45 protein-coding genes, 1 rRNA gene and 1 other RNA gene (1 of these 47 running past the window's edge) are annotated in these 57,671 nt (G+C 72.2%); 24 read left to right on the top strand and 23 right to left on the bottom strand.

The genetic code is table 11. From position 1 onward, the window contains the following. The 5 genes from ssrA to ftsE form a co-directional block, all read right to left on the bottom strand. Positions 1-251, bottom strand: a transfer-messenger RNA (tmRNA) gene (gene ssrA / locus ACIPYQ_RS00235) (it extends 138 nt beyond the left edge of the window). 84 nt (positions 252-335) lie between these two features. After that, the gene (gene smpB, locus ACIPYQ_RS00230; protein WP_361761784.1) at positions 336-821 is read right to left on the bottom strand and encodes an SsrA-binding protein SmpB; all 486 of its coding nucleotides are present in this window, start codon (positions 819-821) and stop codon (positions 336-338) included. An 18-nt stretch (positions 822-839) separates the two neighbouring features. After that, a complete protein-coding gene (locus ACIPYQ_RS00225; RefSeq protein WP_401244810.1) occupies positions 840-2,021 on the bottom strand; it encodes a S41 family peptidase in 1,182 nt (393 codons plus the stop codon). Positions 2,022-2,088: 67 nt separating this feature from the next. Continuing rightward, positions 2,089-3,057: a permease-like cell division protein FtsX gene (gene ftsX, locus ACIPYQ_RS00220; RefSeq protein ID WP_361761790.1), complete on the bottom strand. Its 969-nt coding sequence runs from the start codon at positions 3,055-3,057 to the stop codon at positions 2,089-2,091. A gap of 16 nt (positions 3,058-3,073) precedes the next feature. Then, positions 3,074-3,763 (bottom strand): cell division ATP-binding protein FtsE, encoded by a 690-nt coding sequence (gene ftsE, locus ACIPYQ_RS00215; protein ID WP_030011324.1) that lies wholly within the window; start codon positions 3,761-3,763, stop codon positions 3,074-3,076. A gap of 238 nt (positions 3,764-4,001) precedes the next feature. Here ftsE and ACIPYQ_RS00210 point away from each other — a divergent pair, with 238 nt between their 5' ends. Continuing rightward, positions 4,002-4,193, top strand: a complete 192-nt coding sequence (locus ACIPYQ_RS00210) for a hypothetical protein (protein WP_030662818.1) — start codon at positions 4,002-4,004, stop codon at positions 4,191-4,193. Between the two features lie 119 nt (positions 4,194-4,312). Here the strand turns inward: ACIPYQ_RS00210 and prfB are convergent, their stop codons facing one another. Then, positions 4,313-5,422: a peptide chain release factor 2 gene (gene prfB / locus ACIPYQ_RS00205; RefSeq protein WP_361761794.1), complete on the bottom strand. Its 1,110-nt coding sequence runs from the start codon at positions 5,420-5,422 to the stop codon at positions 4,313-4,315. Between the two features lie 316 nt (positions 5,423-5,738). On the opposite strand from prfB, the gene ACIPYQ_RS00200 reads away from it, so the two are divergent. Then, the gene (locus tag ACIPYQ_RS00200; RefSeq protein ID WP_361761797.1) at positions 5,739-6,740 is read left to right on the top strand and encodes a 2-oxoglutarate and iron-dependent oxygenase domain-containing protein; all 1,002 of its coding nucleotides are present in this window, start codon (positions 5,739-5,741) and stop codon (positions 6,738-6,740) included. A 302-nt stretch (positions 6,741-7,042) separates the two neighbouring features. Here the strand turns inward: ACIPYQ_RS00200 and ACIPYQ_RS00195 are convergent, their stop codons facing one another. Next, positions 7,043-8,290: a serine/threonine-protein kinase gene (locus ACIPYQ_RS00195; RefSeq protein ID WP_361761800.1), complete on the bottom strand. Its 1,248-nt coding sequence runs from the start codon at positions 8,288-8,290 to the stop codon at positions 7,043-7,045. Positions 8,291-8,449: 159 nt separating this feature from the next. Then, complete coding sequence (locus ACIPYQ_RS00190) at positions 8,450-10,243, bottom strand: protein kinase (RefSeq protein ID WP_401244806.1); 1,794 nt, start codon at positions 10,241-10,243, stop codon at positions 8,450-8,452. A 458-nt stretch (positions 10,244-10,701) separates the two neighbouring features. Between ACIPYQ_RS00190 and ACIPYQ_RS00185 the strand changes: the two genes are divergently transcribed. The 11 genes from ACIPYQ_RS00185 to ACIPYQ_RS00135 all read left to right on the top strand — a co-directional run bounded on the left by ACIPYQ_RS00185 (position 10,702) and on the right by ACIPYQ_RS00135 (position 26,336). Then, positions 10,702-13,785, top strand: coding sequence for an FHA domain-containing protein (locus ACIPYQ_RS00185; RefSeq protein ID WP_401244804.1), 3,084 nt, complete (start codon positions 10,702-10,704; stop codon positions 13,783-13,785). Between the two features lie 98 nt (positions 13,786-13,883). Continuing rightward, on the top strand, positions 13,884-15,245 hold the full coding sequence (locus tag ACIPYQ_RS00180) for an ABC transporter substrate-binding protein (RefSeq protein WP_401244802.1): 1,362 nt from the start codon (positions 13,884-13,886) through the stop codon (positions 15,243-15,245). 34 nt (positions 15,246-15,279) lie between these two features. After that, on the top strand, positions 15,280-16,572 hold the full coding sequence (locus ACIPYQ_RS00175) for a carbohydrate ABC transporter permease (protein ID WP_401246057.1): 1,293 nt from the start codon (positions 15,280-15,282) through the stop codon (positions 16,570-16,572). Continuing rightward, entirely contained in the window at positions 16,569-17,516 is a 948-nt protein-coding gene (locus ACIPYQ_RS00170; RefSeq protein ID WP_401244800.1) for a carbohydrate ABC transporter permease, read from the top strand. Before ACIPYQ_RS00175 ends, ACIPYQ_RS00170 begins: the two co-directional genes overlap by 4 nt. Positions 17,517-17,627: 111 nt before the next feature. After that, entirely contained in the window at positions 17,628-19,898 is a 2,271-nt protein-coding gene (locus tag ACIPYQ_RS00165; protein ID WP_401244798.1) for a CDP-glycerol glycerophosphotransferase family protein, read from the top strand. A 119-nt stretch (positions 19,899-20,017) separates the two neighbouring features. Next, positions 20,018-20,785, top strand: coding sequence for an iron-containing redox enzyme family protein (locus ACIPYQ_RS00160; RefSeq protein ID WP_401244796.1), 768 nt, complete (start codon positions 20,018-20,020; stop codon positions 20,783-20,785). Positions 20,786-20,817: 32 nt separating this feature from the next. Continuing rightward, a complete protein-coding gene (locus ACIPYQ_RS00155; protein WP_361761824.1) occupies positions 20,818-21,795 on the top strand; it encodes a 2-hydroxyacid dehydrogenase in 978 nt (325 codons plus the stop codon). A gap of 2 nt (positions 21,796-21,797) precedes the next feature. Then, positions 21,798-22,955 carry an NAD(P)/FAD-dependent oxidoreductase gene (locus ACIPYQ_RS00150; RefSeq protein WP_401244794.1) on the top strand — a complete coding sequence of 386 codons (1,158 nt, stop codon included), beginning with the start codon at positions 21,798-21,800 and terminating at the stop codon, positions 22,953-22,955. Between the two features lie 54 nt (positions 22,956-23,009). Next, the gene (locus tag ACIPYQ_RS00145) at positions 23,010-23,540 is read left to right on the top strand and encodes a hypothetical protein (protein ID WP_401244792.1); all 531 of its coding nucleotides are present in this window, start codon (positions 23,010-23,012) and stop codon (positions 23,538-23,540) included. Positions 23,541-23,553: 13 nt separating this feature from the next. Continuing rightward, the gene (locus ACIPYQ_RS00140; protein ID WP_401244790.1) at positions 23,554-24,492 is read left to right on the top strand and encodes a hypothetical protein; all 939 of its coding nucleotides are present in this window, start codon (positions 23,554-23,556) and stop codon (positions 24,490-24,492) included. Beyond that, complete coding sequence (locus tag ACIPYQ_RS00135) at positions 24,492-26,336, top strand: formylglycine-generating enzyme family protein (protein ID WP_401244788.1); 1,845 nt, start codon at positions 24,492-24,494, stop codon at positions 26,334-26,336. The genes ACIPYQ_RS00140 and ACIPYQ_RS00135 overlap by 1 nt, the downstream gene beginning before the upstream one ends. A 99-nt stretch (positions 26,337-26,435) precedes the next feature. Here the strand turns inward: ACIPYQ_RS00135 and ACIPYQ_RS00130 are convergent, their stop codons facing one another. Beyond that, positions 26,436-27,098: a TetR/AcrR family transcriptional regulator gene (locus ACIPYQ_RS00130; protein WP_401244786.1), complete on the bottom strand. Its 663-nt coding sequence runs from the start codon at positions 27,096-27,098 to the stop codon at positions 26,436-26,438. A 133-nt stretch (positions 27,099-27,231) separates the two neighbouring features. On the opposite strand from ACIPYQ_RS00130, the gene ACIPYQ_RS00125 reads away from it, so the two are divergent. Continuing rightward, on the top strand, positions 27,232-28,140 hold the full coding sequence (locus ACIPYQ_RS00125) for an ABC transporter permease (protein ID WP_401244784.1): 909 nt from the start codon (positions 27,232-27,234) through the stop codon (positions 28,138-28,140). Further along, on the top strand, positions 28,133-28,906 hold the full coding sequence (locus ACIPYQ_RS00120; RefSeq protein ID WP_361761845.1) for an ABC transporter ATP-binding protein: 774 nt from the start codon (positions 28,133-28,135) through the stop codon (positions 28,904-28,906). Before ACIPYQ_RS00125 ends, ACIPYQ_RS00120 begins: the two co-directional genes overlap by 8 nt. Here the strand turns inward: ACIPYQ_RS00120 and ACIPYQ_RS00115 are convergent. Continuing rightward, on the bottom strand, positions 28,893-29,339 hold the full coding sequence (locus ACIPYQ_RS00115) for a MerR family transcriptional regulator (protein ID WP_401244782.1): 447 nt from the start codon (positions 29,337-29,339) through the stop codon (positions 28,893-28,895). The genes ACIPYQ_RS00120 and ACIPYQ_RS00115 overlap by 14 nt on opposite strands. 55 nt (positions 29,340-29,394) lie before the next feature. Here ACIPYQ_RS00115 and ACIPYQ_RS00110 point away from each other — a divergent pair, with 55 nt between their 5' ends. Beyond that, positions 29,395-30,417 (top strand): SDR family NAD(P)-dependent oxidoreductase, encoded by a 1,023-nt coding sequence (locus ACIPYQ_RS00110; RefSeq protein ID WP_401244780.1) that lies wholly within the window; start codon positions 29,395-29,397, stop codon positions 30,415-30,417. Between the two features lie 153 nt (positions 30,418-30,570). Here the strand turns inward: ACIPYQ_RS00110 and ACIPYQ_RS00105 are convergent, their stop codons facing one another. From ACIPYQ_RS00105 to ACIPYQ_RS00095, 3 genes are all read right to left on the bottom strand, one after another. Beyond that, the gene (locus tag ACIPYQ_RS00105; protein WP_401244778.1) at positions 30,571-35,550 is read right to left on the bottom strand and encodes an NAD-glutamate dehydrogenase; all 4,980 of its coding nucleotides are present in this window, start codon (positions 35,548-35,550) and stop codon (positions 30,571-30,573) included. A gap of 368 nt (positions 35,551-35,918) precedes the next feature. Further along, entirely contained in the window at positions 35,919-36,581 is a 663-nt protein-coding gene (locus ACIPYQ_RS00100) for an HAD family hydrolase (RefSeq protein WP_362233755.1), read from the bottom strand. After that, entirely contained in the window at positions 36,578-37,078 is a 501-nt protein-coding gene (locus ACIPYQ_RS00095) for a DUF6912 family protein (protein ID WP_361761860.1), read from the bottom strand. The genes ACIPYQ_RS00100 and ACIPYQ_RS00095 overlap by 4 nt, the downstream gene beginning before the upstream one ends. Before the next feature lie 300 nt (positions 37,079-37,378). Here ACIPYQ_RS00095 and ACIPYQ_RS00090 point away from each other — a divergent pair, with 300 nt between their 5' ends. Then, positions 37,379-37,825, top strand: a complete 447-nt coding sequence (locus tag ACIPYQ_RS00090; RefSeq protein WP_401244775.1) for an Rv3235 family protein — start codon at positions 37,379-37,381, stop codon at positions 37,823-37,825. A 324-nt stretch (positions 37,826-38,149) separates the two neighbouring features. On the opposite strand, the gene secA is transcribed toward ACIPYQ_RS00090, so the two are convergent. Continuing rightward, complete coding sequence (secA, locus tag ACIPYQ_RS00085) at positions 38,150-40,957, bottom strand: preprotein translocase subunit SecA (RefSeq protein ID WP_361761865.1); 2,808 nt, start codon at positions 40,955-40,957, stop codon at positions 38,150-38,152. A 241-nt stretch (positions 40,958-41,198) separates the two neighbouring features. On the opposite strand from secA, the gene ACIPYQ_RS00080 reads away from it, so the two are divergent. Further along, on the top strand, positions 41,199-41,780 hold the full coding sequence (locus ACIPYQ_RS00080) for a GNAT family N-acetyltransferase (protein ID WP_401244773.1): 582 nt from the start codon (positions 41,199-41,201) through the stop codon (positions 41,778-41,780). A 9-nt stretch (positions 41,781-41,789) separates the two neighbouring features. Further along, positions 41,790-42,950: a DNA glycosylase AlkZ-like family protein gene (locus ACIPYQ_RS00075; RefSeq protein WP_361761871.1), complete on the top strand. Its 1,161-nt coding sequence runs from the start codon at positions 41,790-41,792 to the stop codon at positions 42,948-42,950. A 14-nt stretch (positions 42,951-42,964) separates the two neighbouring features. Here the strand turns inward: ACIPYQ_RS00075 and ACIPYQ_RS00070 are convergent, their stop codons facing one another. From ACIPYQ_RS00070 to mtrA, 6 genes are all read right to left on the bottom strand, one after another. Next, positions 42,965-43,717, bottom strand: coding sequence for a response regulator transcription factor (locus ACIPYQ_RS00070; RefSeq protein WP_361761874.1), 753 nt, complete (start codon positions 43,715-43,717; stop codon positions 42,965-42,967). A 193-nt stretch (positions 43,718-43,910) separates the two neighbouring features. Next, positions 43,911-44,606, bottom strand: a complete 696-nt coding sequence (hpf, locus tag ACIPYQ_RS00065) for a ribosome hibernation-promoting factor, HPF/YfiA family (RefSeq protein WP_361761894.1) — start codon at positions 44,604-44,606, stop codon at positions 43,911-43,913. A gap of 293 nt (positions 44,607-44,899) precedes the next feature. After that, positions 44,900-45,709, bottom strand: a complete 810-nt coding sequence (locus tag ACIPYQ_RS00060) for a ComF family protein (protein ID WP_401244770.1) — start codon at positions 45,707-45,709, stop codon at positions 44,900-44,902. Between the two features lie 88 nt (positions 45,710-45,797). Next, positions 45,798-47,660, bottom strand: coding sequence for an LpqB family beta-propeller domain-containing protein (locus tag ACIPYQ_RS00055; RefSeq protein ID WP_401244768.1), 1,863 nt, complete (start codon positions 47,658-47,660; stop codon positions 45,798-45,800). Beyond that, positions 47,650-49,605: an MtrAB system histidine kinase MtrB gene (gene mtrB / locus ACIPYQ_RS00050; protein WP_401244766.1), complete on the bottom strand. Its 1,956-nt coding sequence runs from the start codon at positions 49,603-49,605 to the stop codon at positions 47,650-47,652. The genes ACIPYQ_RS00055 and mtrB overlap by 11 nt, the downstream gene beginning before the upstream one ends. Before the next feature lies 1 nt (position 49,606). Then, positions 49,607-50,296, bottom strand: coding sequence for a two-component system response regulator MtrA (mtrA, locus tag ACIPYQ_RS00045; RefSeq protein WP_189747360.1), 690 nt, complete (start codon positions 50,294-50,296; stop codon positions 49,607-49,609). 261 nt (positions 50,297-50,557) lie between these two features. Here mtrA and ACIPYQ_RS00040 point away from each other — a divergent pair, with 261 nt between their 5' ends. The 5 genes from ACIPYQ_RS00040 to ACIPYQ_RS00020 are packed head-to-tail and all read left to right on the top strand — an operon-like array spanning position 50,558 to position 56,313. After that, on the top strand, positions 50,558-51,805 hold the full coding sequence (locus ACIPYQ_RS00040; RefSeq protein WP_401244764.1) for a glycerophosphoryl diester phosphodiesterase membrane domain-containing protein: 1,248 nt from the start codon (positions 50,558-50,560) through the stop codon (positions 51,803-51,805). Beyond that, positions 51,805-52,440 carry a DUF4129 domain-containing protein gene (locus ACIPYQ_RS00035; protein ID WP_401244762.1) on the top strand — a complete coding sequence of 212 codons (636 nt, stop codon included), beginning with the start codon at positions 51,805-51,807 and terminating at the stop codon, positions 52,438-52,440. The genes ACIPYQ_RS00040 and ACIPYQ_RS00035 overlap by 1 nt, the downstream gene beginning before the upstream one ends. Continuing rightward, positions 52,437-54,020: a DUF4350 domain-containing protein gene (locus ACIPYQ_RS00030; RefSeq protein ID WP_401244760.1), complete on the top strand. Its 1,584-nt coding sequence runs from the start codon at positions 52,437-52,439 to the stop codon at positions 54,018-54,020. Before ACIPYQ_RS00035 ends, ACIPYQ_RS00030 begins: the two co-directional genes overlap by 4 nt. Beyond that, positions 54,017-55,003 carry an AAA family ATPase gene (locus ACIPYQ_RS00025; RefSeq protein WP_401244758.1) on the top strand — a complete coding sequence of 329 codons (987 nt, stop codon included), beginning with the start codon at positions 54,017-54,019 and terminating at the stop codon, positions 55,001-55,003. Before ACIPYQ_RS00030 ends, ACIPYQ_RS00025 begins: the two co-directional genes overlap by 4 nt. Next, positions 55,003-56,313 (top strand): DUF58 domain-containing protein, encoded by a 1,311-nt coding sequence (locus ACIPYQ_RS00020; RefSeq protein WP_401244756.1) that lies wholly within the window; start codon positions 55,003-55,005, stop codon positions 56,311-56,313. The genes ACIPYQ_RS00025 and ACIPYQ_RS00020 overlap by 1 nt, the downstream gene beginning before the upstream one ends. A 78-nt stretch (positions 56,314-56,391) precedes the next feature. Here ACIPYQ_RS00020 and ACIPYQ_RS00015 read toward each other — a convergent pair whose 3' ends face one another. The 3 genes from ACIPYQ_RS00015 to rrf form a co-directional block, all read right to left on the bottom strand. Beyond that, entirely contained in the window at positions 56,392-56,907 is a 516-nt protein-coding gene (locus ACIPYQ_RS00015) for a hypothetical protein (protein ID WP_401244754.1), read from the bottom strand. Positions 56,908-56,998: 91 nt separating this feature from the next. Next, positions 56,999-57,313: a hypothetical protein gene (locus ACIPYQ_RS00010; protein WP_401244753.1), complete on the bottom strand. Its 315-nt coding sequence runs from the start codon at positions 57,311-57,313 to the stop codon at positions 56,999-57,001. Between the two features lie 100 nt (positions 57,314-57,413). Then, positions 57,414-57,530, bottom strand: a 5S ribosomal RNA gene (gene rrf, locus ACIPYQ_RS00005). Positions 57,531-57,671: the final 141 nt, after the last annotated feature.

The raw sequence follows: 57,671 nt of genomic DNA, 5'->3' as shown, positions 1-57,671 counted from the left end.
CTCCAACCCCCGTGACCGGGGCTAGAGGTTTAGATCCCTAATTGACGCCAGGATCCGGACCGGGACCACTTCCGGGCTGACGCTCCTCACAGAGGCTTCAGCTCACTGTTATTAGGCAGCGAGGGTGAAGCGGGAGTTATCGCTCTTGGAGTTGGCGATTATTGTTTGCGACATGTGGTTAGCGAGATCATTGCCGCTTCCTCGGCTCGCTTCCCCTGCATCGACATCCGCTGTCGAAACCGATCATCCCCATGTTTTGTTAACAAGTAGCGTCCACCGCGAGCGGTGGGTGCTGACGCCATCGTACGCGAAGTGGACCACCGCGTGCCAGGAGGTTAAACCGTGCCCCGCTGCTTGCGGCGGATGGCCGAGATCGCCCGGTTCGTCTCGCGGGTGTCCTGCTTCTCCCGCAGGGTCTGACGCTTGTCGTACTCCTTCTTGCCCTTCGCCAGCGCGATCTCGACCTTCGCGCGGCCGTCCTTGAAGTACAGGGAGAGGGGCACGATCGTGTGACCCGTCTCCTCCGACTTGCGCTCCAGCTTGTCGATCTCCTCCCGGTGCATGAGGAGCTTCCGCTTGCGCCGGGCGCTGTGGTTGGTCCAGGTGCCCTGGCTGTACTCCGGCACGTGCACGTTGTAGAGCCACGCCTCGCGGCCCTCCACCGACACGAAGCCGTCCACCAGCGAGGCCCGGCCCTGGCGCATGGACTTGACCTCGGTCCCCGTGAGCACGAGTCCGCACTCGTAGGTGTCGAGGATCGTGTAGTCGTGCCGCGCCTTCTTGTTCTGGGCGATCAGCTTGCGCCCTTTTTCCTTAGCCATAGTGCGGTCATTTTCGCACTACGGACCCACCCCGAGGCCACCCAATACCGTGACGGCCCGTTCTTCGGCCCGCTCGCCCGCCGGCACGTCCGGGGTGATGCCGGCGCCGTCCAGGCTGCGGCCCCCCGGAGTGCGGTACGTGCCCACCGTCAGCTCGGCCACCGAACCGTCCGGGAGCTCGGTCGGCATCTGCACCGAGCCCTTGCCGAAGGTCCGGCTGCCCACGGCCACCGCCCGGCCCCGGTCCTGGAGGGCGCCCGTCACCAGCTCCGCCGCGCTCATCGTGCCGCCGTCGACGAGGGCCACCAGTGGCCGGGTGGTGTCCCCGCCCGGGGCCGCGTTCAGGACGCGCTGCTCGCCCCGTACGTCGTACGTCGCCACGAGCCCGCCGTCCAGGAAGGCGGAGGCGGCGGTGACCGCCTCGGTGACCAGCCCGCCCGGGTTGCCGCGCAGGTCGAGCATGACGCCGGCGCCGGCCGGGGCGGCGCGGACGGCGGCCTTGACCCGCTCGCCGGATCCGCGGGTGAAGGAGGTGACCTTGATGACGGTGACGCCGTCCGGGCGCTGCCGCACGGTCACGGGTTCGGTGCGCAGCTGCTCACGGCGGACGGTCTCGGTGAGGTCGGCGCCGTCCCGGCTCAGGTTCAGCACGACGGGGGTGCCGGCCGTGCCGCGCAGCAGGGCGACGACGTCGGTGACGGCCAGGCCGGTCACGGCGTGCCCGTCGACGCTCAGCAGCCGGTCCCCGGTGCGCAGTCCGGCCCGGGCGGCGGGGCTGCCGGGCTGGACCTTGTCGACCTTGATCACGCCGTCGTGGGCGCGTTCGGCCCAGACCCCGACGCCGGTCCAGTGGCCGTCGAGGCCCTCGGTGAAGGCGGCGTACTCGCCCTGGTCGTAGACGGTGCCCCAGCGGTCGCCGCTGCGGCTGACCACGTCCTGGGCGGCCTTCTTGCCGGACTTCCCCTCGGCGACGGCCTCGGCGGCGGCGCGGGCGACCGCGTCGCGGTCGGCGGTGCCGGCGGCGCGGGGGGCGCCGGACGCGGGGAGCTCCGTACGGGCCTCGGCGGCCGCGGCGCCGTCCTCCCGGTCCCAGCATCCGGTTAAGGCGCCGGTGGCGACGGCGGCGAGGAAGGCCAACGTCAAGACGGCCCCGCGACGCAGGTCGCGGGGCCGGAGACAGAAGGCGGGCAGAGCCGGCATGGCGCCGAGTCTAGGACAAGCCCCGCTCCGGTACGGATGGTTGGCCGTACCGCTCGCGGGGCGCTTGTCACACCTTCAGGTACTTGCGCAGGGCGACGAAGGCGGCCAAGGAGGGCATCAGGAGGCCGATGAAGAGCACGTACGGGAGCTTGGCCAGCACCGATCCCCAGCCCATGAAGTCGATCAGCTGGATCTTGTCGCGCAGTCCGACGCCGTGGTCGATCACGAAGTACTGGCCGGAGACGAGCATGGCGCAGGCGAAGAGCGCGCCGATGAGCCCGGCGAAGGCGGCCTCCATGATGAAGGGCACCTGGATGTAGAAGCTGGAGGCACCCACGAGCCGCATGATCCCCGTCTCCCGCCTGCGGCTGAACGCCGAGACGCGCACGGTGTTGACGATCAGCAGCAGCGCCACGATCAGCATGATCAGCATGATGCCGAGGGCTGCGTAGTTGAGGTAGTTGAGGATCCGGAAGAGGTCGTCGATCGCCTGGCGCTGGTCGTCGACGGTGTGGATGCCGTCGCGGCCCGCGAAGGCGGAGGTGACCACCTTGTACTTCTCCGGGTTCTTGAGCTTGACCCGGAAGGACTCCTGCATCTGGTCGGGCGTGATGGAGGAGGCCAGCGCGGTGTGACCGTACTGCTCCTGGTAGTGCTTGTACGCCTCGTCCGCGGACTCGTAGGCCACGGACTTGACCAGGGACATCTGCTTGAGCTCGGACTCGATCTGCTTCTTCTGCTCGTCGGTCACGGCGCCCTTGCGGCAGGTGGCGACGCCGCCGGCGCCGCCTCCCGAGCCGTCCGGTTTGGCGGCGGCCTCGCCTGCCTCCTGGGCGTCCTGCTTGTTGCAGAGGTAGATCGAGACGTTGGCCTTGTCGTACCAGAAGCCCTTCATCCTGCTGACCTGCTCGCTCATGAGCAGGGAGCCGCCGAACAGGGCCAGTGACAGGGCCACGGAGATGATGACCGCGAAGGTCATGGTGAGATTGCGGCGGAGACCTACGCCGATCTCCGACATGACGAACTGGGCGCGCATGACTCTCAAGGGCCTTTCAGTGCTGGTAGCCGTAGACGCCGCGCGACTGGTCGCGTACGAGTCGGCCCTGTTCGAGTTCGATGACGCGCTTGCGCATCTGGTCCACGATCTGCTGGTCGTGCGTGGCCATGATCACGGTGGTGCCGGTCCGGTTGATCCGGTCCAGCAGCTTCATGATGCCGACGGAGGTCTGCGGGTCGAGGTTGCCGGTGGGCTCGTCCGCGATCAGCAGGGCGGGGCGGTTGACGAAGGCGCGGGCGATGGCCACGCGCTGCTGCTCACCGCCCGAGAGCTCGCCGGGCATCCGCTCTTCCTTGCCGCCCAGGCCCACCAGTTCGAGGACCTGGGGGACGGCCTTGCGGATCTCGCCCCTCGGCTTGCCGATGACCTCCTGGGCGAAGGCCACGTTCTCGGCCACCGTCTTGTTGGGCAGCAGGCGGAAGTCCTGGAAGACGGTCCCCAACTGGCGCCGCATCTGCGGAACCTTCCAGTTGGAGAGCTTGGCGAGGTCCTTGCCCAGGACGTGCACCTGGCCGTGGCTCGCCCGCTCCTCGCGCAGGATGAGCCGCAGGAAGGTGGACTTGCCGGAGCCGGAGGAGCCGACGAGGAACACGAACTCGCCCTTGGCGATGTCGAGGGAGACTTCTCTGAGTGCAGGACGGCTCTGCTTCGGGTAGGACTTGGAGACGCTGTCGAATCGGATCACGGGTGCACCACGGTCGCCGGGAGTAGGTGTGCGTGACCATACGCGAACGGGCGCGAGGTGTGGACCCGGCAACCGGACTTGCCCGTTTTATCCCGGGGTGCGGGCCGCTCCGGACCGTGATTGCCCGGACGGGCCGCGCCGAATGTCGGCGAAGCTGGCACAGTGGTAGGGGGAACGGTCTGGTTCCCCACGCCGTTATAGGCAACAGACGACACCGAGGGGACGAGAGGAGGAGCGCATGACATATGACCGGCTCGTGTGCGCGAACTGCGCCGCACCCGTCAGCCAGGGCCGCTGCCCGGTGTGCCGGGCGAACCGGGAGCGCCTCCAGCAGGAGGGCCCCTTCTCCGGCCTGAACCCCGTGGCTCTCATCGTGCTCATGGTGGTCCTCGTGGCAGCCCTGGTGCTGGTGGCCCAGCAGACCGCCTAGCCGCGGTGCCCGCGGCCACCGCGCCGCGTACCGATCACCACACAGCACGAGGGCCCGGACATCACCGATGTCCGGGCCCTCGTCCACGTCCGTGGGGTCACTCGTCGTGGGGTCACTCGTTACGCGGTCTGCTCCTGCTGCTTGCGCCAGCGGATCCCGGCCTCCAGGAAGCCGTCGATCTCGCCGTCGAGCACCGCCTGCGGGTTGCCGACCTCGAACTCCGTCCGCAGGTCCTTGACCATCTGGTACGGGTGCAGGACGTAGGAGCGCATCTGGTTGCCCCAGGAGCTGCCGCCGTCCTTGAGGGCGTCCATCTTGTCCTTCTCCTCCTGGCGGCGCCGCTCGAGCAGCTTGGCCTGGAGGACGTTCATGGCGCTGGCCTTGTTCTGGATCTGCGAGCGCTCGTTCTGGCAGGACACCACGATGCCGGTCGGGATGTGCGTGATGCGCACGGCCGAGTCGGTGGTGTTGACGCCCTGGCCGCCGGGGCCGGAGGCGCGGTACACGTCGACGCGCAGCTCGGCCTCGTCGATCTCGACGTGGTCGCTGGTCTCGACGACCGGGAGCACCTCGACGCCCGCGAAGGAGGTCTGGCGGCGGCCCTGGTTGTCGAAGGGCGAGATCCGGACGAGGCGGTGGGTGCCCTGCTCGACGGAGAGGGTGCCGTAGGCGTACGGGGCCTTGACGACGAAGGTGGTCGACTTGATGCCGGCCTCTTCCGCGTACGAGGTCTCGTAGATCTCGGTGGAGTAGCCGTGCCGCTCGGCCCAGCGCAGGTACATGCGCTGGAGGCGCTCGGCGAAGTCGGAGGCGTCGACGCCGCCGGCCTCGGCACGGATGTTGACCAGGGCCTCGCGCTCGGCGTACTCGCCGGAGAGCAGGGTCCGGACCTCCATCTCGTCCAGCGCCTTGCGCACGGAGATCAGCTCCGCCTCGGCCTCGGCGAGGGTGTCCGCGTCGTCCATCTCCTGGGCGAGGTCGAACAGCACCGCGAGGTCGTCGATGCGCCCCCGCAGGGCCTCGGTCTTGCGAACCTCGGCCTGGAGGTGCGAAAGCTTGCTCGTGATCTTCTGGGCGGCCTCCGGGTCGTCCCACAGGGACGGCGCAGCGGCCTGCTCCTCGAGCACGGCGATATCTGCCCTCAGCTTGTCGAGGTCCAGGACGGCCTCGATCGACCCCATGGTCGAGGAGAGGGACTTCAGCTCTTCGGAAACATCGACGACTGCCACGGGTCCAGCGTAGCCGGTCCCCGGACAACGCCGTCCGGGCAGGCCGGATCGCCCGTACTGATGAAGGCTCGTACGGGCGTACGCTCACGGTATGACCGTTCTCCTCGTCAAGCGCCGCCATGTCGACCACATGCGTGTCACGACGACGAGCTGTCTGCCGCCGGACCGTACCCAAGCCTGATCCACCCCGATCCGACTTGGTCCTGTACGCGGCTCCCGCGGTCCCGGCACCACCCTCGTCGGCGACCCACCTCCACCCGCGGCCCCCACCATCTCTGGGGAACAGGACCCCGTGACATCCCGAAACGGAGCCGTCATGCCGTCCGCGCACACTCTCCCCGTCCTGGACCTCTCCCAGGCCGACGACCCGGCCCAGCGGGCCGAATTCCTGAAGCAGCTGCACGCAGCGGCCAGGGACACCGGCTTCCTGCACCTGACCGGGCACGGCGTCACCGCCGCCGAGAGCGCCCGCATCCTGGAGCTGACCAGGGCTTTCTTCGCCCTCCCGGAGGCCGACCGGCTCGCCGTGAGCAATCTGAACTCCCCGCACTTCCGCGGTTACACCCGGATCGGTCACGAGCTGACCGGCGGGGCCTCCGACTGGCGGGACCAGCTGGACGTGGGCGCGGAGCGCCCTGCGCCGGTCGTGGGTCCGGACGACCCGGCGTACCTGTGGCTGGAGGGCCCGAACCAGTGGCCCGCCGCGCTCCCGGAGCTCCGTACGGTGGTCCTGGACTGGCAGTCCCGCCTCGCGGCGGTGGCCCACCGGCTGCTCCAGGAGCTCCTCACCTCGATCGGCGCCCCGGCGGACTTCTTCGACGAGGCCTTCGCGGACCGCCCGCACCTGCACACGAAGCTGATCCGCTATCCCGGATCCGCCCCGTCCGGCGCCGACCAGGGGGTCGGCGCGCACAAGGACTACGGCTTCCTGACCCTGCTCCTGCAGGACTCGGTGGGCGGCCTGCAGGTCGTGCGCGACGGCGGCTACCTGGACGTCCCGCCGCTCCCGGGGGCGTTCGTGGTCAACCTGGGCGAACTGCTGGAGATAGCGACGGAGGGCTACCTGACGGCGACGGACCACCGGGTGGTGAGCCCGCCGGGGGCGGTGGAGCGGTATTCGGTGCCGTTCTTCTACAACCCGCGGCTGGACGCGGTCGTGGAGACCGTCCCGGGCGACTACCTGGCGTCGGCCCCCGGGGTCGCCCACGACGCGTCGAACCCGCTGCACGCCGAGTACGGGCGCAACGAGCTGAAGGGTTGGGTGCGGGCCCACCCCGCCGTGGCACGGCGCTGGCACCCGGAGCTTGTCCCCGCCTAGCCCCGGCTCCGCCCGGACCTGGGGCTCCGCCCCGCCAACCCACCGGGCTCCGCCCGGACCCTACGGCGCTCCGCGCCGCTCCTGGGGGCTCCGCCCCAGACCCTCCCCCAGACTCCGTCCGGGGGGACCCCCACTCCTCAAACGCCGGAGGGGCTGAAATAGCGCGGCTCCGCCCGGACCGGGGCCTCGAACGCCGGCAAATCCAGCCTCGCCGGCGTTTGAGGCGCGGGGTTCGGGGCGGAGCCCCGGTCTTGAAGCCGCGCCGGCGATTGAGGCGGGGGCCCAGCGGGCGGCCCGCAGGGCTACGGCTTACGGGGGACCGACTGCTTGGTGTCCTGGGGTGGGGGCTCGTCGCCCCCGGAGAAGGCCAGCCAGGTGCCCAGGCCGAGCGCCGCGGCCAGCGCGACGGCCGAGACGGACAGCACCAGCCGCCGCTTACGGGCGGCCTCGGCCCGGTGCCGGGCGGAGCCGGGCCGGTGGCCGCCGGCCGGACGCGGGACCCGCGCCGTGCCCAGCGCCCCGCCCGCCAGCTCGTCCGGCCCCGGCACCCGCATCGAGGTGTGGGTGTCCCGGTTGGAGTCCGTCGCGGACCCGGGGACGAGCGGGACCACGCCCCGGCGGCGGACCGGGTCCGCGGCCGGCTCGTCCGAGGGCTCGGGGTCCGGATCCGCGTCGTCCGGTTCGTCCACGTCCAGCGGCGGCATCCCGGCCAGCAGCGGCAGGAGGTCCCGCAGCCGCACCGAGAGCTCCGACGCCCGCAGCCGCGAGGCCGGGGCCTTCGCCAGGCACTGCACGATCAGCTGCCACAGCTCGTCGGGGATCCCCGGGAGCGGGACGACCGTCTCGGTCACGTGCCGCCGCAGCACCGCGCCCGGGTGGCCCCCGCCGAAGGGGGTGAAGCCGGCCAGGAGCTCGTACAGGACGGTGGCCAGGGCATATATGTCCACCGCCGCCCGCGGCGGCAGGCCTTCGACGATCTCCGGCGCCAGGTAGTCCGGCGTGCCGATGATCCGGGTGGTGGGGGCGGAGGCCCGGCCCGCGGAGGCCCGCCGCGGGGTGTCGATCAGCTTGGCCACGCCGAAGTCGGTCAGCAGGGCGGGGTGCGAGCCGCCCGGGCCGAGCGGGCCCTGCATGTCCAGCAGCACGTTCTCGGGCTTGACGTCGCGGTGGACGACCCCCGCCGCGTGCGCGGCGGCCAGCGCGTCGGCGACGTCCGCGACGATCGCCACGGCCGCCTCGGGGGCGAGCCGCCGCTCCCGGTCGAGCCGCGTGCGCAGGTCCGTACCGCGGACGAGGTCCATGACGAGGGCGAGGTCGTTGCCGTCCACGACGAGGTCGCGGACGGAGACCACGTGCGGATGGTCCAGGCCGAGCAGCGCGCTGCGCTCCTGGACGAAGCGTCCGACCAGCTCCTGGTCGGACGCGAGGTCCTCGCGCAGCAGTTTGACGGCGACGGGCCCGTCAGGCCCCTCGCCCAGCCACACCGTGCCCGCGCTGCCGCGCCCCAGGATCTGGTGCGCGGTGTACCGGCTGCCGATCTTCCGTGCCACGACTGCTCCCTCAGCGGCTGGCGTACGCACCAAAGCTACGCGGCCGGGTGGGCGTTGGAGGCCAGCAGGGGCCCGGATTCGCGGCGACCTTCACTTCTGCGGGCGAAATCACCCCGCAGAAGTCGACAAATCCACGAAGTCGGCGCTACGGACCTCGTTTCAGGACTTGGTGGAGCCCGAGGAACCGGAGCCCGCGGAGTCGCCGACCGTGCTCACCCAGTCGACGATGCCGCTGCCCCAGGTCCACAGCTGGTCGAACCAGCCGCGGCCGGTGCCGACCCACTCCTGGAGCGGGGTGAGCTCCCAGACCAGCCAGCCCGCCACGACGAAGAGCAGGATGACGACCAGGCAGCCCTTGAGGCAGCCGAGGCCGGGGATCCGCACCGGGTTGGCACTGCGGCGGCGCGGCTCGCGGGGCTCCCGGGGGGCCGGCTGCCGGGGCGGCGGGCTCTGCGGGGGCTGCTGCTGCGGAGGCGGCTGGGGCTGGCGGTACTGCGGCTGCTGCGGCTGCTGGTACTGCTGAGGCTGGCGCTGCTGCTGCGGCTGGTAGTGCTGCGGCGGCGGAGGCGGCGGCGCGTACTGCTGCTGGGGCGGCTGCTGCGGCTGGCGGTACTGGGGCTGCTGCGGCTGCTGGTACTGCTGCTGCGGCGGGCCCTGCCGGTACGGCTGCTGCTGCGGGGGCTGCTGCTGCGGCCGGTGCTGCGGCGGCGGGGGCGCCTGCCGCTGCGGGCGGCGCCGCAGCGGGTCCTCGCTCGGGTCCAGGTACTGGACCTGCGTCTGCTCGTTGCGGTCGCGGGCGGCCGCCATCTGCGACTGCCACGGGTGCGGCTGGTCCGGCTGCTGCACGGGCGGCATGACCGAGGTCGGGTCGGCCGCGGGGCCTCCCGTGCTCGGCAGCACCGAGGTGGCGTCGGCGGCGCCGACCGGCGGCATGACGCTGGTCATGGCGTTCGGGTCGTAGGCGCCCATCGGGGAGCCCGCCCCGGACGGCAGCACCTGGGTGGGGTCGGCGGCGCCCGGTGTCGCGGGGACCGGCGCCGGCGAGGGGTCGGGGGCGAGCAGCGCGCCCACCCCGAGCGCGGCCTCCACGTCGGCGGACGTGGAGTGCACGCCGATGCCGGCGGCGACCACGCGCAGCGCGCGGGCCAGGCTGACGGCGCTGGGCCGCTCGTTCGGCTCCTTGCGCAGGCAGCGCTCGACGACCGTCCACAGCGGCTCGGGCACAGTCGAGGGGCGCTGGGGGTCCTCGCTGAGGTGGCGGTGGAGCACTTCGAGCGCGGTGCCGCCGGCGAACGGCGGCCGGCCGGTGAGCAGCTCGTAGAGGAGGATGCCGGCGCCGTAGATGTCGACGGCGGAGGTCTGCGGGCGGCCCTCGGCGGACTCGGGCGCGACGTAGGCCGGGGTGCCGACGAACTCGTGGGTGCGGGTCAGGCCCGGGGAGTCCGCGAGGCGGGCGATGCCGAAGTCGGTGAGCATCGGCTTCATCTGGCCGCCGCGCTCGTCGACCAGGACGTTGGCGGGCTTCAGGTCGCGGTGGACCACGCCGTCGGCGTGGCTGGCGGCGAGCGCGTCCGCGATCTGGGCGGTCAGCAGGCTCGCGGCGACCGGCGTGAACGGGCCGTTCTCGCGGAGGTACTTGTGCAGGTCCGGACCGTCGATCAGGTCCATGACGAGGGCGAGCAGATCGCCCTCGACGACGAGGTCGCGGGTGCGCACGATGTTGGGGTGGGTCAGGCGCAGCAGGACCGAGCGCTCGCGCAGGAAGCGCATGACGATGTCGGGGTCCTGGGCCAGCTCCTCCTTGAGGACCTTGATGGCCACGGTCTCGCCGGGCTGTCCGGCGACGGCCGCCTCCGCACCGGCGGCCTCCCTCTGGCGGGCACGCCAGACAGTGCCCGTGGCGCCGCGCCCGAGCGGCTCCTCGAGCAGGTATTTGCTGCCGACTGGCCGCACGTCTCGCGCTCCCCTGCTGTCGTCTGTTCCTGGTCGAATCGTGGTCGAGTTCTCGTCGATCCGCTGATTGGTTTTCCGGCCCACTCTAGGGGGTGTCCCCGTGGAAGACGCCGGTCGCCGGAGGTTGGTTGCCGCACATATGTACGGAGGGTGATGTTTGGGGGGTATGCCCGTGGCGTTTTTCCCTGTCTTTCCCACGCTCGCCGTCCGTATCCGGTCGAGGTCGGCGGAGGTCCGCGAGCCATCAAGATCATTTGTTGCCGGGTGCCGGGCGTGTTGTCCGCGACAGGTGCGAGGATGCACCCGTACGGACGGCACGGGACGGGAGCCCCGCCTTCCGGCAGACCTGACCGGACGACGCGTCCGTGCCGGGTGGGGGGCGATCGGGCAGTCATGTCCCGAACTTCCCCTTCCGGGCGCACACACCGCGCACCGCGCAGAAGGGACCGCTGACGGCGATGCAGATCCGGTTGACCGTCCTTGGGTCGCGCAGCGGCCACCAGACCGCGACCGCCCCCGCGAGCTGTGACGTGCTCGTCACGGCACCGGCCGGCACCGCGCTGGCCGCGGTCGCCTCCGGGCTCGCGGCGACCGTCGGCGGGCCCGACACCGGGGGCACGGTCGTGCTCTACGCCGGCTCCGAGCGCCTCGACCTCCAGCGGCGGGTGCTGGGCGAGCCGCCGCTCGTGGACGGCGCGGTCCTGGCGCTGCACGGGCCCGTGCCGGACGTGCTGCCCGAGGACGGCCTCGGCGCACCCCAGCTGCACGTCGTCGCCGGACCCGACGCGGGCGGCGTGCACCTGCTGCACAGCGGCCAGATCCGGGTGGGCCGCTCCTCCGACGCCGACGTCCCGCTGGACGACCCCGACGTGTCCCGGCTGCACTGCGCGGTCACGGTGATCCGCGACGGGCGGGTCGCGGTGGCCGACCTGGACTCCACGAACGGCACCACCCTCGACGGTTCCCCCGTGGGGCCCCAGCCGGTCGCCCTGCCGCCGGGGGCGCTGCTGCGGGTCGGCGAGTCCACGCTGCGGCTCGCGCCCGCGGGCGCGACGCCCCCGCTGCCGGTGACCCCGGACCAGGAGGGCCACCTCTCCGTGCCGCCCCCGGCGGGCGCCGCCGGTTGGTCGGGCGCCGCCGGTGCGCCGGCCGGCGCCGCCACCGCGCCCGAGGCGCAGCACCCCGGGACCCCGGGCCCGACGGGCACCACGGGCCCGGCGCCGGACGGCTCCGCCGGAGCCGGACAGGTCACCGGGCCGGCCGGGTGGGCGGGTGCCTCCGGGACCCCGGACGCCCCGGGCGGAGCCGGCTCTCCGGGCTCCGGCGCGGCCGGAGCCGACGCGACCCCGGGGCCGCGCCCCGGCACCCCCGCCGGACCGCCGGACGCCTCCGCGTGGCCGCGCCCCGGCGGCGAGCCCGCCGCCCCCGCCGGCCGCCGCAAGGGGCTCGGGGCCTGGGCCCGCAAGTGGGTGCGCGGCGAGGACCTCGCCGAGGCCGCACCGGAGGCGGTGCCCACCGCCGCCGCCCCCGACCCCGACGACCCGGCCGCGCTGCTGCTGGCCGCCATGGGGCCCACCGAGCGCCTGTGGTCCCGTACGCCCGGGCAGCCCGGCCACGCCAGACTGCTGGAGGTGGGGCTCGGCGCCGGGAGCCGGGTGTCGCTGCCCGCCGTCGGCGCCCTCGGCCTCGCCGGCCCGCGGGCCCGGCTGACCGGGGCCGCCCGCTGGGCCGTCGCACAGCTGGCGGGACTGCACGCGCCGGGGCAGCTGGAGATCGTGCTCGTCTCCACCGACCGCACGCGCGGCCTCGCCGAGCGGCGGCGCGACTGGGGCTGGCTCGGCTGGCTGCCCCACGTACGGCCCGCGCACGGCCAGGACTGCCGGCTCCTCCTCGCGTACGACAAGGACCAGGCCGCCGCCCGCACCGGTGAGCTGACCCGGCGCCTGGACGACGGGCCGCTGGGCACGCACTGGGCCGCCGCCGATCCGGAGCGGGTCCGGCAGGCCGCCACCGCATACGCGGGCCCGTACACGCTCCTCGTCCTCGACGGCGATCCCGGGGCGGGCGCGCTGCGCGACGTCACCGGGCGGCTCGCCTCGCACGGCCCGGCCGCCGGAATCCACGTGCTCGCGCTGGCCGAGGCCCCGGCCGCCACCGCCGCCTCGCCGGTCGCCGACACCTACGAGGCCGCGTGCGCGGCCAACCCGGCCTTCCGGGACTGCGGCGCGGTCGCCCTGCTCAGCGGGGACGTGGCCACGGCCGTACGGACCTTCGCGGTCAGCGGCGGCCGCCCGGTCCCGTCCGGGGGCACCGCCACCGCCGACGCCGTCTCCGCCGCCTGGGCCGAGCGCTTCGCCCGGGCGCTGGCACCCCTGCGCACCACCGACGGCTGCTCCGGCGCCCCGTACCGGCCGTCCGCGGCCACCCTGCCCGCGACCGCCCGGCTGCTGGACGAGCTGGGGCTGGCCCGGGCCACCCCGGCCTCCCTGATGGCCCGCTGGGCCACCGCCACCGACCAGGGCCAGGGCACGGGCGGCCTCGCCGAGATCGTGCTGGGCAGCGGCCGGCGCGGCCCCGTCGGCACCGAGCTGGTCCACGACGGTCCGCACCTGCTCATCGAGGGGCCGGCCGGGAGCGGGCGGACGGAGCTGTTGCGGTCGGTGGCCGCTTCGCTGTCCGCGGCCGCCCGGCCCGACCGGCTCGGGCTGGTCCTCCTCGACGGGGCCGGCGGCGAGCGCGGTGACGGGCTGCTGCCCTGCACCGAACTCCCGCACGTCTCCGCCCACCTGGTCGCCTCCGATCCGGTGCGCATGCGGGAGTTCGCGCAGGCGCTGGGCGCGGAGCTCAAGCGCCGCGCCGAGCTGCTGGAGGGACTGCCGTTCGCCGAGTGGCACGCCCAGCGCGAGGTCTCCGACCGGCTGGTCGCGCCCCGCCAGCCCACCCCGGGCGAGCTGCGCGGCGACCTCGACCCGCAGCGCACCGGAACGCTCCGGCTCCGCGCTTCGACGCCCCGCACGGATCCGGCCGGTCCGAGCCCGCTGCCCCGCCTGGTGGTGCTGGTGGACGACCTCGACGCGCTGGTCGCGCCGGGACTCGGCAATACGGGCCGGCCCGCCGCCGGCTCGGTGGTGCGGGCCCTGGAGGCGGTGGCCCGCGAGGGCGCCCGGCTCGGCGTGCACCTGGTGGCCACCACCGCCCGCCCGGACCGCACGGCCGAGACGGGGCTGGCCCGGCTGACCACCCTGCGCGTGGAGCTCGACGCCCCCGACCAGCCGGGCCCCGGCCGCGGCCTGCTCCGTCACGCGGACGGCCGCACGATCCCGTTCCAGGCCGGCCGGGTCACCGGCCGGATCCCGCGGACGGCGACCCTGAGGCCGACCGTGGTCCCGGTGGAGTGGGAGCGGATGGGTGATCCGCCGGCCCGCCGTCCGGTGCGCGAACTGGGCAACGGGCCGACCGACCTCGCGCTGCTGGCCAGCGCCCTGGACCGGGCCTCGCACCTGGTCTCGGCGATACCCGTGCTGTTCCCGCCGGGTCCCTGAGGCCGGACCGCGCCCCCCGCGAGGCGCTATTGCGGGGGCGCGCGGGTCGGCGTAGACCTTGTGGTCCGGGACACACCACGGGCATCGGGGGCAGAACCATGCGCAGGCACGGAACGAGCCGTACGACACTCACCTGGACGGCGCTCGCCGCGGCGGGCGCGCTCGCGCTCAGCGGGTGCGGCGGTGACACGGACGGGAAGACGGACCCGCCGAAGGCCGCGGGACCGACCGGGCCCCAGGTGGAGTTACCGAAGCTCGACGGGGAGAAGCTGGAGGTCGCCGCCGTCTGGACGGGCCCCGAACAGGCGAACTTCACGAAGGTCCTGAAGGAGTTCGAGAAGCGTACGGGGGCCACCGTGACCTTCGTCCCGGCCCAGGACCCGATCGTCACCTTCCTCGGTACGAAGATCGCGGGCGGCGCCCCGCCGGACGTCGCGCTGCTCCCGCAGGTCGGAGCACTGGTGTCGGCCGTGCAGAACAAGTGGGCGCAGCCGGTGGGACCGGAGGCCCAGGCGCAGCTGGACAAGAACTACTCGGCGGGCTGGAAGTCGCTCGGCGCGGTCGGCGGCACCCAGTACGGCGTGTACTACAAGGCCGCCAACAAGTCGCTGATCTGGTACAACGCGAAGGCCTTCGAGGCGGCCGGGGTCAAGCCCCCGACGACCTGGAAGGAGTTGATCACGGCGGCGGACACACTGTCCGCCTCCGGTACGCCGGCCGTCTCGGTGGCGGGCGCGGACGGCTGGACCCTCACCGACTGGTTCGAGAACATCTATCTCTCCCAGGCGGGCCCGGAGAAGTACGACCAGCTGGCGAAGCACCAGATCAAGTGGACGGACGACAGCGTCAAGCAGGCGCTGACCACGCTCGGCGAGCTGTTCGGGCGCAAGGACTTCCTGGCGGGCGGGACGAGCGGGGCGCTGTCGACGGAGTTCCCGAAGTCGGTGACGCAGACCTTCACCGGAGGCGACCGGCCGGCGGCGGCGATGGTCTTCGAGGGCGACTTCGTGGCGGTGAACATCGCGCAGACGGAGGCGAAGGTGGGCGAGGACGCCCTGGTCTTCCCCTTCCCGGCGGTGGGTGCGAAGGCTCCGGTGGTCTCGGGCGGTGACGTGGCGGTCGCGCTGAAGCCGTCGAAGGGGGCGCAGGCGCTGCTGACCTTCCTGGCCTCGCCGGACGCGGCGGAGATCCAGGCCCGGGAGGGCGGTTTCGTCTCCCCGAACAAGGCGGTGGACCCGGCGGCCTATCCGAACGACATCCAGCGGAACATCGCCAAGGCGCTGATCGCCGCGGGCGACGACTTCCGCTTCGACATGTCGGACCAGGCCCCGGCGGCCTTCGGCGGGACCCCGGGCGCGGGCGAGTGGAAGGCGCTCCAGGACTTCCTGGCGAACCCGTCGGACGTGGCGGGCACGCAGGCGAAACTGGAGGCGGACGCGGCCAAGGCCTACGGGAACTGATCCCGTGAAGGCCTCGGTCAAGGCCGGCCGCGGGCTGTCCGCGGAGGCCCGGCGCCGCCGGCTGGTCGCGGCGGCGTTCCTCCTGCCGGCCCTCGTGCTGCTCGGCGCGCTGGTCGTGCACCCGATCGGGTACTCGGTCTACCGCAGCTTCTTCGACCGCTCGGGCGGGGTGTTCGTCGGCGGGGACAACTACCGGGAGATCCTGAGCGACGACACCATCCGCACCGCGCTGAAGAACACGGCGCTGTGGGTGGTGCTCGCCCCGACCACGGCCACCGCCCTGGGCCTGATCTTCGCGGTGCTCACCGAACGGGTGCGCTGGGGCACCGCGTTCAAGCTGCTGGTGTTCATGCCGATGGCGATCTCGATGCTGGCGGCGGGCATCATCTTCCGGCTCGTCTACGACCACGATCCCGACCGGGGCGTCGCCAACGCGGTCTGGGTCGGGGTCCACGACACCTTCGCGGAGTCCTCGGCCTTCCCCAAGGCCCGCCCGGGCCGGGACTCGCCGCTCACCGACGCCGGCGGGGGCGCCTTCGTGACCCGCGACCCCGTCCGCGCCGGCACCCCGGTGCTGCTGCCGCTGGTCGGCGTGGCCCCGGAGTCCCTGCCCGGGGGCACGCGGACGGCCAGGGCGGCGGATGCGGAGCCCGGGAAGGTCACCGGGACGACCTGGCAGGACTTCACCCGCGGCGGGGGCGGCCGTACGAACGCGGTCGACCCGACCGAGTCGGCCTTCGCCGGGATGCGGATCGAGGCGGTCAAGGACGGCCGGGTGGTCGACTCGGCCACGGCCCGCGCCGACGGCACCTTCACCCTGTCCGCGAAGGCCGACGGGGCGCGGCTGCGGCTGCCCGCCGCCAACTTCCGGGAGGCGTACGCCGGGGTGCAGTGGCTCGGCCCGGCGCTGGTCACCCCGGCGGTGATCGGGGCGTACGTATGGATGTGGGCCGGTTTCGCGATGGTGCTGATCGGGGCCGGGCTGGCCGCCGTACCGCGCGAGCTGCTGGAGGCGGCGCGGGTGGACGGGGCGAACGAGTGGCAGGTGTTCCGCCGGATCACCGTCCCGCTGCTGGCGCCGGTCCTGGCGGTCGTGCTCGTCACCCTCGTCATCAACGTCATGAAGATCTTCGACCTGGTCTTCGTGATCGCGCCGGGCGCGGTCCAGGACGACGCGAACGTGCTCGCGCTGCAGCTGTACCGGACCTCTTTCGGCACCGACGCCGATCCGGGTCTGGGCAGTGCCATCGCCGTGCTGCTGCTGGTGCTGGTGATCCCGGTGATGCTCGTGAACATACGCAGGCTCCGCAAGGAGGGATCCCGATGAGTCCGTCCAGGCCCGCACGGACCGGGAGCACTGCACGGACCGGGAGCACTGCACGGACCGGAAGCACCGCAGGGGCCGGGAGCACCGCAGGGGCCGGGCGGGCCGCGGGCCGGCTGGCCGCGCGGGCCGCGGGCGGGGCGCTCCGGGTGTTCCTGGTGCTGGCCGCGCTCTTCTGGCTGCTGCCCACCCTCGGGCTGCTCATCTCCTCCTTCGTCTCCCCCACCGACCTCAACAAGGGCGGCTGGTGGCAGGTGCTGACGGCGCCCTCGCGGCTGACCGCCGGCAACTACGAGCGGCTGCTGGCCAACGACACCATCACCGGGTCCCTCCTGAACACGGTCGCGATCGCCGTGCCGGCCACCCTGCTCGTCCTGACCCTGGGCGCGTTCGCCGGATACGCCTTCGCCTGGCTGGAGTTCCCCGGCCGGGACTGGCTCTTCCTGGTCGTCGTCGGGCTGCTCGTGGTCCCCGTACAGGTGGCGCTGATCCCGGTCTCCGAACTCTTCGGCTCCATCGGGCTGTTCGAGACCACGGCGGGGGTGGTCCTCTTCCACACCGCCTTCGGACTGCCCTTCGCCGTGTTCCTGCTGCGCAACTTCTTCGCGCAGATCCCGCGCGAGCTCCTGGAGGCGGCCCGCCTCGACGGGGCGGGTGAACTGCGGCTGTTCGCCCGGGTGGTGCTGCCGCTCGGCGCACCGGCGATCGCCTCGCTCGGCATCTTCCAGTTCCTGTGGGTGTGGAACGACATGCTCGTGGCGCTGGTCTTCGCGGACTCGGCGAACCCGCCGGTGACGGTGGCGCTCCAGCAGCAGGTACGGCAGTTCGGGAACAACATCGACGTGCTGGCGCCGGGCGCGTTCCTGTCGATGGTGGTCCCGCTCGTCGTCTTCTTCGCCTTCCAGCGGCAGTTCGTCACGGGGGTGATGGCCGGCGCGATCAAGTGACCGACGTGCGACGTTGACGCTGCGTAACCCGATTGCCACACGCTGCGTAACCCGATCGCCACGCCGGGGTTGCTGGGGGAGCAATTGCCCGCGCCGACCCCTGGATGTGCCGTGCCCCGGTTCAGCGTCATCGTGCCCGCGTACAAGGTCCAGGCCTACCTCCAGGAGGGTCTGGACTCGGTCCTGACGCAGTCGTACCCGGATCTGGAACTGATCGCGGTCGACGACGCCTCCCCCGACGCCTGCGGGTCGATCATCGACGAGTACGCGGCCCGCGACCCCCGGGTCACCGCCGTGCACCTGGCGCACAACCTGGGCCTGGGTCCGGCCCGCAACGCGGGCCTGGCCCGGGCCACCGGCGACTACCTGATCTTCCTCGACGGCGACGACACCCTCGCCCCCGGCGCCCTGCAGGCCATCACCGACCGGCTGAAGGCCACCGGCTCCCCCGACGTCCTGGTCTACGACTACGCGCGCACCTTCTGGTCGGGCGAGCTGGTGCGCAACCGCCTCGCGCACCGGCTGTCCGAGGAGGGCCCGGCCAGCTTCCGGCTCGCCGACCGCCCGGCGCTGCTGGCCATGCTGATGGTGGTGTGGAACAAGGCGTACCGCCGCGAGTACGTGGAGCGCGAGGGCCTCGAATTCCCTCCCGGCCTCTACGAGGACACCCCCTGGACCTACCCGGCGCTGCTGGCCGCGGAGTCCGTCGCCGTCCTGGACCGGGTCTGCGTCCACTACCGCCAGCGGCGCACCGGCTCGATCCTGACCACCACCAGCCGCCGCCACCTCGACATCTTCGACCAGTACGACCGGGTCTTCGGCTACCTCGCCGGCCGCCCCGAGCTGGAGCGCTGGCGCTCCGCCGTGCACCGGCGGATGGCCGAGCACTTCTGCGCCCTGTACGCCGACCCGCGCCGCCTCCCGCGCGCCGGACGGGCCGAGTTCTTCAGCCGGGCCTCCGCCCTGCTGCGCCGCTACCGGGCCCCGGGCGGCCGGTCCGCGCTGCCGCTGTCCCTGTCGCGGACCGACCGGGTCCGGCACACCCTGATGCGGCTGGGCACCCGGCGCACCTACCGGCTGCTGTCGGCGCTGCGCTCGGCCGGGCTGGCACTGGGCCGCGCGGCCTCGGCCCTGGGGCGGGGCCTGCGCGAGACGGCCCTGCGCCTGCACTACCGGACCCAGCGCCTCCTCCCCCTGCGCCCGGAGCTGGCGGTCTTCTCCGCGTACTGGCACGGCGGCTACGCCTGCAACCCGGCGGCGATCGAGGCCAAACTGAGGGAACTGGCGCCGCGGATGCGGACGGCGTGGATCTGCGACCCGGCGCACGCCTCGACCCTGCCCCGCCAGACGACGGCGCTGCGCCCGGGCTCGGCGGCGTACTGGAGCGCCCTGGCGCGGGCCGCGTACCTGGTCACGAACGTCAACTTCGACCGCGCCCTGGTCAAGCGGCCGGGCCAGATCCTGGTCCAGACCCAGCACGGCACCCCGCTCAAGCGCGTCGGCCTCGACCTCCAGGACCGCCCGGCGGCCACCCCGACGACGGACTTCGCGGGCCTGCTGCGCGGCGCCGACCAGTGGGACTACCTGCTCTCCGCGAACCGGCACTCCACCCTGGTCTGGGAGAAGGCGGTCCCGTCCTCCTACACGACCCTCGAATACGGCTACCCGCGCAACGACGTCTTCCACCGGGCGAGCCGTGCGGACGTGCTGGAACTGCGCGAACGCCTCGGCATCCCGGCGGGCTCGACGGCGATCCTGTACGCGCCCACCCACCGCGACTACCGGCGCAGCCGGCCCGAACACCTGGACTTCGAGCGGGTCCTGCGCGACCTGGGCCCGCGCTTCACGATCCTCGCCCGCACCCACCTCACGTACGCGAACGCCGACCGCCCGTGGGAGCCGCACCCGCGGCTGCTGGACGTCTCCTCCCACCCCTCGGTGGAGGAACTCTGCCTCGCCTCGGACGCGCTCGTCACGGACTACTCGTCCCTGATGTTCGACTACGCGGCGCTGGACCGGCCGATCGTGATCCACGCGGACGACTGGGAGGCGTACGAGGCGGCCCGGGGCACCTACTTCGACCTGCGGTCGTGCCCGCCGGGCGCGATCGCCCGGACCCAGGACGAGCTGGTGGACATCTTCACCACGGGCCACTGGCAGGGCTCGCGCTCCGCGCAGCTGCGGGCGGCGTTCCGCACGCGGTTCTGCTCGTACGACGACGGCCACGCGGCGGAACGGGTGGTCCGGCGGGTCTTCCTGGGCCAGGCGGCCCCGATCCCCGCGATCACCCCCCTGGAGGACCGCCGCCCCACCCCTGCGGCCCCGGCCACCGCCCCGGAACCCGCACTGGCCCCGCTGACCACACCGGGCCTCTGGAAGTAGCCGATCCGTCCGCCGGTTTCCGATTATTCCGCCCTCACATCTGCTTCTTCTGGGCCACTATGGGAGCGCCTTGCTTGTGTGTTGACCGTCGGGCGTCCCAACACGGAAGAGGTATCACGATGGCGTTGACCGGACCCTGGAACGCGGAGTTAGCCAGCCAACTCGTGGAATCGAACTTCGTTCAATGGAAGTACGGTGCACGCTTCCTGCCTACCGAGGCCGTTCCCCTGCACCCGGTGGTCGAGGAGGCGAGCCGGCTGGTCCCCGAGAGCGGGGTCGAGCGGCATCCGTTCTTCGCCCTGGCCGGGAGGTCGCGGCCCGCCCTGGAGTTCTGGGTGACGCAGGAGCTGTTCGTCACCGGGGTGTTCGCACAGCTGCTCGGCCTGACGTCGAGCGCACTGGTGAATGTTCACCAACGGGCCCGTTTCAACCTGGTGTTGCAGGGGGAGCACGGAGGCGTGAAGGACGGGATCGCACGGGCCTCGCACCCGTGGCTGCTGCACAAGCTGGCGCACAGCATGGGCATCGCGCCCGACTCCGTCGAACCGGCCCAACCGACCTACGACTTCCTGCGTGACCTGGCCTTCTCCATGAGCTCCCCGATCGGCGCGCTGGGCGCGCTCGGAGTGGGGAACGAGCAGATGCTGGTCCCGGAATACGGCGCTGTCAAAAGCGCTTTCGAAAGCGCGGCCCCGGAAGTCGAACACGGCGATTTCCTGAACGCCAACATCTACGAGGATACGGAACACTCCGCCCTCATCGCGCATATAGCATCCGAGCTGATCGCGCACGATCCGTCGCTGGCCGACCACTACTTGGCGGCCGCCCGCAGCTCTGTCACCGCGCGGATGCGGTATTACGACAGGTTGGCCGATCTCTTCACATGACCATCAGTCACATCCGACGTTTGGGGTATCGCGTGGCCGATCTGGGAAAGATCCTCGTAACGGGCAGCAGCGTGGCGCAGAAGCATCTGGACCGCCTGTCCGAGTCCGGTTTCCGCGTGCACGCCGTCCCGGGCCTGCTCAGCGAGGACGAACTGGGCACCGAGCTGGAGTCGTGCACCGCCTATCTGCTGGGCGGGGACGAGTTCGCCTCCCGCCCGGCGCTCACCCGGGCCAAGTCGCTGAAGGTCGTCGGCTTCCTCGGCGTGGGATACCAGTCCTTCGTCGACGCCGACGCCGCGGCCGAACTCGGCATCGCCGTGACCAACACCCCCGGGACGCTCACCAACAGCGTCGCCGAGTTCACCGTCGGGCTGCTCCTCGCCCAGCGCCGGCAGATCCCCTCGTACGCCGACGACTACCGCTCCGGGCGCTCCGGCGCGGAGGAGAAGCAGCACGATCTCGCCGGGCACCGGCTCGGCATCATCGGCCTCGGCGCGATCGGCACCCGCATCGCCGAGATCGGCGCGCTGGGGCTGGCGACGGAGACGGCGTACTACTCCCGGACCCGCAAGCCCGAGGTCGAGGAGCGCCTCGGCATCACGTACAAGGACCTGCCGAGCCTGCTGTCCTGGGCCGAGAACCTCGTCGTCATGGTTCCGGACACCCCCGAGACGCGCGGCATGATCGGCCCGGACGAGGTCGCCCTGCTGCCGGCCGGCGGGATCACCCTCGTCAACACGGCACGGCCCTCCGTGGTCAGCCCCGCGGCGCTGCTCCAGGGCCTGCAGAACGGGCGCATCCACACGGCGGCGTTCGACGGCTTCTACGACGCGGACGTCCCCGAGACGGCGGAGCTGCTGGCACTGCCCGCTTCGAAGCTGCTGATCACCGGGCACATCGGCTCGCTGACCCACGACGCCCGTGACGCCATGGCCGTCAAATGCATCCAGTCCATCGTCAACGTGGTGACGGGAGAGCAGGACTCGTACATCGTCAACGGGAGCAGCTGAGCATGGGCTCCGCACTCGTCGTCGTCGGAGCGGGCGTCATAGGCTGCGCGGTCGCCGCAGCGGTCGGCGACCTCTTCGACAAGGTCGTGCTCCTGGACGCCCGGCCGGACACCGGGCTGGCGGCGAGCTGGGCCGCCATCGGCGGGATCACGCCGCAGAGCGACGATTTCTGCCGCGGCCCGCTGCGGCAGTTCGCCGAGGCGAGCCGCCGGATGTATCCGCAGTGGCTCGCTGGGCTGGAGGCCGGATCCGGGATCGCGGTGCCGTTCCTGGACTCCGGGCTCCTCCAGGTGGCCCTGGACCGGTCGGAGGAGCAGCGCGTCCAGGAGCAGCTGGTCCCCCAGTGGGTGGAACAGGGCTTCCAGGTCGAGCAGCTCGACGCGGGGAGCACCGCGCACGCCGAGCCGCTGCTGTCCGCGGCCGTGCTCTCGGCCGTGCGGCTGCCGAGCGAGGGGGCCCTCGAACCGCGGGTCCTGATGTCCGCCCTGCGCGAGGTGATGCGACGGGACCCGCGGATCGAGGTCGTGTCCAGTGCCCGGGTGCGCAGGCTGACGCCGGTCTCCCAGGGGGTCGAGGTGCTGCTGGACAGCGGTGACGTCGTCCGCGGGGACCGGTGCGTGGTGGCCGCGGGGGCGTGGAGCTCCGAGCTCGTGCCCACCCGGCCCGGCGGGCAGTTCCCCGTACGGGGCCAGGCCGCCGAGCTGGTGGTGCCCGGCAGCACGGGGTACCCGCTGCGCCACCACGTGTACTGCAAGGTCGCCATGGACGACGACACCACCGTCTCGTCGTACGCGGTTCCGCGCCACGACGGGCGGGTGGTGGTCGGCGTGACGTACGACCAGGGCCGCTGGGACGAGGAACCGGAGGACCATGCGACCGAACGGCTCCTGGCCGCGCTGCGGATGGTGGTGCCGTCTTCCCGGGACTGGAGGCTGACCGGCTCCTGGGCCGGGATCCGGCCGGGGACGGCCGACGGCTACCCCCTGGTGGGGAACGCCGACGCCGACGGCAAGGTCGTGATGGCGACCGGGCACTTCGGAGTGGGGATCACCCTCGCACCGATCACGGCGGCGCTGGTGCGGACCATCCTGTCCGGGGCCGAGCTGACGGACGGACAGGCGGATGCCCTGTGTGTGATGGACCCGCGGCGATTCCAGTGAGGTGCGTACCGAGTGGCGGCAACAGACCTGAAGGCCATATGGCGTAGCGGGGCGATGCGTTGGGGACTCCTGGCCGCGGTGGTCCTGCTGCTCTCCCTCCCGCTGTGGGGCCTGCAGCCGTACGGGGAGCAGTTCGACCACGACACGGCCGGGACCTGGGGCGACTGGGTCAGCGGGTTGGGGCAGGTCGGTGCGGTCACGGCCGCTGTCGGCACCGTCCTGCGCTCCGAGAACCGGGAGCGCAGGAGGCAGCGCAGCGCCGCGGCCGCGTGGATGACGGTCCTGTCGGACGACGGCCAGCCGTACTGGGCGGTGCAGGTGGAGAACTCCACCTCCCTGCCGGTCTTCCGGTGGCGGGCGGACAGCCCGGACGGATCGGTGCACCTGTGCCACGAGGAGCTCGGGCCGCTCGTCCCCGGCCGGACGGACTACGAGGTCCCCCTGGCCGTCCAGCCAGACCAGAGCGGGGCGCTCCCGCTGAAGTTCGTGTTCACAGACAGTGATGGACGGTTCTGGAGCCGGTCGGAGCTCGGGGGCATCACCGCCGTCCCCGAGCCCGCGTCCTGGCATCCGGCCGGCCCGTGACGGGTGAGGTGGTATGACGACCCCTGAAGAAGACTCCGGCTCGCAGGAACCGAGGGCGCGGCGCATCAACCCGGAGTCGCGCCGTGGGAGCGGTGGCCGCGTCCCGGAACAGCCGGGCCCGGCGGATCCGGGGCCGGCGCCCGCACCGGGTGCGGTGCCCGACCCGGCTCCCGCCTCCGCCCCGGTGCCGGCCCCGGCACCGGCCCCGCGCGAGCTTCCCGTGGAGCTGGTCCACTACCTGGGCGCGCTGCACGCCCTGTCGGCGACCAGCCAGGAGGTCACGGACGCCGTCGCCTTCCCCGACCGCCCGCTGGACGCGGTCTGGATACCCCGGGAGGTACGGGAGATCGACGCCCTGGCCCGGACCGCGCCGCCGGGCGACGAGGACACGCCGGGCCTGCCCCTCGACGGCATCGTCCTGCACGGCGCGGGCCGCTCCGTGGTGCTCATCGGCCCGCCGTGTTCCGGGCGCACCTCGATCTGTACGCACTACGCCTCGCTGCTCGCCGCGCGGGCCCTGGACGGCGACGCGGGGGCGCCCGTACCGCTGCTGGTCAACGCGCTCGACGTGCCCGCCCGGAGGGACTTCGCGGCGACCGCCGAGGCCATCACGGACGCCGCCGTCACCCGTTCGGACATCGGCGTCTACGGCGACAACGCACGCACCCTGCTGCGGGGCTCGCTGGACCGGGCCTTCCTGTTCGTGGACGGCGTGGAGGACGTCCCGCTGCACGGCCACGCGAGTTCCGACAACTGGTCGCCGCGCACCGTCCTGCAGACCCTGGCGCAGCTCCACGTGCACTTCCGGAATCTGCGCGTTCTTGTGGCCATCTCGGATTCGAGCTGGTTCTCCGCCGAATGCGCGAGGTCGCGTGACGTCAGCGCCTACTTCCTCCGTCCGCCCAAGCAGCGCGACCTCGAGAACTACATCACCGAATGGTTCACCGCCTGATGACCACGCACGAAGGAAAGCTCTCGGAGCGGCTCATCGCCGCGATCCGGGGCGACAGCGCCCTCGCCTCGGCCGCGCGCGTCCCGTACCTGCTGCACCTCCTGGTCGTCTCCACGGAACGCAACCGCGAGGTCCCCACGTCCGTCGGGCACTTCTGCCGGCTGGCCTCGGAGGAGTTCCTGCACAAGCGGCCCCGCACCCGTGCGGCGGCCGGCTCGGAGCCGTGCCTCCTGCGGCCCGACTACGACACGGAGATCCAGCGGATCATCGAGGAAGTCGGCTTCTCCATCACCTCGTTGCGATCCGTGCACCCTGAAACCAACTCCATCTCGGCGGCGGCCGTGCAGGAGCCGATCGTGCGGGCGCTGGGCGAGGGCCTCGAGTTCCACACCATGTATCCGGCCATGTTCGACTACGTGCAGTTCCTCCGGAAGGGCCACGGGATACTCGCCGTCGACACGGCCAGCCACCTCTCCTTCCGGGAGAATCTGTTCCGGGACTACTTCGCCGGCTGCGCGCTGGCCCGCCGGGACTCGGAGACCATCGTCGGGCTGTGCCGTCATCCCATCTGGCACGCCCCGCTGCGCTACTGGGCCAGCACCCAGACCACGCCCGAGGGGCACCGCCTCGTCACCGGCACGGCGGCCGAGCTGGCGGGCGCCGCGGAGGAGGCCGGCGACGAGGCACTGCCGCTGTGGCTGCTCACCGGCGAGCTGCTGGTGATACTCGCGGCGGCCCGGCCGGAAGCCGAGCCGTCCGGGCTCGTACGACGGCTGCGGCGTACGGTGTCGGAGGCCGTCGGCACGGCCCGCGGGGACCGCGGACAGGGCCTGGAGACCCGGGCCCGGGCGGCCGCCGTGCAGGCGCAGCTCAATCCGTCCACGTGGGAGGAGAGAGCGGGCTCGTTCCTCGCCGACAGCTGCGTCATACCCGCGGGCGAGTACCCCATCGGCTCCACGGCCCCGCTCAACTCCCAGGACGACAAGTACCGGCACATCGACTGGTTCCCGCAGCGCACCGAGAGCATCGGCTCCTTCCGGATCTCCACGCTGCCCGTCACCAACCGGGACTACGCGCAGTTCGTCGCCTCGGGCGGGTACCAGGACCTGGACTGCTGGCCGGACGGACCGGCCCGGCTGTGGGTCAGGCACGACCCCGCCTTCATCGACGCCCCGGACGGACCGCGTGCCGGGTCGACGGACACCCAGCGGATCCATCTGAGCAAGGAGATGCGGGAGGGCATCGTCGACGAGGAGTCCCTCCAGGAGTACGTGGACCAGCTGCTGCTGCGGCGGGTGCCGCTGTACTGGTGGGATCCCCGCTACAACCAGCCCGCCCAGCCGGTCGTCGGAGTCAACTGGTGGGAGGCGCTGGCGTACTGCCGCTGGCTGACCAAGCGGCTGCGCGAGCGGAACGTGCTGGACGACCACGGCTACGCGGACATTCCCACCGAGGCCGAATGGGAGTGCTCCTGCCAGGGCCGGCCGGCGTCCGACCCGTATCCGTGGGGTGGCGAGTGGCAGGACGGCATGGCCCACGTCCGCACGGCGGCGGGCTGGACCCAGCGCTCCGTGCCCGTGGGGCTGTTCCCCTGGGCGGCCAGGGAGGGCGGACCCCAGGACATGATCGGCAACGTGTGGGAGTGGACGCGCTCGCTGGCCTGGCCCTATGACGACACCCGGCCCGGCCGCGAGGCCCTGGAGGGCCAGGGCGACCGCATCGTCCGCGGGGGGTCCTGGTTCTCCCGCGAAGAGCGCGCCCGCATGATCCAGTTCCGCTCGTACGACCCGCCCCAGAACGCCTACGTGGATCTGGGCTTCCGCGTGGCCTTCTACACCCGCTAGCCTCCGGCCCGCCCGCCCCACCCGTCGGTGTTGCCGCGCGGGGGCCGGGCGGGCCCCCGGCCCCTGCCCGGCTGCGTCAGGGCGCGGAGGCCGTGGCCGTCAGGGCTTGGAGGCCGTGGCCGTCAGGCCCGCCACCACCGACCTGGCCAGGTCGTCCAGGTACTGCGCGGGCACGGCGTCGCGGACGACGACCTGGCGCCAGTACAGCGGCCCGATCGCCAGGTCCAGGGCCCGGCTCGCGTCGATGCCCGCCGGCAGCTCGCCCCGCTCGACGGCTCCGGAGACGATGGCCTCAGCCATCCGGTGCTGGCCGTCCAGGAGCGCGCCGCGCACCGCGTCCGCGATCTCCGGGTTGCGGGACGCCTCGACCAGGAGGTCGGGGATCACCGCGGAGGCCACCGGGTGCCGCAGCACGTGCGACATGACCTCCAGCAGCGCCCGTACGTCCCCGTACAGCGACCCCGTCGCCGGTACCGGCAGGCCGTCCGTCGCGAAGGCCCCCACCAGGTCCAGGACCAGGTGCAGCTTCGACTTCCACCGCCGGTACACCGCGGTCTTGCCGACGCCCGCCCGCCGCGCGATGCCCTCGATGGACATCCGCGAGAACCCGACCGCGGCCAGTTCCTCCAGTACCGCGCTGCGGATCGCCTCGGTCACGTCCTCGCGCAGGACGGCTGCGCCGGCGGGGGCCCGACGGGCGGGGGCGGCGGGGTCGGCGGCCGAGGCGGGGGCGGTGGCGGAGGCGGCAGGGTCCTTGGTCATGCACAGAGCATAGCCGCGCCCCGTCACGACGATACGGTTGCGTTCCGACGCTGCACGCCCTAACCTCGCCGTAGCGACGATACGGACCCGTCCCATCGCCACCCGACGCCCGACCCCGTCGAAAGCGAACCCTGTGACCACCGCGACCGCATCCAAGACCGGTCCCGCGACCTCCGCGGAACTCTCCGACCTGGCCGCCGCCCACGGCCTCACCCTCAGCGGCGCCCGCCCCTCGCTCCCCCGCTACGTCGCGGAGCTCTGGGACCGCCGCCACTTCGTGGCCGCGTACGCCACGGCCCGCATGCAGGCCACGTACAGCACGGCCAGACTCGGCCAGGTCTGGCACCTGGTGACCCCGCTGCTCAACGCGGCCGTCTACTACTTCGTCTTCGGCCTCGCGATGAAGGCGAGCAGCGGAGTACCGGACTACCTCCCCTTCCTGATCACCGGCGTCTTCGTCTGGGACTTCATCGGCAGCTCCATCAACGCCGGCACCCGCGCCGTCCACAGCAACCTCGGCCTGGTCCGCGCCCTGCACTTCCCCCGCGCGAGCCTGCCCATCTCCACCGTCGTCCAGCTCTTCCAGCAGCTGCTCGTCACCATGGGCGCCCTCGTCGTCCTGCTGCTCGCCTTCGGCCAGACGCCCGGCCCCGCCTGGCTCCTGGCCGTCCCCACGCTGCTGCTGATGGCCGTCTTCGCCGCCGGCTGCGCCATGGTCATGGCGCGCATCGGCAGCAAGAGCCCGGACGTCAGCCAGCTGATGCCCTTCGTCCTGCGCACCTGGATGTACTCCTCGGGCGTCATGTGGTCCATCGACCAGATCCACAAGTCGGGCGACCTGCCGCACTGGGTCCTGACGATGCTCAAGCTCAACCCGGCGGCCGTCTACATCGACCTGATGCGCTTCGCGCTGATCGACAGCTTCGAGGCGCATTCGCTCCCGCACCACGTGTGGCCGATCGCCATCGGCTGGGCCCTGCTCGCCGGCGTCGGCGGCTTCGTCTACTTCTGGAAGGCAGAGGAGGAATACGGCCGTGGCTGACACCCTGGTCCGGACCCCCACCGTGATCGCGGACGGGGTCCACGTCATCTACAAGGTCCACGGCAGCGGAGGCCGCAAGGGCGGCGCCACCGCGGCCCTCAGCCGGATCTTCTCCCGCAAGCCGGCCCCCGGCGTCCGCGAGGTGCACGCCGTCAAGGGCGTCACCTTCACCGCGTACAAGGGCGAGGCCATCGGCCTCATCGGCTCCAACGGCTCGGGCAAGTCCACCCTGCTCGCCGCCATCGCCGGCCTCCAGCCGGTGGCCCGCGGCCGGATCTACTCGCACGGCCAGCCGTCCCTGCTGGGCGTGAATGCCGCCCTGATGAACGACCTGACGGGCGAGCGCAACGTCGTGCTCGGCGGCCTCGCGATGGGCATGTCCAGGCAGCAGATCCACGAGCGCTACCAGGGCATCGTCGACTTCTCCGGCATCAACGAGAAGGGCGACTTCATCTCCCTGCCCATGCGGACGTACTCCTCCGGCATGGGCGCCCGCCTGCGGTTCTCCATCGCCGCCGCCAAGGACCACGACGTACTCATGATCGACGAGGCCCTGGCCACCGGCGACGCCGCCTTCCAACGGCGCAGCCAGGCCCGCATCGAGCAGCTCCGCGAACAGGCCGGCACGGTCTTCCTCGTCAGCCACGGCATCAACACGGTCCGCGAGACCTGCGACCGCGCGATCTGGCTGGAGGCCGGGGTGCTCCGCATGGACGGCCCCTCGAAGGAAGTCTGCGACGCCTACGAAGCCTTCACCCGCCGCTAGGCCGTCCCGTTCCGGACGTCGGGTCCCAGAGCCCGCCGGCCTCCCCGCGGGCGAGGTGATCGGCGTAGACGCCGACCTTGCGGGCGATGACCGAACGGCACTCCTCCAGCGCCCGGATCCGGTCCTCGACGCGCTGCCGGTGCGCGTCGAGGAGCCGCAGGCGTTCGGCCTCGTTGCCCGGACCGTGCCGCACCAGCTCGGCGAAACGCTTGAGGTCGGCGAGCGGCATCCCGGATTCGCGCAGCTTGACGCAGATCAGCAACCAGTCGACATCGACCGGGGCATAGCGCCTCCGGCCTCCCGTGGTGCGCCCGACCGGTCCGACCAGCAGGCCCTCGCGCTCGTAGAAACGCAGTGCGTGCACGCTGAGTCCGGTCCGCTCGGCCACCTCGCCGATGCCAAGGGGCTCCGCGCGGGTCTCGGTAGTCACCATGCGGCCCAGCCTAGGACTTGATCTAGACCTCGCTCGAGATCCTAACGTCGTCGCCATGACCACTGATCAGCAGCCGCTCGGCTCCCCCTTCTCCGCCACCAGCACCACCGAGGACGTCATGGCGGGCCTCGACCTCTCCGGCGTCACCGCCGTCGTGACCGGGGGCTACTCCGGGCTCGGGCTGGAAACCACGCGGGGCCTGGCCGCCGCCGGGGCCCGGGTCATCGTCCCGGCACGCCGGCCCGGGATCGCCCGCGCCGCCCTCGCGGACCTGGCCGGCTGCGCGGTCGTCCCCATGGACCTGGCCGACCTCGACAGCGTGCGCGCCGCAGCCGCACGCATCAGCGGATCCGTCGGCAGGCTCGACCTGCTCATGGCCGTCGCCGGGGTCATGGCCACCCCCGAGCGACGCGTCGGACCCGGTTGGGAGGGCCAGCTCGCCACCAACCACTTCGGACACTTCACGCTCGCCTGCGAGCTCTACCCACTGCTGGCCGCCGCCGACGGTGCGCGCGTCGTCGTCAACAGCTCCGCCGGGCACGCCCTGACCGACATCCGCCCGCACGACCCGCACTTCCGCACCGGCTACGACAAGTGGCTGGCCTACGGCCAGTCCAAGACCGCCAACGCCCTGTTCGCCGTGCACCTCGACGCGCTCGGACGGGGCGACTGCATCCGGGCGTTCGCCCTGCACCCGGGCAAGATCATCACGGGCCTTCAGCGGGAGATGACCCTCCGGGAACAGATCGACCGCGGCTGGGTGGACGAGCACGGAAACGTGATCGGCGCCGGCTTCAAGACCCCCTCCCAGGGCGCCGCCACCGGCCTCTGGGCGGCCACGTCCCCGCTCCTCGACGGCCGCGGCGGCCTCTACCTGGAGGACTGCGACATCGCCCGCATCGCCGCCCCCACCGACCCCATGGACAACGGCGGCGTCCGCGCCTACGCCATCGACCCCGAAGCAGCCGCCCACCTGTGGACCGCCACCACCACAGCCACCGGCTCGACAACCACCAAATCCACCCCCGCCACCACCTCCAGCCCCGCCGCCACCTCCTCCAGCCCCGCCGGCGTTTGAGGCGCGGGGGCTCGGGGGCGGAGCCCCCTGGGGGTCCCCCCGGACGGAGTCTGGGGGAGGCGCCGCACCCGGCAGCGCACACCGGAACCCGGAACGGGCCGGGCCCGGGACCACGAAGGTCCCGGGCCCGGCCCGTTCGGCAAAGCCGCCCGATCAGCTGTGCACGCGCAGCAGCGACCGCATCGTCCGCATCGCCACCGACAGATTCGCCAGGTCGAAGTCGTCCGACCCCCGGATCTCGTCCAGCGTCGTCCGCGCACGCCCGATGATCGCCGCGTTCTTCTCCTCCCACGCCTTGAAGCGCTCCTCGGGAGTCGAAGTGCCGTTGCCCACCGACAGCACATCGGCGGTCAGCGCCGCATGCGCCGCGAACAGGTCCTCGCGGATCGACGCGCGGGCCATGGACTGCCAGCGGTCGGCCCGCGGCAGGTCGATGATCCGGTCCATCAGCTGGGTGATGTCCAGGCGGTCGGCCAGGTCGTAGTAGACCTCGGCGACCTCCAGGCAGCCGACACCCGTGCGGTCGGCGATCGCGACGATGTCGAGCGTCGGGAAGGCCGAGGAGAACCCGGCCACCTTGGCGGCCAGCTCCTCCGGGACGCCCTCGCCCGTCAGCTCGTCGAGGATCGACTGGTACCACTCCAGGTCGGCGCCGCGCACCAGCTTCGGCAGCTCCGCCCAGACCTGACCGACCCGCTCCGCGAAGAAGGCGATGGTCTCGGAGATCTGGAGGGGCTGCGGCCGGTTGTTCAGCAGCCAGCGGGTACCGCGCTCGACCAGGCGCCGCGAGTGCAGCCGCACCCGGGTCTGGACGTCGGCGGCGACCTTGTTGTCGAGCGCCTCCACCGCGTCCCACACCTCGGCCAGGCCGAAGATCTCGCGGGCCGCGAGCTGCGCCCGGACGATCTCCTCCGTGGAGGCCCCGGTCTCCTCGCGCAGGCGGTGCAGGAAGGTCGAACCGCCGGTGTTGACGGTGTCGTTGACCAGGATGGTGGTGATGATCTCCCGGCGCAGCGCGTGCGCGTCGATCTGCTCGGTGAACTTCTCGCCCAGGGCGGCCGGGAAGTACGCGAAGAGCAGGCGGCGCAGGTACGGGTCGTCCGGCAGCCCGGTGGCGATGAGCTCGTCCGCCACCGTGATCTTGGTGTAGGCGAAGAGCACGGCCAGCTCCGGCTGGGTCAGCCCCTTGCCGCCGCTCAGCAGTTCGCGGATCTGCCGGTCGGTGGGCAGGAACTCCAGCCCGCGGTCCAGCAGTCCGGCGTTCTCCAGGCGGCGCATGTAGCGCTGCTGGGCGTGGAGCAGGCTCGGGGCCTGGGCCGCGCCGTTGGCGAGCGCCGTGTTCTGCGCGTAGTTGTTGCGCAGGACGAGGTGACCCACCTCGTCGGTCATCTGGGCGAGCAGCTTGTTGCGCTGCTTGACGGTCATGTCCCCGTCCGCGACGACCGCGTTGAGCAGGATCTTGATGTTCACCTCGTGGTCGGAGGTGTCCACGCCCGCGCTGTTGTCGATGGCGTCGGTGTTGACCTTGCCGCCCTCGCCGCCGGCGCCGGTCCGGGCGAACTCGATGCGGCCGAGCTGGGTCAGGCCCAGGTTGCCGCCCTCGCCGATGACCTTGGCCCGCACGTGGGAGCCGTTGACGCGGATCGAGTCGTTGGCCTTGTCGCCGACGTCGGCGTGGGTCTCGGCCGTCGCCTTGACGTACGTACCGATGCCGCCGTTCCACAGCAGGTCCACGGGGGACTGCAGGATGGCCTGCATCAGGTCGGCGGGGGTCATCTTGGTGACGCCCGCCTCGATGCCGAGGGCCTCGCGGACGTGCGCGTTGACCGGGATGGACTTCGCGCTGCGCGGGTGGATGCCGCCGCCCGCGGAGAGCAGTGAGCTGTCGTAGTCGGCCCACGAGGAGCGCGGCAGCTCGAACAGGCGCCGGCGCTCGGCGTACGAGGTGGCCGCGTCCGGGGTCGGGTCGAGGAAGATGTGCCGGTGGTCGAAGGCGGCGACCAGGCGGATGTGCTCCGAGAGCAGCATGCCGTTGCCGAAGACGTCACCGGACATGTCGCCGACGCCCACGACGGTGAAGTCCTGGGTCTGGGTGTCGTGGCCGAGCTCGCGGAAGTGCCGCTTGACGGACTCCCACGCGCCGCGGGCGGTGATGCCCATGCCCTTGTGGTCGTAGCCGGCCGAGCCGCCCGAGGCGAAGGCGTCGCCGAGCCAGAAGCCGTAGGACTCCGCCACGCCGTTGGCGATGTCGGAGAAGGTCGCGGTGCCCTTGTCGGCGGCGACGACGAGGTAGGTGTCGTCCTCGTCGTGGCGGACCACGCCCTTCGGGGGCACGACCTCGCCGGCGACCATGTTGTCGGTGATGTCGAGCAGCGCCGAGATGAAGATCTTGTACGAGGCGATGCCCTCGGCGAGCCAGGCGTCGCGGTCCACCGACGGGTCGGGGAGGTTCTTGGCGACGAAGCCGCCCTTGGCGCCGACCGGCACGATGACCGTGTTCTTGACCATCTGCGCCTTGACCAGGCCGAGGATCTCCGTACGGAAGTCCTCGCGGCGGTCGGACCAGCGCAGGCCGCCTCGGGCGACCTTGCCGAAGCGCAGGTGGACGCCCTCGACGCGCGGGGAGTACACCCAGATCTCGAAGGCCGGGCGGGGCGCGGGGAGGTCCGGGATGGCCTGCGGGTCGAACTTCATCGACACGTAGGAGTGCTGCTCGCCGGTGCTTCCGGTCTGGAAGAAGTTGGTCCGCAGCGTCGCCTTGATCAGGGTGAGGAAGGCGCGCAGGATGCGGTCCTCGTCGAGCGAGGCGACCTGGTCCAGGGCCCCGTCCAGCTCCTCCAGCATGGCGTCGACGAGCTCGCTGCCGGCGGCCTGGCGGACGGGCGACATCCGGGCCTCGAAGAGCGAGACCAGCAGCCGGGTGGTGTGGACGTTGTTGCGGAGGGTGTCCTCCATGTAGTCCTGGCTGAAGGTGGAGCCGGCCTGGCGCAGGTACTTGGCGTACGCGCGCAGGACGACGGCCTGCCGCCAGGTGAGCCCGGCGCTCAGCACCAGGGAGTTGAAGTTGTCGTTCTCCGCGTCGCCCTGCCAGACCGCGGCGAAGGCGTCCTGGAAGCGCTCGCGGGCGTCGTCACCGAGGTAGTTGGCCGCCGTGGCGTCGCCGTTCCCGGTGGGCAGCGGCATCCGCAGGCCGAAGTCGTAGATCCACGCGCTGACCCGGTCGGAGCGGCGGAGCTCGTACGGGCGCTCGTCGGTGACCTCGACGCCGAGGCGCTGCAGCACCGGCAGGACCGCGGAGAGCGAGACCTGCTCGCCGGTGCGGAAGATCTTGAACCGGCGTTCGCCGGGGGCGGCGCCCACCGGCTCGTACAGCGAGAGCGCGAACTTCCGGTCGCTGGCGGCGAGCCGCTCCAGGTGGATCAGGTCGGCGACGGCCGCGCGCGGCGAGTGGTCGGCCTTGTAGCCCTCGGCGAAGGAGGTGCCGTAGCGGCGCAGCAGTTCCGCGGCGCGCTCCTCGCCGCACTCGGCGATCAGCGCTTCCTGGAAGCCGTCGGCCCAGGAGCGGGCGGCCTCGACGAGGCGGCCCTCGATGCGCTCGACGTCGCCGTCGGTCAGCACGGGCAGCTCGGTGCCCTGCGGGACGCGGATGACGAAGTGGATGCGGGAGAGGATCGACTCGGTGTTCCAGGCGGTGAAGTCGACGCTGATGCCGCCGAGCTCCTCCCGCAGGATGTCCATCAGGCGCAGCCGGACGCCGGTGGTGAACCGGTCGCGCGGCAGGTAGACGAGGGCCGAGTAGTAGCGGCCGTACTCGTCCTGGCGCAGGTACAGCCGCAGCCGGCGGCGCTCCTGCAGGTACAGGACGGAGGTGACGATGGACTGCAGCTGGTCGACCGGGGTCTGGAACAGCTCGTCGCGCGGGTAGGTCTCCAGGATCTGCGTCAGGTCGCGGCCGTCGTGGCTGGACGGCGAGAAACCGGCCCGGTCCAGGACCTCGGCGACCTTGCGGCGGACGACCGGGACCCGGCGCACGGACTCGGTGTACGCGGCGGAGGAGAACAGGCCGAGGAAGCGGCGCTCGCCGACGACGTTGCCGTCGGCGTCGAACTTCTTGACGCCCACGTAGTCGAGGTACGAGGGGCGGTGCACGGTGGAGCGGCTGTTGGCCTTGGTCAGCACCAGCAGGCGGTGCTCGCGGGCCTTGGCGCGGGCGTCGGCCGGCAGCCGGTTGAAGGACGGCGAGACCGGGTGGCCGTCGTCCTTGCCGCTGTGGTGCGGGTCGGAGCGCAGGATGCCGAGGCCGGTGCCGGGCACGGCGGAGAGGGCGTCGCCGTCGACGAGGTTGTACTCGCGGTAGCCGAGGAAGGTGAAGTGGTCGTCGGCGAGCCAGCGCAGCAGCTCACGGGCCTCTTCGAGCTCGTACTCGCGCAGGTCCGGGGCGGTGGGCTCCTCGGGCAGGCCTTCGGCGATGCGCAGCGCGGCGTCGCGCATCTTCTCCCAGTCCTCGACGGACTCGCGTACGTCGGACAGGACGCGCAGCAGGTCGACGTTGATCTGCTTGAGGTCGGCGCGGTCGGTCTCACGGTCGATCTCGACGTGGATCCAGGACTCGACGAGGGAGTCGTGGGGGCGCGAGGTGCGGGGGCCGTGGGCGTCGCAGTCGGGGCCGAGGATCTCGATCAGCTTGCCGGTGACGTCACGGCGGACGACGACCTGCGGGTGGATCACGACGTGGATGCCGCGGCCCTGGCGGGACAGCTCGTTCGTCACGGAGTCCACGAGGAAGGGCATGTCGTCGGTGACCACCTCGACGACGGAGTGGCTGGAGGTCCAGCCGTTCTCCTCGACCGTGGGGGTGTGCACGCGCACGTTCGCGGTGCCCTGCGGCCGGTTCTCGGCGAGCCGGTAGTGGGAGAGCGCGGCTCCGAACACGTCGACCGGGTCCCGGTCCGTGAGGTCCTCGGGTGCCGTGTGCAGGTAGTAGCGCTGGAGGTAGGAGAGCACCGCGTCCTGGTCTGGACGCTCTCCCTGCTCGGACCCAGTCGGAAGTAGCCCCCCGGCCGGGCTGTGCTCAGCTACCCGGGCCGCCCGTGCGAGCAGCTCGGCCTTTGCTTCGTCCAGCTTGGTCTGCATGTCCTCTGGCTCCTGTCGCGCGCCATTGCGTGACGTAGGTGAAGGAAGGAATGGCACAGCTCCGCGAGGCGGGGTGTCCGTCCGGGATCGACGCTATGCCGTCGAGAGAGCCGACCGGGAGGGAATGAGCCAAGATCGGCTGGAGGTCCCGGTGGCGGGGATCAGCGAAGGCCCGGGCACGGTCGTGCGCCGGGCGCAGGCCGGAGGCTCCAGTGCCCCCGATGACTATCGCGCTGATCACGGGTACAAGGCTATCCCGACCTACCCCCAGGTCGTCATTCGCTGCATCTGTATAAATCTTGGGGTGAAACTTTGACAGTCTGGCCAGCGACGTGACCGGGCTGTCCGTGCAGCGGGCTGTCCAGCCACTATTCGGCCAGCTCGCGAGCTGTCCATACGGCCTCGGCCAGGGTGTCCACGACCGGCACACCGGCCGATTCCAGACTGCTGCGGCTGTGCGAACCGCCCGTGTAGAGGACCGCCCGGGCACCGACGTGGGCGGCGGCCAGGGCATCGTCCACGGCGTCTCCGATGAGGACCGTACGGCCCGCCGTCACCCCCGTCCCGTCCAGGGCGGCCATGTGGCGTACGAGGTGTCCCGCCTTGGAGGTGTGGGAGGGGCCGATCCGCCCGTCGACGCGCAGGAAGTGGTGGTCGATGCCGTGGGTCCGGACCAGCGGTACGAGCTTCTCGTGGGGCGCGAGGGACAGCAGGGACTGGGTGAGCCCGTCCCGCTGCCACTCCTGGAGCAGCTCCCGGGCGCCCTCGGCGAGCCCGGCGTCCTCGGCGGCCGCCCAGTAGTGCCGGTGGAAGGCCTCGTCCATGACCACCCACTCCTCGTCGGTGGGCAGCCGTCCCATGAGGCGCTCGTAGAACTTCGGCACCGGTACGACGTACAGGTCGCGGTAGGTCTCCAGGGTGATCGGCGCGAAGCCGAGCTCGGCGAAGGAGGCGTTGGTCGCGGCTATGACGGCGTCGATGTCGTGGAGGAGGGTGCCGTTCCAGTCCCAGACGATGTGCTTTTCGGTCACTTCAGCAACCCCGGAATCTCCTGCACGCCGAACCACAGCAGCTCGTGGTCCTCGGCTCCGTCGACGATGAACTGTGCGTCCGCGTCCCCGCCGTCGGCGGCGGCCAGGGCCTGTGCGGCGGCGGCCACGTCCTCGTCGGCGTCATCGGCGTCCACGTGCACCGCGGCGGCCACGGTGAGGCGTACGGCGGCGGCCAGGCTGACCTGGCCGAGCGTGGCCTCGTCGACCCCGGGGGTGGCGGTGGCGGCCTTGTCGTCGACGTCGAGGGCGACGACGACGCGCCGGCGCGGCGCGCCCGCGTCCGCGGCGAGCAGCCGCAGGGAGGCGACCGCAGCCCGGTTCAGGGCCGCGTACTCCAGCTCCTCGATGTCGTCCGACACGTACCACTCGCGGAGCCCGGGGGTGACGGCGTACGCCCGCAGCGGGGCGGGGCCCAGCTCACCCGCCTTGTGCACCTCGGCGAGCCCGGGGAGGGTCAGGGGGACGTACACACGCATGGCCGGCTGCTTTCAGTAGTCGGAAAACTCCCTCAGGATACGACTCGGAGGGTCCGGCAGGGTGACGGCGTCCGTACCCCTTCGAGGTGCCGGACCAGGACCCGCGGCCGTCCACCCCGCTCCCCGGACGTGCGCGCTCCGGGCCTGCGGAGGGGCCGGCGGGCACTCGGATAGGTGAACCGGGGCGGCGGCCCGGCCGACCGTGCGCGTGGTTGCGGAGCGTGTTCGGCGACCGTAGAAGATCCCCATCAAGTTACCGCCCGGTACCCGCCGGGCCCGGCCTGTTCGGGGGCAGACGCGATGGACACGACGACGCGCGGCACGATCGGCAACGACGGGAGCCGCCGCCGGCCGGGCGGCCGGACCCGCACCCGGCCCGCCGGACGGCGCGACCCGCGGCGCCCGGCAGGGCCCCCGCGCGCCTTGCGGAACGGCCCGCACCACTGGTTCGCCGAACACCTCCTCGCGGTGGTCAGCGGCCGCCGCCCGGTCCACTCGCTCCTCGGCCACACCGTCGGCCCCGCCTACCAGCAGCTGGTCACCCTGGCCCCCGCAGGCCCCCTGCGCGACTGCCTCCGCCCGGTCATCCGCCGGTGCGGCCGCTTCACCCCCGGCCCGGGCGTCATCGAAGCCTTCGCCCGCATCGCCACGGGCGACCGCCTCACGGCCATGGCCTTCCGCCTGGAACAGGGCCCAGACCTCCGCTGGCGCTGCGCCGCAGTAGAACTCCAGGGCCCCCTCCCGTAGCCGCTCACCAGCCACAATCCAGCCCCGCCGGCACACTCCAGCCTCGCCGGCGTTTGAGGCGCGGGGTCCGGGGCGGAGCCCCGATCTTTCAGCCCCGCCCGCCCCATCCAGCCCCGCCGGCGTTTGAGGCGCTCTTTCAGCCTCGCCGGCGTTTGAGGCGCGGGGGTCCGGGGGCAGCGCCCCCTGGGGGTCCCCCCGGACGGAGTCTGGGGGAGGGTCTGGGGCGGAGCCCCAGGAGCGGCGCCGCACCCGCCACACAACGCGGCCGGGGCCGGACACCATGCACGGTGTCCGGCCCCGGCCGACAGCTCGACCCCGCAGGGGTCACTTCTTGCGGCGCCGCCCGCCGGCGGCCTTCGCCGCCTTGCGCCGCTCCGCCCGCGTCATCCCGTCGCCCTCGCCACCCGCGCCCTCGGACGCGAAGTCGCCCTCGACGACACCGCCCTCGCCGTCCACCGTCGGCGCCGAGAAGTGCAGCCGGTCCGGCCGCTGCGGAGCGTCCAGCCCCTTCGCCCGGATCTCCGGACGGCCGGCCCCGGCCGCCGCCGGCTCCTTCGTCAGCGACGGCGCCGCGTCCTGCACCGGAAGCTCCTCGACCTGCTGCTCGACCTGGACCTCCAGGTTGAACAGGTAGCCGACGGACTCCTCCTTGATGCCTTCCTGCATGGCGTTGAACATGTCGAAGCCCTCGCGCTGGTACTCGACCAGCGGGTCCTTCTGGGCCATCGCGCGCAGGCCGATGCCCTCCTGCAGGTAGTCCATCTCGTACAGGTGCTCACGCCACTTGCGGTCGAGCACCGACAGGACCACGCGCCGCTCCAGCTCGCGCATGATCTCGGAGCCGAGCGTCTTCTCGCGCGTCTCGTACTGCTCGTGGATGTCGTCCTTGACGGACTCCGCGATGAACTCGGCGGTGATGCCCGCGCGGTCGCCGGCGGCCTCCTCCAGCTCCTCGATGGTGACCTTCACCGGGTAGAGCTGCCGGAAGGCGTTCCACAGCCGCTCCAGGTCCCACTCCTCGGCGAAGCCCTCGACCGTCTCGGCCGCGATGTACGCGTCGATGGTGTCGTCCATCATGAAGCGCACCTGCTCCTGCAGGTCCTCGCCCTCCAGGACGCGGCGGCGCTCGCCGTAGATGACCTCGCGCTGGCTGTTGAGGACCTCGTCGTACTTCAGGACGTTCTTGCGCGTCTCGAAGTTCTGGGTCTCCACCTGCGACTGGGCCGACGCGATGGCGCGCGTGACCATCTTGTTCTCGATCGGCACGTCGTCCGGCACGTTCGCCATCGCCATGACGCGCTCGACCATCTGCGCCTTGAACAGGCGCATCAGGTCGTCGCCCAGCGACAGGTAGAAGCGGGACTCGCCCGGGTCGCCCTGTCGGCCGGAGCGGCCGCGCAGCTGGTTGTCGATGCGGCGCGACTCGTGGCGCTCGGTGCCCAGCACGTACAGGCCGCCGAGGTCCTTGACCTCTTCGAACTCGGCCTTCACGGCCGCCTCGGCCCGCGTGAGCGCCTCGGGCAGGGCGTGCGCCCACTCCTCGATGTGCTCCTCCGGGTCCAGGCCGCGCTGGCGCAGCTCGGCCTCGGCGAGGTCGTCCGGGTTGCCGCCGAGCTTGATGTCCGTACCACGGCCGGCCATGTTCGTGGCGACGGTGACCGCGCCGCGGCGGCCGGCCTGGGCGACGATCGTCGCCTCACGGTCGTGCTGCTTGGCGTTGAGCACCTCGTGCGGGATGCCGCGCTTGGAGAGCTGCTGGGAGAGGTACTCGGACTTCTCGACCGACGTCGTACCGACGAGGATCGGCTGGCCCTTCTCGTGCTTCTCCGCGATGTCGTCGACGACGGCGGAGAACTTCGCGACCTCGGTCCGGTAGATCAGGTCCGGCTGGTCCTTGCGGACCATGTCGCGGTTGGTCGGGATCGGGACGACACCGAGCTTGTAGATCTGGTGGAACTCGGCGGCCTCGGTCATGGCCGTACCGGTCATGCCCGACAGCTTCGAGTAGAGGCGGAAGAAGTTCTGCAGGGTGATCGTGGCGAGGGTCTGGTTCTCGTCCTTGATGTCCACCCCTTCCTTCGCCTCGATCGCCTGGTGCATGCCCTCGTTGTAGCGGCGGCCGGCGAGGATACGGCCGGTGTGCTCGTCGACGATCATGACTTCGCCGTCGATGACGACGTAGTCCTTGTCGTTCTTGAAGAGCTCCTTGGCCTTGATCGCGTTGTTCAGGTATCCGACGAGCGGGGTGTTCACCGACTCGTAGAGGTTCTCGATGCCGAGCCAGTCCTCGACCTTGGCGACGCCGGACTCGTGGATGGCGACGGTGCGCTTCTTCTCGTCGACCTCGTAGTCGCCGGTCTCCTCGATGCCCTTCAGCGGCTGGCCGGCCTCGCCCTTGGTCAGGCGGGTCACCAGCTTCGCGAAGTCGCCGTACCACTTCGTGGCCTGGTCGGCCGGGCCGGAGATGATCAGCGGGGTACGGGCCTCGTCGACGAGGATCGAGTCGACCTCGTCGACCACGGCGAAGTTGTGGCCGCGCTGGACGAGCTCGTCCTGCGACCACGCCATGTTGTCGCGCAGGTAGTCGAAGCCGAACTCGTTGTTCGTGCCGTAGGTGATGTCGCAGCCGTACTGCTCGCGGCGCTGCGCCGGCGACATGTTCGCCAGGATGCAGCCGACCTCCAGGCCGAGGAACTTGTGCACCCGGCCCATCAGCTCGGAGTCGCGCTCGGCGAGGTAGTCGTTCACCGTGATCAGGTGGACGCCCTTGCCGGACAGCGCGTTCAGGTACGCGGGGAGCGTGCCGACGAGGGTCTTGCCCTCACCGGTCTTCATCTCGGCCACGTAGCCGAGGTGCAGCGCCGCGCCACCCATGATCTGGACGTCGTAGTGCCGCTGGCCGAGGACGCGCTTGGCCGCCTCGCGTACGGTCGCGAAGGCCTCGGGCAGCAGGTCGTCCAGGCTCTCGCCGTCCTGGAAGCGCTGCTTGTACTCGTCCGTGAGCGCCCGCAACTCGGCGTCGGAGAGGTTGACGAAGTCCTCTTCGATGGAGTTGACCTGGGCCGCAATGCGGTGCAGTTTGCGCAGGATCTTGCCCTCGCCTGCACGCATGAGCTTGTTGAAGACGGACACCGAGGTTTGTCTCCTTGCCGGTCGGGCCTGGGCACTGTACGTACCGCGGGCACGGCAGGTGGGCCCCACCGCAACGGCCATCGTAAGCGAGGACGTGGCCACGTCGGGAGGTCCGCCGTTCCCGTGGGGGCACGGGTGCCCGGATTGAGAACGTACGGGGTACACGGAAGGTGCCGCATCCCCCGGGGGGATTCCCGGAAAGTGTTCGCTCCGGGCACGGCGCGGGCAGCAGAATCCGTTCATGGAGCCCATCACACTCACCACGGACCGGCTGGTCCTGCGGCCTTTCGTCCCCGCCGACGAGGACGAGGTCTACGCGGCCGCGCAGGACCCGGCCATCCAGCGCTGGACCCTGGTCCCCTCCCCGTACGAGCGCGCGCACGCGCACGCCTTCGTCAACGAGCTCGTGCCGAACGGCTGGCGCGAGGACACGGGCTACCCCTTCGCCGTCCTCCTCGGGGCCGAGGGCCCGCTGGTCGCGGCCGTCGGCGTGCACGTCCACGGCGCCGAGTCGTACGAGATCGGCTACTGGGCCGTGAAGGAGCACCGCGGACGGGGCTACATGACCGAGGCCGTGCGGGCCGTCGCCCGCTGGGCCTTCACCGCGCTCGGCGTCACCCGGCTGGAATGGCGCGCCGAGCTGGGCAACGAGGGCTCGAAGGCCGTCGCCGAGAAGGCGGGCTTCCAGGTCGAGGGGGTCCTGCGGGCCGGCATCGAGCAGCGCGGCACCTCCCGCGACTGCTGGGTCGGCGCCCTGCTCCCCTCCGACCTCGGCCTCCCCGCGCGGCTGCCGTACCTGCCCGCTGTCAGTGGCCCCGCCTAGGCTGCGGACATGACTGCGCTCTCCCTCTCCGCCGACGAAGCCCGCCGGATCGCCCTGCGCGCACAGGGCTTCCTCGGAGCACCCGACCGCCGAGGAGGGGTGCGCGGAGTCCTGCGCCACCTGGGCGCCGTGCAGCTGGACACCATCTCGGTGCTGGCCCGCTCGCACGAGCTGATCCCGTACGCACGCCTCGGCGCCGTCGGCCGCGACACCGTGGAGCGGGCGTACTGGTCCGACCGCCACGCCTTCGAGTACTGGTCGCACGCGGCCTGCATCCTCCCCATCGAGGAATGGCCGCATTTCGCCTTCCGGCGCCGGGCCAACCGGGAGCGCGGCCACCGCTGGCACATCCTCCAGGACAAGCAGCACTCGACGCGGGCGGTCCTGGACCGGCTGAAGTCCGACGGCCCGCTGACCTCCACCGAACTGGGCGGCGCGAAGAACGGCGGCGAGTGGTTCGAGTGGTCCGAGACCAAGATCGCGGTGGAGTGGCTCCTCGACACCGGCGCGGTGGTCTGCAGCGAGCGCCGCGGCTGGAAGCGGGTGTACGACCTCCCCGAGCGCGCCGTTCCGGACCGGCTGCTCCACGACGACCTCGACGACCGCGAGTGCATGCGCCGCCTGGTCGCGCTGGCCGGCCGGTCCCTGGGCGTCGGCACCCGCGCAGACATCGCGGACTACCACCGCCTCAAGGGGGACCAGGTCGACGCGGTGATCGCCGACTCCGGGCTGGTCCCGGTCGAGGTCGAAGGCTGGTCCAAGCCCGCCTGGGCGGACCCCGCCGCCCTCGCCGCGGCCCCCCGGGGCCGCCACCGCACGACGCTGCTGTCGCCCTTCGACTCCCTGGTCTGGGACCGCCCCCGCACGGAGCGGATCTTCGGCTTCACCCACCGCCTCGAGGCGTACGTCCCCAAGCCGAAGCGGATACACGGGTACTTCGCGATGCCGCTGCTGGCGGGCGGCCGGCTCCAGGGCCGCGTGGACCCGGCCCGCGAGGGCCGCACGCTGGTCGCCCGGCAGCTCTCGCTGACCTCGCCGAAGGCCGCGGGCCCGATGGCACAGGCCCTGCGGGAAGCCGCGGAGTGGGTCGGCTGCGAGGACGTACGGATCGAGCGCGCGGGCTCGCCCGCGGAGGCGGCGGCCGTCACGGCGGAGCTCGCCGCGCTCTAGGCGGTCGGTCCGGGTCAGCGGATTTCGAGGATCTTCTCGCGCATCGCGTAGACCACGGCTTCCATCCTGGAGTGCAGCTGCAGCTTCTCCAGGATGTTGCGGACGTGGTTCTTCACGGTGTTCTCGGAGATGAACAACTCCTTGGCGATGTCGCGGTTGTTCATGCCGGTGGCCACCAGCTTGAGGACCTCCAGCTCCCGGTCCGTCAGCCTCGGCGCCGGGACCAGCCGGCGCTCGTCGGTCCGCTGGATCATCGACTTGAACTCGGTGAGCAGCTTCGACGCCATCGAAGGGCTGATCTGCGACTGGCCGTCGGCCACCGCCCGGATCGCCGTGGCCACCTCGTCCGTCGAGATCTCCTTCAGGAGGTACCCGGTCGCGCCCGCCTTGATCGCGTCGTAGAGGTCCGCCTCCTCGTCGCTGATCGTCAGCATGATGATCTTCGCGGAGGGGGCCACCTCCTTGATCGAGGTGCACGCCTCGATGCCGCCGCGCCGGGGCATCCGCACGTCCATCAGCACGATGTCCGGCAGCAGATCGGCCGCCTTGTCCACCGCCTCCGCGCCGTCCCCGGCCTCGCCGACGACCTGGATGTCCTCCTCCTGCGCGAGGACGATCTCCAGACCCCGCCGGAAGAGTGCGTGGTCGTCGACCACGAGCACCCGGATCGGTTCCCCGGCCGGCGAGCCGTCGGGCTCCGCCGACGCGTCCGCGCCGCGGCAGCCCGCGCCGTCGTCCCCGCGCACCGGCCCGAAGCTGTCCGCCATCGTTCCTCCCCCTGCATGTGCTGAGCTGCTGGGCCAACCGGACACACACCGCGGCCGGTTGACTGCCCGCCATGATTCCATGCCCGCGCCACGGCGCGGGGGGACGTCGAGGACCCGGCTGGCGCAATACCCGTCATGCAGGTGCCCCCGCGGAGACGCCGGAGCGTCCCCGCGGGGGCAACGAATGGTCGGTTCAGCCGCCGAGTGCGCCGCCGGCGCCGCCGCGCGGTTCCTCCGAGCTGGAGGCACCGTCGGGGTTCACGTGGATGACGCCGTAGTCGTACGCGTGACGTCGGTAGACCACGCTGGGCAGCTTCGTCTCGGAGTCGACGAACAGATAGAAGTCGTGGCCGACCAGCTCCATCTCGTACAGAGCCTGGTCGAGCGACATGGGTGCGGCCGAGTGGGTCTTCTCGCGGACGATGAGCGGGCCTTCGCCCTGCACTTCGATGGACCCGATCCGGGTGATCGGAACCCCGTCCGCCTTCTCCTCGGTGACCACCTGGCCACTGCCGTTGAGCGACGCGACGCCCGGCACGACGTCGGCGACCTCGGCCGCCGAGAGCCGGCCGTTGCCACGGCGGGTGTAACGCTTGTCGTGCTGCTTGCGCAGCCGGGCCTCCAGCTTGTCCTGAGCGAGGTCGAGCGCCGCGTACGGGTCGGCGGCGGCGGCCTCGGCCCGGATCACCGGGCCCCGCGAACGCAGGGTGATCTCCACGCGGTCGGAACGGTCGGCCTGGCGCGGGTTGTGCTCCTTGGACACCTCGACGTCCAAGCTGATCACCTTGGCGTCGAGCTTCTGGATCCGCTCCGGATTCAGCTTCTCGGCCACGTGCTTGCGGAACCGCTCGGGCACCTCGGTCTTGCGGCCCTTGACGACGATGTCCACGCAGAACTCCGTTCCCGGATAGCTCCGCCCGACGGGGCGAAGCGTCTCCCTTTCGCACCAGACTCCGGTGAAGGCCGGAGCCTCGGACTTGGCGACTTTCACCTCCTCCTCCCCCATCGGCAAGATCAACACCCCACCGACTTCGGAGTCGAGAGACAGCCTCCTGAGTTCCTTACAACCGAACATATCCCTCTATGACGGTTGTCGGCACCCGCTACCGGAATGTACTTCCAGTCAGGTGGCTGTTCCCTCTTACTACCTGCAACGATGGGCCTTCCCCGCCAGTTCCAAATCTATTCACGAGATTTTTGACCTGTACGCGTAGCAGGCCGGCGGGGCACCGCCCCGGGAAGCCACCGGAAGGAGTCCGCGGGCGCGGCGACCACCGCTGCCCGCAGCCCGTCCCCCGGGCCCGCGGTCAGTCCCGCGCTGCGCACCGCCCGGGCCGCCTCCGCCAGCGTCGCCCCCGTGGTGACCAGGTCGTCCACGAGGACGATCCGGGCCCCGTCCGTCAGCCGCGCCCCGTCCCGGCACACCGTCAGGGCCCCCGCGAGGTTCTCCCGGCGCTGCCGGGCGCCCAGTCCCGCCTGGTCCGCCACCGCCCGCCGCAGCCTCAGTACGGGCGCCACGCGCGCGGGAACACCGGCCCGCCGCAGCCGCCCCGCGGCCGCCAGGGCGATCCTGCGCGCCGGATCGTGCCCGCGCGCCCGGACCTGCCGCCGCGCCGACGGCACCGGCACCAGGGCCACTTCCGCCGAAGCCGGCCCGGGCTCCGGCCCCGGCCCCGTGCGGACCGGGCCGCCCGCATCCCGCGGCCGGCCCGCCAGCACGGCGCCCGCCAGGGCCTCGCCGAGCACCCCGGCCAGCGGCAGCGCCCCGCGCTCCTTGTGGGCCAGCAGGAGGGCCCGTACGCCCCCCTCGTAGACGGCGGCGGCGTGCACCACCGGCAGCCCCTCGGGCCGCGGAGAAGGCCGCACCGGCCCCGCGCCGGCCCCGCTCAGCGCCTCCCGGCAGCCCGCGCACACCAGCACCCGGACCGCTCCGCAGCCGGCGCAGTCGACCGGCAGGACCAGCCCGGCCAGCTCCTGCCACCAACCGCGCACCACTCCACACTGACGGCGGCGGACGCAGCCCGCCACCCCTGTGGACAGAGCCCTCGGCCGAGCCCGCGGCCGGGTCCGCGGCCGCAGCTCAGCCCGGGTACACCGGAGCCGAGCCGCCCGCCGCCACCGTGCGCCACTGCGCCCCCGGCGGCAGGTACACGATCCCGTCCTCCGAGTACGCCACCACCGGCTTCGGCTTCGCCTCGTCCTCCGACGCCGCGGCCGCGACCGCGGACAGCCCCGCCGCCCCGGGCAGGCTGGCCGCGACCATCGAGCCGTCCGCCAGCATGTAGCGGGCCTGCTGCACCCCGCCGCTCTCCCGGCCCACCACGAGCAGCCGCCCGTGCGGCGCCCAGCTCATCGTCGTCACCTCCGCCATCTGCGGGGCCGCCGGGCGCAGCTCGCGCACCGACACCGCCGAGGCGTCGCCCTTGGCGTCGGGCCGTTCGATCCGCCCGACGTGCAGGTTCTTGCGGCCGTCCTTCTCCACGAGCAGCGCGATCCGCACCCCGTCGGAAGAGGCCTTCAGCGAGACGATCCGCCCGCCGTCCAGCCCGGCCACCTGCACCTTCTCCGGGGTCCCGGCGCCGCCCGGCACCCGCCACAGCCCCGGGTGCTGCGTATCGCCGTCCGCGACCCACAGGTCGCCGGCCGCGTCCCAGCTGGGCGCCGTCAGCGTGCTCCCCTTGCCCACCGGCAGCGGCTGCGGCATGGACCCGGCGCCCACCAGGGACACCACGTACAGCCCGTGCCCGTCCGGGGAGACCACGGCCGCGCGCCGCTCGTCGTACGTCACGGCCGCCGAGCCGACCTTGAAGACGGGCTGGGTGCTCAGCGGCCCCGGCACCGGCTCGGCCCTCTGCTGTTCCTCGCTGGTCACGTCCAGCCTCATCCGGACCAGCCGCTTCTCGTTGTCGACGAAGTACTGGTAGTCGGGGATCCTGGGCCGGTTGGCGATCGCGGCCGCGTTCAGCTCGGTCACCGAGCACAGCGAGGACGACTTGTCGTCGGAGCGCAGGATCTCGACCTGGTCGAGCCGGGAGCCCGTCAGGTCCTTGACCGTGTAGAGGAGTTGGGTGGCCATCTTCTTGCACTGCGGCTGGGCGACGTTGTCGGCCTTGTCGTTGAGCGGCACTCGCAGCGTGTTCTGGCCGTCGTACGAAAGGGACTTGGTGCCCTCGCGCAGTTCCGTACCGGTGGGGAAGCTGGACTCGACGACGGGGCCGAGCCATCTGGACGGCCCGGCGAGCAGCGACTGCACCGTCTGCGTGGTGGGGTCCATCCGCGAGTCCGGATCGGTGCGCTGGCGCACGTACACGGGGTCGGCGACGAGCGTGCCGCCCGCGAAGTAGTACTTGTTGACCGGCATGTAGATGCGCTGGAAGTCCGACTCGCTGAGCACGAGGCCGTTGGGCGGCTGCGAGATCCGCCACTGCTTGTCCTCGTCCTGGACGAGCTGGAGGTACTCCTCGTACTTCTCGTCGTCGGTCTTCGGCTGGTACGCGTTGCGCTCGTCCACGGTCGCGAGCTTCTTGCCCGTCACCTTCCAGCGCGGCCCGTCCGGGTCCTTCTCGCCGCGGATCGAGACCCGGTCGAGGCCGGACGAGAGCACGGTGACGGCGGAACTGGGCTTCCAGCTCTTCGCCGCCTCCTCGGTGAGGTACTTGCGGGCGGTCTCCAGCTGCGGGTCGTCGCTGGTCATCGCCTCCAGGAAGCCGTCGACGATGTCGGCCGGGCTGGCCTTGTCTGCGGGCGGTACGCCGAAGACGCGGACCTGGGAGTCGACGCCCTGCGAGGCCTTCACCTCTCGGATCTCGCCGTGGTCGGGCATGGAGGCGCAGCCGGCCAGCAGCAGCCCGGCCGCGCCGAAGGCGTACGCCCGCAGGGTGCGCAGCCGCCGGCCCCGTACCCGCACGCGCCCGCGCCGCGCGTTCTCGGGCTCAGCGTCCATCGGCTCGGTCCTCCTGTTGTGCCTGGTCGGCCGGGCGGGGCACCACCCGGGCCCCGTTGCCCGGCAGGGCCGTCGGGTCGGCGGGCACCGGCTGCGCTCCGGTGACCGGCGACCGCGGCGGTATCGGCGAGCGGTCGCCGGCGTCCGGGGCCGGGCGGTCCGCCGTGCGGCCCGCGGCCTCGGCGGCGGCCCTGGCCCGGTTGGCCCGCGAGTCCTCGGGTTCCAGCGGGATGGGCGAGCCCCGCAGCGGCTCGTCGGCCGTGCGCGGCAGGGTCAGGCGGAACTGCGAGCCGCCGCCCGGCTCGCCCCAGGCCTGCAGCCAGCCGCCGTGCAGCCGGGCGTCCTCGACGGCGATGGACAGGCCGAGGCCGGTCCCGCCGGTCGTGCGCGCCCGCGCCGGGTCGGCCCGCCAGAAGCGGTTGAAGACGCGGGTGGCCTCGCCGGGCTTCAGCCCGACGCCGTAGTCCCGTACGGCCACGGCGACGGCCCCGCCCGCGGACGCCAGCCGGACCACCACGTCGCGGCCCTCGCCGTGCTCCACCGCGTTGACGACGAGGTTGCGCAGCACGCGCTCGACGCGCCGCGAGTCGGCCTCGGCGATGACCGGCTGGGTGTCGCCGAGGACCCGGATCCGCGTGCCCTTGTGCTCGGCGAGCGGCTCGGCCCCGTCGATGACCCGGCGTACGACGTCCCGCAGGTCGATCGGCTCGGCCTCCAGGGCCGCGGCCCCGGCGTCGAAGCGGCTGATCTCCAGCAGGTCGGAGAGGAGCGACTCGAACCGGTCGAGCTGCCCGGCGAGCAGCTCGGCCGAGCGCGCGGTGATCGGGTCGAAGTCGACGCGGGCGTCGTGGATGACGTCGGCGGCCATCCGTACCGTCGTCAGCGGGGTCCGCAGCTCGTGCGAGACGTCCGAGACGAACCGGCGCTGCATCCGCGACAGCTCCTCCAGCTGCTGGATCTTCAGCTGGAGGTTCTGCGCCATCTTGTTGAAGGCCTCGCCCAGGCGCGCGATGTCGTCCTCGCCGGTGACCTTCATCCGCTCCTGGAGCCGCCCGGCCGAGAGCCGCTCGGCGATCCCGGCGGCCATCCGTACGGGGGTCACGACCTGGCGCACGACGAGCCAGGCGATGCCGCAGAGCAGGACGACGACGAACAGGCCCGCGGTCACGATGGTGACCTTGATCAGGTTGAGGGACTCCTCCTCCTGCGTGAGCGGGAAGAGGTAGTACAGGTCGTACGGGTCCCCGTTGATGTCGGTGAGCCGCTTGCCCACGACCAGCGCCGGCTCGGGCGCCTTGTCCCCGGCCCCCGCCGTGTAGCGGATCTCGGAGAAGGTCTTGAACGCGCCGGTCGCGTGGTTGACGGCCCGGCGCAGCTTCACGGGCACGCTGGCCGTCGGATCGACGTTGCCGGAGGCGCGGGCGCCCTTGACGCCCTGCGTCCCGGGCAGGGTCTGCTCCCCGGTGCCGGCGCCGAGCGCGACGACCTCGAAGGCCGTCTGGCCGCCACTGGCCAGCTGCTTGACGAGGGAGTTCATCCAGGTGCTGGCGTCCCGGCCGACCTTGTTGTCGGTGGCGTCGGGTCCGTCCACGGTCGCGGGGGCGTTCGCCTTCTCCTGCGCGACCGCGAACCCGCCCGCCGCCTGGCTCTGCGCCGCCTGCTCCTTGGCCTCGAGCAGCCCCCTGCTGACCTGGGCGATCACGACGACGCCCAGGGCGAGGACCACGGCGAGCGAGATCAGCAGGGTGGCGGCGACCACCCGGAGCTGGATGTTGCGGCGCCACAGCCGGACAGCCGGAACCAGCGGCCGGCGTACGAGGCGTACGAACAGCCGCAGCACGGGGCTGCCGGGCGCTCCGGCCCGGAACGGCCGGCCCTCCCAGAGGCCGCGCCAGCGGGAACCGCCGCGGCCTCGGCCGGACGCGGCGGACGTGCCGGACTGCACCTCAGCTGGGTCCGGCCTTGTAGCCAACACCGCGCACCGTCACGACGATCTCAGGGCGCTCCGGGTCCTTCTCCACCTTGGAGCGCAGACGCTGCACATGCACGTTGACCAGGCGGGTGTCCGCCGCGTGCCGGTAGCCCCAGACCTGCTCCAGCAGCACCTCGCGGGTGAACACCTGCCAGGGCTTGCGCGCGAGGGCGACCAGCAGGTCGAACTCGAGCGGGGTCAGGGCGATCGAGGCACCGTCCCGCTTGACCGAGTGCCCGGCCACGTCGATGACCAGGTCACCGATGGCCAGCTGCTCGGGTGCGGGCTCCTCCGACCGGCGCAGACGGGCCCGGATGCGGGCCACCAGCTCCTTCGGCTTGAACGGCTTGACGATGTAGTCGTCGGCCCCGGACTCCAGGCCCACGACCACGTCCACCGTGTCGCTCTTCGCGGTGAGCATCACGATCGGCACACCGGACTCGGCCCTGATCAGCCTGCACACCTCTATGCCGTCCCGTCCGGGCAGCATGAGGTCGAGCAGTACCAGGTCCGGCTTCGCCTCCCGGAAGGCAGCAAGTGCCTTGTCACCGTCCGCTACGAACGACGGCTCAAAACCTTCTCCACGCAGCACAATGCCGAGCATCTCGGCCAGCGCGGTGTCGTCGTCGACGACAAGGACGCGTCCCTTCATGGTTGACATCATCCCATTAGCTAATCGTTACCTGGCGGTGAGCTGTCCCACAGCCAAAAGGGCTGGAAATCGCCCCTCGGACCTGCGTGGAGATCAGGTCGACCAGTCTGCCCCGGATCCGGGCGACAATTGAAGGTAAGGGCTGCCGGAGATCCGGGGGGACGGCCAGGGTTACGAGGGCCTCACAATCCCCTACTCCGTTCGGGACACCCACGTGGCACGATGGCAGCGACCGGCGCCCCCGCCGCCGCAGGTGCACGTGAAGGAGCGACGATGAACGACTCTCCGGGCTGGGCTACGCCCGGATCCTCTCCGTCCGACGGCGAGCGGCCGGGAACCCCCGCCGACCAGCCGGGCACCGACGGCGGCGCGCAGCAGCCCGGCCGGCCCGCAGGCGACTCGAAGTGGTCCGCCGAGCAGCCGCCGCCCGGCCAGTGGTCGAGCCCGGGCACGACGGCTCCGGAAACCCCGCCGACACCCCCGCAGCCCGCCGCGGGGGGCTGGGGACAGCGCCAGGACACCCCGTACGCGGGCCAGAACGGCCCCCAGTACGGCTACCCGGGCGGCCCCGGCCAATGGGGCAGCCCCCCGGCCGCCAAGCCCGGTGTGATCCCCCTGCGCCCCCTGGGCCTGGGCGAGATCCTCGACGGCGCGGTCGCCACCATGCGCACCCACTGGCGCTCGGTGCTGCCCATCACCCTGGTCGTGGCCACGGTCGTCCAGGTGATCAGCGTGCTCGTGCAGAAGTACATGCTGGAGGGCGTCGCCCTCTCACCGGACGAGAACGTCACGCCCGAGCAACTCCTCGACAGCGTCGGCAGCACCCTGTCGGTGTCGGTGGTGACCCAGTTCATCCAGATCCTCGGCACCACCGTGGTCACCGCGATGCTCACCATGGTCTTCAGCCGGGCCGTCCTCGGCCAGACCTCCTCGGTCTCCACCGCCTGGCGCGAGGCCCGCCCCCAGCTGCTGCGCCTGGTCGGGCTCACCCTGCTGATGGCCCTCGGCGCCGTCCTGATCGGCGCCGTCCTGATCCTGCCGGGCATCACCGCCGACAGCACCGGCCTGATCGTCCTCGGCTTCTTCGCCTGGCTCCCGCTCCTCGTCTGGCTGGGAATCAAGTTCAGCCTGGCCTCGCCCGCCCTGATGCTGGAGAAGAGCAGCGTCTTCAAGGCCTTCACCCGGTCCTCGAAGCTGGTCAAGGGCTCCTGGTGGCGCGTCTTCGGCATCACGCTGCTGACCGGCTTCATCGCCTTCATGGTCGGGCTGATGATCGTCGTCCCGTTCCAGTTCGTCGGCGCCATCGCCTTCGGCGGCGGGTTCGACGCCCTGCAGGACGGCAGCGCGCAGACCTCCTGGGGCCTGCTGATCTTCACCGGGATCGGCCTGATCATCGCGCAGACCATCGTCATGCCGATCCAGTCCGGCGTCACCGTCCTCCTCTACGTCGACCAGCGCATCCGGCGCGAGGGCCTCGACCTGGAGCTCGCCCGGGCGGCCGGCGTCGAGAACTACGGGTGATGCGCGCGGAGGTCCCGCCGGTGACGACACCGCGCGAGGCCGCCCGTGAGGCGGCCGAGCGCGAGCTGTCCAAGCCGATGTACCACGAGAACGACCCGAGCCTGGTGGACCGCGCGACGCGCGCCTTCTTCGACTGGCTCGACGACCTGTTCGGCGCCGCCTCCGGGGCAACCCCCGGGGGCGCCGTCGGCCTGCTCGCCATCGTCCTCCTGGTCGCGCTGGCCGGAGCGGCCCTGTGGTGGCGCCTGGGCTCCCCGAGCCGCACCACCACCTCCCCGGGCACCCTCTTCGACGACGGCATCCGCAGCGCCGCCGACCACCGCAAGGCCGCCGACGCCCACGCCGCCGCCGGCCGCTGGACCGAAGCCGTCCAGGAACGCATGCGCGCCGTCGTCCGCTCCCTGGAGGAACGCACCCTCCTGGACCCCCGCCCGGGCCGCACCGCCGACGAGGCGGCCGCCGAAGCCGCCGCATCCCTCCCCGGCCACGCCGCAGACCTCCGCGCCGCCGCCCGCACCTTCGACGACATCACCTACGGCGGCCGCACCGCCGACGCCGACACGTACGCACGCCTGCGCACCCTCGACCTCACCCTCACCCAGACCAAGCCCCTCCTGACGGGACCCACCCCATGACGCCCCCCGGGAGCCAGCCCACCTCAAACCCCGACGGGGACGGGTACGTGCCGGGACACTCCCCACAGGACGCCGAACACCACACGGCCCACCCCTCCGCCCCCCAGGACGGCTCCGCCGCGGACGGGTACGTGCCGGGGCACTCCCCGCAGGAAGCCGAACGCAACACGGCCCGCCCCTCCCGCCCCCAGGACGTCTCCGCCGGGGACGGGTGTGTGCAGGGGCGCTCCCCGCAGGGCGTCGAACACAAGGTGCCCCGGCCCGCCGACCCCCCGACACGTTCGACGCCCGAGGAGACGCACCGGAACACACCCGGCCCCACCCCTCCGACCGGCCCCGGCGGCACAGGCAGCGGCGGCAACGACGGCAACGACGGCAACGACGGCAACGACGGCAAGCCAAACAGCACCCGCACCCGCACGCGCAAGCGAATCCGCAAGGCCCGCCTCATCCTCGCCACCGCCGCCGTCCTGGCCGCCGGCGTCACCATCCTGGCCGCCCTGGAATCCGGCACCCGCCACGGCTACCTGGACCCCCGCTCCGCCGACCCCTTCGGCAGCCGCGCCGTGGCCGAGCTCCTCAAGACCCGCGGCGTCACCACCCGCGTCGTCACCACCGCCGCGGAGGCCGCCGACGCGGCCGGCCCCCGCACCACCCTCCTGGTCACCGACCCCGACCGGCTCGGCACCACCCAGCGCCGCACCATCCGCTCGGCCATCGACCTCTCCGGCGGCCGCACCGTCCTGCTCGCCCCGGGCGGCCACAGCCTCCCCGACCTCTCCCCCGGCGTCCGCACCGCCGGAGCCTCCGGAGCCGCCGCCTCCGACGAGCTCGACCCCGCCTGCACCCTGCCCGCCGCGACCTCCGCCGGCCGCGCGGCCACCGGCGGCGGCCTGCGCTACACCACCACCCTCCCGGGAGCCGTCGCCTGCTACCCCAGCGGCGGCCACCCCACCCTGCTCACCCTCCCGGCAGGGACCCGCGGCGACACCGTCCTCCTCGGATCCGAGACGGTCCTCCTCAACGAGAGCCTCGCCGAGGAGGGCAACGCCTCCCTCGCCCTCCAACTCCTCGGCTCCCGCCCGGAACTCGTCTGGTACATGCCGTCGCTCGCGGACTCCGACCCGGACACCGGCGCCTCCGAGGACAAGAGCCTCCTCGCACTCGTCCCGGACGGCTGGTCCTGGGCCCTGCTCCAGCTCTTCCTCGCCGCCGCCGTCGCCGCCCTCTGGCGCGCCCGCCGCCTCGGCCCCCTCGTCACCGAGAAGCTCCCCGTCGTCATCCGCGCCTCCGAGGCGACCGAGGGCCGGGCCCGCCTGTACCGCAAGGCCGGCGCCCGCGACCGCGCCGCCACCGTACTGCGCGCCGCCACCCGCGAACGCCTCGCCGCCCTCACCGGCGTACCGCACACCCACGCCCACGACCCGGCCGCCCTCACCCCGGCGGTCTCCGCCCGGCTCACGGACGGCACCCGGGACGTCAGCGCCCTCCTCTTCGGCACCACTCCCTCCGACGACGCGGCACTCGTCGCGCTCGCCGACCACCTCGACGCCCTCGAAAGAGAGGTCCGTACGTCATGACGTACCCGGCCACCGAGTCCGCGGCTGTGACCGCGGACAGCGCCCGCGCTTCCCTCGAAGCGCTCCGCACCGAGATCGGCAAGGCCGTGGTCGGCCAGGACTCGGCCGTCACCGGTCTCGTCGTCGCGCTCCTGTGCCGCGGCCACGTCCTGCTCGAAGGCGTCCCCGGCGTGGCGAAGACCCTCCTCGTACGGGCCCTGGCCGCGTCCCTCGAACTCGACACCAAGCGCGTCCAGTTCACCCCCGACCTGATGCCGAGCGACGTCACCGGCTCGCTCGTCTACGACGCCCGCACCGCCGAGTTCTCGTTCCAGAACGGCCCGGTCTTCACCAACCTCCTCCTCGCGGACGAGATCAACCGCACGCCCCCGAAGACCCAGTCCTCCCTCCTGGAGGCGATGGAGGAACGCCAGGTCACGGTCGACGGCACCCCGCGCAAGCTCCCCGAGCCCTTCCTCGTCGCCGCCACCATGAACCCGGTCGAGTACGAGGGCACGTACCCCCTCCCGGAAGCCCAACTGGACCGCTTCCTCCTCAAGCTGACGGTTCCTCTGCCCTCCCGCGAGGACGAGATCGGCGTCCTGACCCGCCACGCCGCCGGCTTCAACCCCCGCGACCTGCACGCCGCCGGCATCCGCCCGGTCGCCGGCCCGGCCCAGCTCGAAGCCGCCCGCGAGGCCGTCGCCAAGGTCTCCGTCTCCCCCGAGATCGCCGGCTACGTCGTCGACATCTGCCGCGCCACCCGCGAATCGCCGTCGCTCACCCTCGGCGTCTCCCCCCGCGGCGCGACCGCCCTGCTCGCCACCGCCCGCGCCTGGGCCTGGCTCACCGGCCGCGACTACGTCACCCCCGACGACGTCAAGGCCCTCTCCCTCCCGACGCTGCGCCACCGCGTCCAGCTGCGCCCGGAAGCGGAGATGGAGGGAGTCACCGCCGACGCCGTCATCACGGCGATCCTCTCCCACGTCCCCGTCCCCCGCTGATGGCCCTCACCGGACGAACCGCCCTGCTGGCGGCCCTCGGCAGCATTCCGGTCGGCGTCCTCGAACCGAGCTGGACGGGGATGCTCGCGGTCAACGGCCCGATCGCCCTGGCCTGCGCGGTCGACTACGCCCTGGCGGCGCCGGTCCGCAGCCTCGTGCTGGCCCGCTCGGGGGACACCTCGGTCCGTCTCGGCGAACCGGCGGACGTCCACCTCACCGTCACCAACCCCAGCGGCCGCACGCTACGGGCCCGCGTCCGCGACGCCTGGCCGCCGAGCAGCTGGCTCCCGGGCACGGAGGGCGCCGCCTCCCGCCACGAGGTGGTCGTCCCCGCGGGCGAGCGCCGCCGGCTGACCACCCGTCTGCTCCCCACCCGCCGCGGCGACCGCCGCGCCGACCGTGTCACGATCCGCTCGTACGGGCCCCTGGGCCTGTGGGCCCGCCAGGGCGCGCACCTCGCCCCCTGGACGGTCCGGGTCCTGCCGCCCTTCACCAGCCGCAAGCACCTGCCCTCCCGGCTGGCCCGGCTCCGCGAACTGGACGGCCGCACCAGCGTCCTGACGCGCGGTGAGGGCACGGAGTTCGACAGCCTCCGCGACTACGTCCCCGGCGACGACACCCGCTCCATCGACTGGCGCGCCACGGCCCGCCAGCACAAGGTGGCCGTCCGCACCTGGCGGCCCGAACGGGACCGGCACATCCTCATCTGCCTCGACACCGGCCGCACTTCGGCGGGCCGTGTCGGCGACGCCCCCCGTCTGGACTCGGCGATGGACGCCGCCCTGCTCCTCGCCGCCCTGGCCGCCCGCGCCGGCGACCGCGTGGACCTGCTGGCCCACGACCGCCGCCCCCGCGCCCAGGTCCAGGGACGCGCGGCGGCCGACATCCTCCCGTCCTTCGTCAACGCGATGGCCACCCTCGAACCCGAACTGGTGGAGACGGACGCCCGCACCCTGGTCTCCACCGTCCTGCGCAGCGCCCCGCGCCGGTCCCTGGTGGTCCTCCTGACGAGCCTGGACGCGGCCCCGATCGAAGAGGGCCTGCTCCCGCTGCTCCCCCGGCTCACCCAGCGCCACACGGTCCTGCTGGCTTCCGTCGCCGACCCGCACGTCGCCGGTATGACGAAGTCCCGCGGCAGCGTGGACGCCGTCTACGAGGCCGCGGCCGGCACCCAGGCCCAGGCCCAGCGCCGCCGCACCGCCGACCAGCTCTCCCGGCACGGCGTCCACGTCGTCGACGCGACCCCGGACACCCTCGCCCCGGCACTGGCCGACGCCTACCTCGCCCTCAAGGCCGCCGGCCGCCTCTAGCCGACGGCGGTGTCGCGCATGATCGGCGGCAGAGCCGATCATGCGGCGAGCGTGCCTCTGTCGCTGTCGCAACCGGCGTCAGTACTGCCAGCGAGGCTGACTGCCGTCCAGCCGGCAGTGGATCACGCGCCCGTTCCCCGCGTGCGTGGACCGCCCCAAGTCGGCCTTCCGGCAGAACTGGCCCGCGTTGTAGCAGTTGCCGGCGTTGGAGACGATCTCGCACTCGGCCGTCGCCTGCCGACTGGGGGCCTTCGTCGTGGGTGGAGCCACCGGCTTCGTCGTCTGCGTCGCGGCCGGCTTCGGGTCCGCCGAGCGGGTCGCCACCGAAACCGACGGGCTCGGCAGCGCCGAAGGGGAGGCGGAGGGCGTCGGCGACGACGACGGCGAGGGGGTCTCGGAGGGCAGAGCGGATGTCTGCGACGGGACCGCCGACGCCGAGGAGGCGACCGGCGGCAGGGATACGGCGGGCCCGTCACCCTCCGCAGGACCGCACGCGACGGAGACACCCGCCACCAGCAATCCGACCAGCACCCGCTGGACGAGCCCCCTCGTACGTCTTCCGTCCCGCTCGTCACTGCCGTTGACTCTGCGCACCCGTACCCCCACTCGAAGCGTTCGAAGGAGGCACATCGTATGAACGGGCGTTCGCCCCCGCAGGCTTTCACCCGAACCGGAACCCAGGAACCTAGGCGGCCCTGTTCGCGATCTCCATCGCCCAGGCCCGGAAGGCGGCCCGGTCATCGGGCCTGACCCGCAGGTGCTCAGGTATCCAATCGGCCTCGGCGGCGTCCAACAGGTCGGTGATCCCCAGGTGGTGCCAGTCCCAGTGGAGCGAATTGAAAGCACGCATGAGCGGCCCGACCTGCTCGCGAATCCGGGCCACTTCCTCCGGTCCCAGACCCACCGCACTCAGCCGAGCCAGCGTGCCGGCCTGCTGCTCGGCAGTGAACTCGGTGTCAAGAAAGGGTTCAAGCAGATCGCCCCACACGTCGTGTTCCACGGCGGACATGCTGCCAGAGAGGAACACGCTCCGGCCCGGAACGCAGAAAAGCCCCGCACCGAACCCCGAAAGGTTTGGTGCGGGGCTTCCCGCAATGATTGTTCGGCGGCGTCCTACTCTCCCACAGGGTCCCCCCTGCAGTACCATCGGCGCTGAAAGGCTTAGCTTCCGGGTTCGGAATGTAACCGGGCGTTTCCCTAACGCTATGACCACCGAAACACTATGAAATTTGAACGCTGGCTATGGACACAGCTGTTCGTTATTTCAGAACTAACACAGTGGACGCGAGCAACTGAGGACAAGCCCTCGGCCTATTAGTACCAGTCAGCTTCACCCGTTACCGGGCTTCCACATCTGG

Origin of the sequence: Streptomyces sp. NPDC090045 (assembly GCF_044747975.1) — a bacterium.
Lineage (GTDB): Bacteria > Actinomycetota > Actinomycetes > Streptomycetales > Streptomycetaceae > Streptomyces.
The sequence above is the reverse complement of the archived record's forward strand: the minus strand, read 5'-3'. Positions and strand labels throughout refer to the sequence as shown.

Bases quoted from the DNA above. Each gene is read 5' to 3' on its own strand.
- ACIPYQ_RS00185 (WP_401244804.1), top strand. From the start codon at position 10,702: ATGCAGATCCGGTTGACCGTCCTTGGGTCGCGCAGCGGCCACCAGACC.
- ACIPYQ_RS00225 (WP_401244810.1), bottom strand. From the start codon at position 2,021: ATGCCGGCTCTGCCCGCCTTCTGTCTCCGGCCCCGCGACCTGCGTCGC.
- ACIPYQ_RS00025 (WP_401244758.1), top strand. From the start codon at position 54,017: ATGACGTACCCGGCCACCGAGTCCGCGGCTGTGACCGCGGACAGCGCC.
- ACIPYQ_RS00145 (WP_401244792.1), top strand. From the start codon at position 23,010: ATGCGTTGGGGACTCCTGGCCGCGGTGGTCCTGCTGCTCTCCCTCCCG.
- ACIPYQ_RS00135 (WP_401244788.1), top strand. From the start codon at position 24,492: ATGACCACGCACGAAGGAAAGCTCTCGGAGCGGCTCATCGCCGCGATC.
- ACIPYQ_RS00105 (WP_401244778.1), bottom strand. From the start codon at position 35,550: ATGCAGACCAAGCTGGACGAAGCAAAGGCCGAGCTGCTCGCACGGGCG.
- ACIPYQ_RS00055 (WP_401244768.1), bottom strand. From the start codon at position 47,660: ATGGACGCTGAGCCCGAGAACGCGCGGCGCGGGCGCGTGCGGGTACGG.
- ACIPYQ_RS00080 (WP_401244773.1), top strand. From the start codon at position 41,199: ATGGAGCCCATCACACTCACCACGGACCGGCTGGTCCTGCGGCCTTTC.
- ACIPYQ_RS00030 (WP_401244760.1), top strand. From the start codon at position 52,437: ATGACGCCCCCCGGGAGCCAGCCCACCTCAAACCCCGACGGGGACGGG.
- mtrA (WP_189747360.1), bottom strand. From the start codon at position 50,296: ATGATGTCAACCATGAAGGGACGCGTCCTTGTCGTCGACGACGACACC.
- ACIPYQ_RS00130 (WP_401244786.1), bottom strand. From the start codon at position 27,098: ATGACCAAGGACCCTGCCGCCTCCGCCACCGCCCCCGCCTCGGCCGCC.
- ftsX (WP_361761790.1), bottom strand. From the start codon at position 3,057: ATGCGCGCCCAGTTCGTCATGTCGGAGATCGGCGTAGGTCTCCGCCGC.
- ACIPYQ_RS00170 (WP_401244800.1), top strand. From the start codon at position 16,569: ATGAGTCCGTCCAGGCCCGCACGGACCGGGAGCACTGCACGGACCGGG.
- ACIPYQ_RS00160 (WP_401244796.1), top strand. From the start codon at position 20,018: ATGGCGTTGACCGGACCCTGGAACGCGGAGTTAGCCAGCCAACTCGTG.
- ACIPYQ_RS00040 (WP_401244764.1), top strand. From the start codon at position 50,558: ATGAACGACTCTCCGGGCTGGGCTACGCCCGGATCCTCTCCGTCCGAC.
- ACIPYQ_RS00110 (WP_401244780.1), top strand. From the start codon at position 29,395: ATGACCACTGATCAGCAGCCGCTCGGCTCCCCCTTCTCCGCCACCAGC.
- ACIPYQ_RS00070 (WP_361761874.1), bottom strand. From the start codon at position 43,717: ATGGCGGACAGCTTCGGGCCGGTGCGCGGGGACGACGGCGCGGGCTGC.
- ACIPYQ_RS00210 (WP_030662818.1), top strand. From the start codon at position 4,002: ATGACATATGACCGGCTCGTGTGCGCGAACTGCGCCGCACCCGTCAGC.
- ACIPYQ_RS00020 (WP_401244756.1), top strand. From the start codon at position 55,003: ATGGCCCTCACCGGACGAACCGCCCTGCTGGCGGCCCTCGGCAGCATT.
- ACIPYQ_RS00095 (WP_361761860.1), bottom strand. From the start codon at position 37,078: ATGCGTGTGTACGTCCCCCTGACCCTCCCCGGGCTCGCCGAGGTGCAC.
- ACIPYQ_RS00035 (WP_401244762.1), top strand. From the start codon at position 51,805: ATGCGCGCGGAGGTCCCGCCGGTGACGACACCGCGCGAGGCCGCCCGT.
- ACIPYQ_RS00200 (WP_361761797.1), top strand. From the start codon at position 5,739: ATGCCGTCCGCGCACACTCTCCCCGTCCTGGACCTCTCCCAGGCCGAC.
- ACIPYQ_RS00075 (WP_361761871.1), top strand. From the start codon at position 41,790: ATGACTGCGCTCTCCCTCTCCGCCGACGAAGCCCGCCGGATCGCCCTG.
- ACIPYQ_RS00180 (WP_401244802.1), top strand. From the start codon at position 13,884: ATGCGCAGGCACGGAACGAGCCGTACGACACTCACCTGGACGGCGCTC.
- ACIPYQ_RS00150 (WP_401244794.1), top strand. From the start codon at position 21,798: ATGGGCTCCGCACTCGTCGTCGTCGGAGCGGGCGTCATAGGCTGCGCG.
- ACIPYQ_RS00115 (WP_401244782.1), bottom strand. From the start codon at position 29,339: ATGGTGACTACCGAGACCCGCGCGGAGCCCCTTGGCATCGGCGAGGTG.
- ACIPYQ_RS00140 (WP_401244790.1), top strand. From the start codon at position 23,554: ATGACGACCCCTGAAGAAGACTCCGGCTCGCAGGAACCGAGGGCGCGG.
- smpB (WP_361761784.1), bottom strand. From the start codon at position 821: ATGGCTAAGGAAAAAGGGCGCAAGCTGATCGCCCAGAACAAGAAGGCG.
- ACIPYQ_RS00090 (WP_401244775.1), top strand. From the start codon at position 37,379: ATGGACACGACGACGCGCGGCACGATCGGCAACGACGGGAGCCGCCGC.